Origin of the sequence: Devosia sp. (genome assembly GCF_035944845.1) — a bacterium.
GTDB lineage: Bacteria > Pseudomonadota > Alphaproteobacteria > Rhizobiales > Devosiaceae > Devosia_A.
Genome location: NZ_DASZAW010000045.1, coordinates 1 through 56663 on the forward strand (window position 1 = coordinate 1; position 56663 = coordinate 56663).

General features: G+C 65.0%; 53 protein-coding genes and 1 other RNA gene (1 of these 54 running past the window's edge). 31 read left to right on the forward strand and 23 right to left on the reverse strand.

What is annotated here, in order from left to right; genetic code table 11:
* Positions 1 to 162, reverse strand: a transfer-messenger RNA (tmRNA) gene (gene ssrA / locus VGV07_RS07175); the annotation flags it as partial.
* Positions 163 to 211: 49 nt separating this feature from the next.
* Here ssrA and VGV07_RS07180 point away from each other — a divergent pair.
* The 9 genes from VGV07_RS07180 to VGV07_RS07220 are packed head-to-tail and all read left to right on the forward strand — an operon-like array spanning position 212 to position 7364.
* Positions 212 to 1006, forward strand: coding sequence for a thymidylate synthase (locus VGV07_RS07180; protein WP_326868010.1), 795 nt, complete (start codon positions 212 to 214; stop codon positions 1004 to 1006).
* The gene (locus tag VGV07_RS07185; protein ID WP_326868011.1) at positions 1003 to 2031 is read left to right on the forward strand and encodes a DUF4424 domain-containing protein; all 1029 of its coding nucleotides are present in this window, start codon (positions 1003 to 1005) and stop codon (positions 2029 to 2031) included. Before VGV07_RS07180 ends, VGV07_RS07185 begins: the two co-directional genes overlap by 4 nt.
* Complete coding sequence (locus VGV07_RS07190) at positions 2031 to 2357, forward strand: phosphoribosyl-ATP pyrophosphohydrolase (protein ID WP_326868012.1); 327 nt, start codon at positions 2031 to 2033, stop codon at positions 2355 to 2357. The genes VGV07_RS07185 and VGV07_RS07190 overlap by 1 nt, the downstream gene beginning before the upstream one ends.
* Positions 2354 to 2833 (forward strand): GNAT family N-acetyltransferase, encoded by a 480-nt coding sequence (locus tag VGV07_RS07195; RefSeq protein WP_326868013.1) that lies wholly within the window; start codon positions 2354 to 2356, stop codon positions 2831 to 2833. Before VGV07_RS07190 ends, VGV07_RS07195 begins: the two co-directional genes overlap by 4 nt.
* Positions 2830 to 3354, forward strand: coding sequence for a dihydrofolate reductase (locus VGV07_RS07200; RefSeq protein ID WP_326868014.1), 525 nt, complete (start codon positions 2830 to 2832; stop codon positions 3352 to 3354). Before VGV07_RS07195 ends, VGV07_RS07200 begins: the two co-directional genes overlap by 4 nt.
* A gap of 60 nt (positions 3355 to 3414) precedes the next feature.
* Positions 3415 to 4542 carry an FtsH protease activity modulator HflK gene (gene hflK / locus VGV07_RS07205; RefSeq protein WP_326868015.1) on the forward strand — a complete coding sequence of 376 codons (1128 nt, stop codon included), beginning with the start codon at positions 3415 to 3417 and terminating at the stop codon, positions 4540 to 4542.
* 3 nt (positions 4543 to 4545) lie between these two features.
* Positions 4546 to 5643, forward strand: coding sequence for a protease modulator HflC (locus VGV07_RS07210; RefSeq protein ID WP_326868016.1), 1098 nt, complete (start codon positions 4546 to 4548; stop codon positions 5641 to 5643).
* The gene (locus VGV07_RS07215) at positions 5644 to 5829 is read left to right on the forward strand and encodes a DUF2065 domain-containing protein (RefSeq protein WP_055878493.1); all 186 of its coding nucleotides are present in this window, start codon (positions 5644 to 5646) and stop codon (positions 5827 to 5829) included.
* 44 nt (positions 5830 to 5873) lie between these two features.
* On the forward strand, positions 5874 to 7364 hold the full coding sequence (locus VGV07_RS07220; protein ID WP_326868017.1) for a Do family serine endopeptidase: 1491 nt from the start codon (positions 5874 to 5876) through the stop codon (positions 7362 to 7364).
* Here the strand turns inward: VGV07_RS07220 and VGV07_RS07225 are convergent.
* Together VGV07_RS07225 and serB are read right to left on the reverse strand one after the other, a co-directional pair.
* A complete protein-coding gene (locus VGV07_RS07225; protein ID WP_326868018.1) occupies positions 7361 to 7915 on the reverse strand; it encodes a GNAT family N-acetyltransferase in 555 nt (184 codons plus the stop codon). The genes VGV07_RS07220 and VGV07_RS07225 overlap by 4 nt on opposite strands.
* Complete coding sequence (gene serB, locus VGV07_RS07230; protein ID WP_326868019.1) at positions 7912 to 8784, reverse strand: phosphoserine phosphatase SerB; 873 nt, start codon at positions 8782 to 8784, stop codon at positions 7912 to 7914. Before serB ends, VGV07_RS07225 begins: the two co-directional genes overlap by 4 nt.
* A 51-nt stretch (positions 8785 to 8835) precedes the next feature.
* Between serB and miaA the strand changes: the two genes are divergently transcribed.
* Positions 8836 to 9690, forward strand: coding sequence for a tRNA (adenosine(37)-N6)-dimethylallyltransferase MiaA (gene miaA, locus VGV07_RS07235; RefSeq protein ID WP_326868020.1), 855 nt, complete (start codon positions 8836 to 8838; stop codon positions 9688 to 9690).
* Here the strand turns inward: miaA and VGV07_RS07240 are convergent.
* The gene (locus VGV07_RS07240; RefSeq protein ID WP_326868021.1) at positions 9687 to 10163 is read right to left on the reverse strand and encodes a YbaK/EbsC family protein; all 477 of its coding nucleotides are present in this window, start codon (positions 10161 to 10163) and stop codon (positions 9687 to 9689) included. The two genes, miaA and VGV07_RS07240, sit on opposite strands and share 4 nt — an antisense overlap.
* A 10-nt stretch (positions 10164 to 10173) precedes the next feature.
* Positions 10174 to 11589, reverse strand: coding sequence for an MATE family efflux transporter (locus tag VGV07_RS07245; protein ID WP_326868022.1), 1416 nt, complete (start codon positions 11587 to 11589; stop codon positions 10174 to 10176).
* Between the two features lie 129 nt (positions 11590 to 11718).
* On the opposite strand from VGV07_RS07245, the gene VGV07_RS07250 reads away from it, so the two are divergent.
* On the forward strand, positions 11719 to 12003 hold the full coding sequence (locus tag VGV07_RS07250) for a hypothetical protein (RefSeq protein WP_326868023.1): 285 nt from the start codon (positions 11719 to 11721) through the stop codon (positions 12001 to 12003).
* Positions 12004 to 12056: 53 nt separating this feature from the next.
* On the opposite strand, the gene VGV07_RS07255 is transcribed toward VGV07_RS07250, so the two are convergent.
* A complete protein-coding gene (locus VGV07_RS07255) occupies positions 12057 to 13223 on the reverse strand; it encodes a VCBS repeat-containing protein (protein ID WP_326868024.1) in 1167 nt (388 codons plus the stop codon).
* Between the two features lie 244 nt (positions 13224 to 13467).
* Between VGV07_RS07255 and VGV07_RS07260 the strand changes: the two genes are divergently transcribed.
* Positions 13468 to 13674, forward strand: coding sequence for a cold-shock protein (locus VGV07_RS07260; RefSeq protein ID WP_326868025.1), 207 nt, complete (start codon positions 13468 to 13470; stop codon positions 13672 to 13674).
* 265 nt (positions 13675 to 13939) lie between these two features.
* Here VGV07_RS07260 and VGV07_RS07265 read toward each other — a convergent pair whose 3' ends face one another.
* Both VGV07_RS07265 and motA read right to left on the reverse strand, forming a co-directional pair.
* Positions 13940 to 14851, reverse strand: coding sequence for a flagellar motor protein MotB (locus tag VGV07_RS07265; RefSeq protein ID WP_326868026.1), 912 nt, complete (start codon positions 14849 to 14851; stop codon positions 13940 to 13942).
* Positions 14852 to 14862: 11 nt separating this feature from the next.
* The gene (gene motA, locus VGV07_RS07270; protein ID WP_326868027.1) at positions 14863 to 15723 is read right to left on the reverse strand and encodes a flagellar motor stator protein MotA; all 861 of its coding nucleotides are present in this window, start codon (positions 15721 to 15723) and stop codon (positions 14863 to 14865) included.
* 429 nt (positions 15724 to 16152) lie between these two features.
* On the opposite strand from motA, the gene VGV07_RS07275 reads away from it, so the two are divergent.
* Positions 16153 to 17358, forward strand: coding sequence for a mandelate racemase/muconate lactonizing enzyme family protein (locus VGV07_RS07275; RefSeq protein ID WP_326868028.1), 1206 nt, complete (start codon positions 16153 to 16155; stop codon positions 17356 to 17358).
* A 187-nt stretch (positions 17359 to 17545) separates the two neighbouring features.
* On the opposite strand, the gene VGV07_RS07280 is transcribed toward VGV07_RS07275, so the two are convergent.
* Complete coding sequence (locus tag VGV07_RS07280) at positions 17546 to 18049, reverse strand: SRPBCC domain-containing protein (RefSeq protein WP_326868029.1); 504 nt, start codon at positions 18047 to 18049, stop codon at positions 17546 to 17548.
* Between the two features lies 1 nt (position 18050).
* The gene (locus VGV07_RS07285) at positions 18051 to 18413 is read right to left on the reverse strand and encodes a metalloregulator ArsR/SmtB family transcription factor (protein ID WP_326868030.1); all 363 of its coding nucleotides are present in this window, start codon (positions 18411 to 18413) and stop codon (positions 18051 to 18053) included.
* A gap of 156 nt (positions 18414 to 18569) precedes the next feature.
* Here VGV07_RS07285 and VGV07_RS07290 point away from each other — a divergent pair, with 156 nt between their 5' ends.
* On the forward strand, positions 18570 to 20192 hold the full coding sequence (locus tag VGV07_RS07290; protein ID WP_326868031.1) for an ABC-F family ATP-binding cassette domain-containing protein: 1623 nt from the start codon (positions 18570 to 18572) through the stop codon (positions 20190 to 20192).
* Between the two features lie 95 nt (positions 20193 to 20287).
* Positions 20288 to 20770: a DUF805 domain-containing protein gene (locus tag VGV07_RS07295; protein ID WP_326868032.1), complete on the forward strand. Its 483-nt coding sequence runs from the start codon at positions 20288 to 20290 to the stop codon at positions 20768 to 20770.
* Between the two features lie 14 nt (positions 20771 to 20784).
* On the opposite strand, the gene VGV07_RS07300 is transcribed toward VGV07_RS07295, so the two are convergent.
* Positions 20785 to 21663: a phytanoyl-CoA dioxygenase family protein gene (locus VGV07_RS07300; RefSeq protein ID WP_326868033.1), complete on the reverse strand. Its 879-nt coding sequence runs from the start codon at positions 21661 to 21663 to the stop codon at positions 20785 to 20787.
* A 137-nt stretch (positions 21664 to 21800) separates the two neighbouring features.
* A complete protein-coding gene (locus VGV07_RS07305; protein WP_326868034.1) occupies positions 21801 to 22694 on the reverse strand; it encodes a LysR family transcriptional regulator in 894 nt (297 codons plus the stop codon).
* 97 nt (positions 22695 to 22791) lie between these two features.
* Between VGV07_RS07305 and VGV07_RS07310 the strand changes: the two genes are divergently transcribed.
* The 7 genes from VGV07_RS07310 to ilvN all read left to right on the forward strand — a co-directional run bounded on the left by VGV07_RS07310 (position 22792) and on the right by ilvN (position 33937).
* Complete coding sequence (locus VGV07_RS07310) at positions 22792 to 24855, forward strand: hydantoinase/oxoprolinase family protein (RefSeq protein ID WP_326868035.1); 2064 nt, start codon at positions 22792 to 22794, stop codon at positions 24853 to 24855.
* Positions 24852 to 26588 (forward strand): hydantoinase B/oxoprolinase family protein, encoded by a 1737-nt coding sequence (locus tag VGV07_RS07315; protein WP_326868036.1) that lies wholly within the window; start codon positions 24852 to 24854, stop codon positions 26586 to 26588. Before VGV07_RS07310 ends, VGV07_RS07315 begins: the two co-directional genes overlap by 4 nt.
* Positions 26585 to 27733 carry an alanine racemase gene (locus VGV07_RS07320; RefSeq protein ID WP_326868037.1) on the forward strand — a complete coding sequence of 383 codons (1149 nt, stop codon included), beginning with the start codon at positions 26585 to 26587 and terminating at the stop codon, positions 27731 to 27733. Before VGV07_RS07315 ends, VGV07_RS07320 begins: the two co-directional genes overlap by 4 nt.
* Positions 27734 to 27972: 239 nt before the next feature.
* The gene (locus VGV07_RS07325) at positions 27973 to 29355 is read left to right on the forward strand and encodes a phospholipase effector Tle1 domain-containing protein (RefSeq protein WP_326868038.1); all 1383 of its coding nucleotides are present in this window, start codon (positions 27973 to 27975) and stop codon (positions 29353 to 29355) included.
* A 69-nt stretch (positions 29356 to 29424) separates the two neighbouring features.
* Positions 29425 to 31035: a tetratricopeptide repeat protein gene (locus VGV07_RS07330; RefSeq protein WP_326868039.1), complete on the forward strand. Its 1611-nt coding sequence runs from the start codon at positions 29425 to 29427 to the stop codon at positions 31033 to 31035.
* 393 nt (positions 31036 to 31428) lie between these two features.
* Positions 31429 to 33198 carry an acetolactate synthase 3 large subunit gene (locus VGV07_RS07335; protein ID WP_326868040.1) on the forward strand — a complete coding sequence of 590 codons (1770 nt, stop codon included), beginning with the start codon at positions 31429 to 31431 and terminating at the stop codon, positions 33196 to 33198.
* A 184-nt stretch (positions 33199 to 33382) separates the two neighbouring features.
* Complete coding sequence (gene ilvN / locus VGV07_RS07340) at positions 33383 to 33937, forward strand: acetolactate synthase small subunit (RefSeq protein ID WP_326868041.1); 555 nt, start codon at positions 33383 to 33385, stop codon at positions 33935 to 33937.
* Between the two features lie 327 nt (positions 33938 to 34264).
* On the opposite strand, the gene VGV07_RS07345 is transcribed toward ilvN, so the two are convergent.
* Positions 34265 to 35131, reverse strand: coding sequence for an NAD(P)-dependent oxidoreductase (locus VGV07_RS07345; protein WP_326868042.1), 867 nt, complete (start codon positions 35129 to 35131; stop codon positions 34265 to 34267).
* Positions 35132 to 35237: 106 nt separating this feature from the next.
* Here VGV07_RS07345 and VGV07_RS07350 point away from each other — a divergent pair, with 106 nt between their 5' ends.
* From VGV07_RS07350 to VGV07_RS07385, 8 genes are all read left to right on the forward strand, one after another.
* Positions 35238 to 35609: a helix-turn-helix domain-containing protein gene (locus tag VGV07_RS07350; protein ID WP_326868043.1), complete on the forward strand. Its 372-nt coding sequence runs from the start codon at positions 35238 to 35240 to the stop codon at positions 35607 to 35609.
* 51 nt (positions 35610 to 35660) lie between these two features.
* Positions 35661 to 36548: a DMT family transporter gene (locus VGV07_RS07355; protein WP_326868044.1), complete on the forward strand. Its 888-nt coding sequence runs from the start codon at positions 35661 to 35663 to the stop codon at positions 36546 to 36548.
* A gap of 212 nt (positions 36549 to 36760) precedes the next feature.
* A complete protein-coding gene (locus VGV07_RS07360; RefSeq protein ID WP_326868045.1) occupies positions 36761 to 37519 on the forward strand; it encodes a pyridoxine 5'-phosphate synthase in 759 nt (252 codons plus the stop codon).
* A gap of 280 nt (positions 37520 to 37799) precedes the next feature.
* Positions 37800 to 38096 carry a hypothetical protein gene (locus VGV07_RS07365; protein WP_326868046.1) on the forward strand — a complete coding sequence of 99 codons (297 nt, stop codon included), beginning with the start codon at positions 37800 to 37802 and terminating at the stop codon, positions 38094 to 38096.
* A gap of 600 nt (positions 38097 to 38696) precedes the next feature.
* Complete coding sequence (locus tag VGV07_RS07370) at positions 38697 to 39302, forward strand: NAD(P)H-dependent oxidoreductase (protein ID WP_326868047.1); 606 nt, start codon at positions 38697 to 38699, stop codon at positions 39300 to 39302.
* Positions 39303 to 39522: 220 nt separating this feature from the next.
* Positions 39523 to 41436: a potassium transporter Kup gene (locus VGV07_RS07375; protein ID WP_326868048.1), complete on the forward strand. Its 1914-nt coding sequence runs from the start codon at positions 39523 to 39525 to the stop codon at positions 41434 to 41436.
* 53 nt (positions 41437 to 41489) lie between these two features.
* On the forward strand, positions 41490 to 42701 hold the full coding sequence (locus VGV07_RS07380; RefSeq protein ID WP_326868135.1) for an NAD(P)/FAD-dependent oxidoreductase: 1212 nt from the start codon (positions 41490 to 41492) through the stop codon (positions 42699 to 42701).
* Complete coding sequence (locus VGV07_RS07385) at positions 42698 to 44350, forward strand: DUF4166 domain-containing protein (protein WP_326868049.1); 1653 nt, start codon at positions 42698 to 42700, stop codon at positions 44348 to 44350. Before VGV07_RS07380 ends, VGV07_RS07385 begins: the two co-directional genes overlap by 4 nt.
* Positions 44351 to 44381: 31 nt before the next feature.
* Here the strand turns inward: VGV07_RS07385 and VGV07_RS07390 are convergent, their stop codons facing one another.
* Together VGV07_RS07390 and VGV07_RS07395 are read right to left on the reverse strand one after the other, a co-directional pair.
* A complete protein-coding gene (locus tag VGV07_RS07390; protein WP_326868050.1) occupies positions 44382 to 46220 on the reverse strand; it encodes an ABC transporter ATP-binding protein in 1839 nt (612 codons plus the stop codon).
* A 368-nt stretch (positions 46221 to 46588) separates the two neighbouring features.
* Positions 46589 to 47215 carry a TetR/AcrR family transcriptional regulator gene (locus VGV07_RS07395; RefSeq protein ID WP_326868051.1) on the reverse strand — a complete coding sequence of 209 codons (627 nt, stop codon included), beginning with the start codon at positions 47213 to 47215 and terminating at the stop codon, positions 46589 to 46591.
* 270 nt (positions 47216 to 47485) lie between these two features.
* Between VGV07_RS07395 and VGV07_RS07400 the strand changes: the two genes are divergently transcribed.
* On the forward strand, positions 47486 to 48694 hold the full coding sequence (locus tag VGV07_RS07400; protein ID WP_326868052.1) for a multidrug effflux MFS transporter: 1209 nt from the start codon (positions 47486 to 47488) through the stop codon (positions 48692 to 48694).
* Between the two features lie 214 nt (positions 48695 to 48908).
* Here the strand turns inward: VGV07_RS07400 and VGV07_RS07405 are convergent, their stop codons facing one another.
* From VGV07_RS07405 to VGV07_RS07440, 8 genes are all read right to left on the reverse strand, one after another.
* Complete coding sequence (locus VGV07_RS07405) at positions 48909 to 49337, reverse strand: hypothetical protein (protein ID WP_326868053.1); 429 nt, start codon at positions 49335 to 49337, stop codon at positions 48909 to 48911.
* A gap of 168 nt (positions 49338 to 49505) precedes the next feature.
* Positions 49506 to 50633, reverse strand: a complete 1128-nt coding sequence (locus VGV07_RS07410) for an NADH:flavin oxidoreductase/NADH oxidase (RefSeq protein ID WP_326868054.1) — start codon at positions 50631 to 50633, stop codon at positions 49506 to 49508.
* Positions 50634 to 50752: 119 nt separating this feature from the next.
* Positions 50753 to 51115, reverse strand: coding sequence for a hypothetical protein (locus VGV07_RS07415; protein ID WP_326868055.1), 363 nt, complete (start codon positions 51113 to 51115; stop codon positions 50753 to 50755).
* A gap of 116 nt (positions 51116 to 51231) precedes the next feature.
* On the reverse strand, positions 51232 to 52647 hold the full coding sequence (locus VGV07_RS07420; protein ID WP_326868056.1) for an MFS transporter: 1416 nt from the start codon (positions 52645 to 52647) through the stop codon (positions 51232 to 51234).
* A 267-nt stretch (positions 52648 to 52914) separates the two neighbouring features.
* The gene (locus VGV07_RS07425; protein WP_326868057.1) at positions 52915 to 53742 is read right to left on the reverse strand and encodes a carbohydrate ABC transporter permease; all 828 of its coding nucleotides are present in this window, start codon (positions 53740 to 53742) and stop codon (positions 52915 to 52917) included.
* Positions 53739 to 54653, reverse strand: a complete 915-nt coding sequence (locus VGV07_RS07430; RefSeq protein WP_414649920.1) for a carbohydrate ABC transporter permease — start codon at positions 54651 to 54653, stop codon at positions 53739 to 53741. Before VGV07_RS07430 ends, VGV07_RS07425 begins: the two co-directional genes overlap by 4 nt.
* A 79-nt stretch (positions 54654 to 54732) precedes the next feature.
* A complete protein-coding gene (locus VGV07_RS07435; RefSeq protein WP_326868058.1) occupies positions 54733 to 56025 on the reverse strand; it encodes an ABC transporter substrate-binding protein in 1293 nt (430 codons plus the stop codon).
* 80 nt (positions 56026 to 56105) lie between these two features.
* Positions 56106 to 56663, reverse strand: partial view of a family 78 glycoside hydrolase catalytic domain gene (locus VGV07_RS07440; protein ID WP_326868137.1) — the end only. It continues 1785 nt past the right edge of the window; 558 of the gene's 2343 nt are visible here — the last part of the coding sequence; its start codon lies beyond the right edge, outside the window; it ends in the stop codon at positions 56106 to 56108.

Sequence of the window (56663 nt, forward strand, 5' to 3'; positions counted from 1 at the left end):
GTCGATCCTGTTTCGTCCCCATGAGCCCGCCACGACGGGGAGTTCTGGTGGAGACGCCGGGCACTGCCCCCGGGTCCAATGGGTTTATTACGCTAGCCGTTTATCGCCATAGCCGTTGCCGGCAAGCCCTATATAGGCGCGACGGGCGCGTGATGCAAACCGGCTTGTGGAAGGGGCGTGGAGCCCATCCGAATCGCAGTAAGCTGAACGGATGCGCCAGTACCTAGACCTTCTCCGCGACGTCCTCGACAACGGCACCGATCGGCCCGATCGCACGGGGACCGGTACACGCTCGGTGTTCGGCCGGCAGGCCCGCTTCGACCTCGGCAAGGGTTTCCCGCTGCTGACCACCAAGAAGCTGCACATCAAGTCGATCGTCTATGAATTGCTGTGGTTCCTGCGCGGCGAGACCAATGTCCGCTGGCTGCAGGAGCGTGGGGTCAGGATCTGGAACGAGTGGGCCGATGAGAACGGCGATCTCGGGCCGGTCTACGGGTCGCAATGGCGCAGCTGGCCCGATGGGCGCGGCGGCACCATCGACCAGATCGCCAATGTGGTGAACTCGATCAGGACCAAGCCGGACTCGCGCCGCCACATCGTCACCGCCTGGAACCCGGCCGAGGTCGACGATATGGCGCTGCCGCCGTGCCATTGCCTGTTCCAGTTCTATGTCGCTGACGGCAAGCTGAGCTGCCAGCTCTACCAGCGCTCCGCCGATCTCTTTCTCGGCGTACCGTTCAACATCGCGTCCTATGCGCTGCTGACCGAGATGATGGCGCAGGTGACCAGCCTCAAGCCCGGGGAGTTCGTACATTCCTTCGGCGACCTGCACCTCTACCACAACCACTTCGACCAGGTGCGCCTGCAGCTCAGCCGTGAGCCGCGCCCGCTGCCGCGGCTGACCATCAACCCGGACAAGCGCGACATCTTCGATTTCGAGTTCGAGGATTTCATGATCACCGGCTATGATGCGCACCCCTCCATCAAGGCCGAGATCGCCGTATGAGGATACTGTCGACCGCCCTCGTACTCGCCGCCCTGGCTGTGGCGCCGGCGCTCGCCAACGACACCATGTCGACGCTGGGCGCCGGTGGGCTGGTGTTCGTCCAGACCGACGACGTGAAGATGCTGAGCGAGGATCTTTACGTCTCACCCGAACAGGTCCGGGTAAAATACGAGTTCCGGAACGAGGGGGCCGAAGACACCGACGCCCTGGTGGCGTTTCCGATGCCCGATATCACAGGCAGTGGCGACTTCATGGTGGCAATCCCCACTGAGGATCCCGAGAACATCTTCGGCTTCGAAACGCTGGTGAACGGTGAGCCGGTTGCGGCGGAACTGCACCAGTACGTCTTCGCCACCAATATCGACTACACCCAGTACCTGACTGACCTTGGCCTGCCGCTGACGCCCTATGGCGACGCGACGGTGAAGGCGATCAATGCGCTCGACGCGGCGACCAAGCAGGAGTTGCTGCACCGCGCCCTGGTGATCCCGATGGAGTTCGACCAGGGGCAGGGTATGCAGACCGAGTACTGGCCGGTCTGGACGCTGCGCTCCACCTATAGCTGGGAAGCGCAGTTCCCGGCCGGCGAGACGGTGACGGTCGAGCATCAGTACAAGCCGAGCGTCGGCGGCACGGTGGCGGTGACGTTCCTGTCGCCACCCTACGAGGGCTACGATCCGGCAGTCGAGTACAAGCGCAAGTACTGCACCGACGATGGCTTCATCAACACGGTCAAGAAGACCCTGCCGAACCCCGACGAGCCCTATGGCGCGCCGTTCACCGAGAGCTGGGTCAGCTACATCTGGTCGACCGGCGCCAATTGGGCCGGTCCGGTCGGCAAGTTCCACCTGACCATCGACAAGGTGCTGCCGCAGAACCTCGTGTCGTTCTGCTGGGACGGCGAGGTCAAGAAGACCGGCCCGACCACCTTCGAGATGGAAGCCGAGGACTGGTGGCCGCCCTACAACCGGGAACTCGAGGTGCTGATCCTCAACCGGCAGAACCCCGAGCCCAACGTCGGCTGATGGCAACCCTCGATGAGCTCTCGGAGCGAGTGGAGCAGGTTTCCGCCATCTATGCCGAACGTTGTGACATTCGCCGCGATGACGACTGGTATGCGCTGAAGCTGCACGAGGAGGCGGGCGAACTGGTTGCCGAGTACCTGCGCGGCACCGGCCGGGGCAGGGTGGGCGAACGCACCGAGGTCGCCATTCGCACCGCCCTCGAGGATGAAGCCGCCGACCTTCTGGCGCAGCTCCTGCTGTTCTGTCGGCACAACGGCGTCGACGTCGAGGCGGCGCTCGAGCGGAAGTGGTTTGCCCACCTCAAGCGCCTGGATCGTGCTCAATGAGTCTGGCTATCCGCAGCGCCGGCCCCGCTGATGCAGGACTGATCATTCGCTTTATCGCCGCACTCGCCGAGTACGAGAAGCTGTCGCACGAGGCCAAGGCCACCGAGGCCGATATTCTGCGCGACCTGTTCGGGGCCGATCCCAAGGTGTTCTGCGAGATCGCCGAATGGCAGGGTGAGCCGGTGGGCTTTACGCTCTGGTTCTATACTTACTCGACCTTCCAGGGTCGTCACGGCATCTGGCTCGAGGATCTCTATGTCGATCCCGAGGCCCGTGGGCTGGGCATCGGCAAGGCCCTGCTGGTCAACCTGGCGCAGCGCTGCGTGCGCGAGGGGCTGGGCCGGTTCGAGTGGTGGGTTCTCGACTGGAACGAGCCCTCGATCCAGTTCTACAAATCGCAGGGCGGCATCATGCAGGACGAGTGGACCAAGGTCAGGGTCGACGGCGAGGCGCTGGCAAAGCTGGGTGCGCCATGAGCGTACCGGTGGCCATGATCGCGGCGGTCGGCGAGAATGGCATTATCGGTTCGGACGGTACCATCCCGTGGCGGCTGCCGACCGACTTCGCTCATTTCAAGCGCACCACGATGGGCAAGCCTCTGATCATGGGGCGCAAGACCTTTGAGAGCATCGGTAAGCCGCTGCCGGGCCGCACCAATATCGTCGTGACGCGGCAGGCTGATTATCGGCCGGAAGGTGTGATGGTCTGCAACAGTCTGACTGCGGCACTGGATCTGGCCCAGCGGATCGCTGCCGTGGATGGCGTTGATGAGCTCATGATCGGGGGCGGCGGCGAAATCTATCGTGAGGCCATGCCCTTGGCGGAGCGACTTTACGTCACACATGTGGCGGCCTCGCCACCCGGCGATGCTCGCTTTCCATTGATCGATACCAAGCAATGGGAAGTAGAAGCGGAGCCTCAACTGTCGCGCACCGAGCGGGATAGCGCCGACTTCACCGTAAAAGTCTATCGTCGGCGTGAACCGCCCGCACGTTGATCGCGGTCAACCCGTTGCCTATATAGGGCGGCAATCGATAATCCGGCTGAAAGGTGGCGTATGCCCTGGGACAACAATACGGGCGGGGGAGGCCGCAACTCCAACAACGGCGGACCCTGGGGTCAGGCGCCGGGTGGTGGGGGTAGCGGTGGCGGCGGTGGTGGTGGCCGCCGGGGCGGCGGCACGCCGAACCTCGAAGAGATTCTGTCCCGCGGCCGCGATCGCTTCCAGGGGGGTATCCCGGGCGGTCGCTGGACCATCATTGGCGTGGTCCTGGCGCTCGGCGCGTTCTGGGTGGCGAACTCGGTGTTCACCGTCCAGGAACAGGAATGGGCCGTGAAGCTTCGCTTTGGCCAGCCGCTGGAGACAGTTCCGGCCGGCCTGCACTTTGCGCTGTGGCCGATCGAGACCGTCGAGCGGGCACCGCGGACGGAAAACCGCACCGAGATCGGCTCGGTCGGCTCGTCGCGTACGCAGTCCGACGAAGGGCTGATGCTTTCGGGTGACCAGAACATCGTCGACGTGAAGTTCTCCGTCTTGTGGTCGGTAACCGACCCCGTTGCCTACCTCTTCAACGTCCGTGATCCCGACGACATGGTGCGTTCGATCGGCGAGAGCGCGATGCGCGAAATCGTCGGCCGCCGCCCGGCGCAGGACGTGTTCCGCGATGATCGCGCCGGCATCCAGAACGACGTGCGTGATATCGTGCAGTCGATCATACAGAGCTACGGCATGGGTGTGACGGTGTCGCAGATCGCCATCGAACAGGCGGCGCCGCCGACCGAAGTGGCTGATGCATTCAACGAAGTGCAGCGCGCCGAGCAGGACGAAGACCGTTTCCAGGAAGAGGCCAGGCAATATGCCAACACCCTTCTCGGTGACGCTCGCGGCCAGGCCGCGCAGGTGCGCGAAGACGCTGCCGCCTACAAGAACCGTGTGGTCCAGGAAGCAGAAGGTGAGGCGGCGCGCTTCCTCTCCATCTATGCCGAGTATGCCAAGGCCCCCGAAGTGACACGCAAGCGTCTGTTCCTTGAAACCATGGAACAGGTACTGGGTGGCTCCGAGAAGGTCCTCGTCGATCAAAGCGCCAGCGGCTCGGGCGTCGTGCCCTACTTGCCACTGCCGGAGATCCGGCCGAACTCGACCCTCAACTCCACGCCCGTCCCCGCAGACGCGACGCCGAGGTAAGCCATGAACAGACTTGTTATTCTCGGCATTGCCGTCGTCGCATTGCTCTACATCTTCGTGTCGTCGATCTTCGTGGTCAACGAGCGTGAGCAAGCCATCGTCATGCGTTTCGGCCAGATCACCGACGTGAAGACCGATCCGGGTCTTTACTTCAAGATCCCGACCAACTTCGTCGACACGGTGCAGATCGTCGAAGATCGGCTGCTGCGCTTCGATGCGGACAACATGACCTTGCAGGTGTCGGACGGTAAGTTCTACGTCGTTGACGCCTACCTCACCTACCGGATCGCCGACCCGCGCCTGTTCCGCTCCCGTGCACAGGGTGAACTGCGCGTCGTGGAGGACCGGGTGTCGACCCGTTTCGACGCTGCCCTTCGCCAGGTCTATGGCGGCCGCGACTTCACCGAGGCGCTGTCGGAGGAGCGGCCGCAGATGATGCGCGAAGCGCGTGATCTGATCCGCCCCGACATGGCCCAACTGGGCATCGAGGTGGTCGACGTGCGCATTATCCGCACCGATCTCGATCCGAGCGTTTCGGCCCAGACCTTCGACCGCATGAAGGCCGAACGACTGGCTGAGGCCGCGCTGCTGCGTGCCCGCGGCCAGGAAGCGGCGCAGACTGCCCGCGCTATCGCGGACCGCCAGGCGGTGGAGATTCTGTCGGCAGCCCGTCGTGATGCGGAAATCCTGCGAGGCGAGGGCGATGCCCAGCGCAGCGAGATCTTCGCAGACGCCTACAATCGCGACACCGACTTCTTCGATTTCTACCGCTCGATGCAGTCGTATCGTGCCGCGCTCGGGCCGAACGGCACGACCATGGTGCTGACGCCGGATTCGGAGTTCTTCCGGTTCTTCCAGAACCAGAACCCTGACAACGCGACGCCGCCGCCGGAGGCCGCGACGACGCCGATCCCGGCGACGCCGCTGGTGGAGGAACCAGCCGAGGACTCGCCGGTGCTCAGCCAGCCTGCCGCCGATGCCGTAACCGCTCCGGCTGAAACTACTCCGGCTGAAACTACTCCGGCCGAGACCGCACCGGCCGAAGCCGCGCCGGCCGCGCCCGCACCGGCCGAACCTGCACCGGCTGCACCGGCGCAGTAAATGCTCGAGCTCTTCTCGGCACTGGCCCTCGTGCTGGTCCTGGAAGGGCTCGTCTATGCAGCGTTCCCTGAACAGATGAAGAAGTTGCTGGCGTCGATCCAATCGACGCCAGCTTCAACCATTCGTGCGGCGGCGCTGGCTTGCGCCGGGGTCGGACTTGTTCTCTTGTGGCTGCTTCGGGGCTGACTGCGACACGCGCAGCCGCGGCTGAGTCGTTGCAGGAGAAGTGAATGCGTGCTGCCGGTTGGATTATGCGCTCTCTGGTCGTTGCCGGGGTGCTGGCAGTGTCGATGCCGGCGACATCCCTCTACGCCAAAGGCCCGGAATCGGTCGCGGCGCTCGCCGAGCAGCTCTCCCCTGCGGTGGTCAATATCGGCACCTCGCGGCGCGTCCCCGGCGGGGGCGGCGTGCCGTTCCCCGATCTGCCGGATGGTTCCCCGCTCGAGGAACTGTTCGACGAGCACAACCCCAATAATGGCCTCGGCGAAGAGCAGATGCAGGAGGCGCGCAGCCTCGGCTCGGGCTTCATCATTTCCCCCGACGGCATCGTCGTGACCAACAACCATGTCATCGAGGGCGCCGAAGAGATCGAGGTCTACCTGACCGACGGAACCCGGTTGCCGGCCAAGGTCGTCGGCAAGGACGACAAGACCGACCTGGCAGTGCTGAAGGTCGAGGCGGGCCACGAACTGCCGTTCGTTGAATTCGGCGATAGTGATGGTGCTGTGGTCGGCGACTGGGTGATGGCGATCGGCAACCCGTTCGGGCTGGGCGGTTCGGTGACCCTGGGCATCGTTTCGGCCCGCAATCGCGACATCCAGTCCGGTCCCTACGACCAGTTCATCCAGACCGATGCCGCCATCAACCAGGGCAATTCCGGTGGCCCGCTGTTCGACATGGACGGCAAGGTGGTCGGTATCAACACCGCGATCATTGCGCGCGGCGGCTCCTCGCTCGGCATCGGCTTTGCCGTGCCGGTGAACCTGGCGCGGCCGGTGATCGACCAACTCGCCGAGTTCGGCGAGACCCGGCGTGGCTGGCTGGGTGTCGGCATCCAGGAGGTCAGCGAGGATATCGCCAGCAGCCTCGGCCTCAAGAACACGGCCGGCGCGCTGGTGATCGACGTCACCAAGGGCGGCCCGTCCGAGGGGCAGGTGGTCGAAGGCGATATCATCCTTGAGTTTGACGGCAAGTCGATTGCCCGTATGCGCGACCTGCCGCGCGTCGTCGCCGAGACCGAGGTCGGCAAGGCCGTGCCGGTCAAGATCCTGCGCAACGGCGCCGAGCAGACCCTCAGCATTACCCTGGGCCGCCTTGAGCTCGGCGAACAACTGATCGCCAGGAACAACGCCCCGGCAACTCCTGCTCCTGCCCCGACGCCCGAGCCGACCGCAACCGAGGAGGAGGCGCCGGAGCTGGGGCTACCTGACCTGGTGGGTTTCGATGTGGCACTGCTTGACGAGGACAAGCGCGCCGAATTCGGCATCGCGCCCGAGGAGGACGGCATCGTCGTCACCAGCGTGAAGAGCGGCAGCGACGCCGATCAGAAGGGCTTCATCCCTGGGCTTCTGGTCACGGAGGTGAACCAGAAGGAGATTGGCACGGTTGACGAGCTCAGCGAACTGGTGGGGCAGGCGAAGGAAGCCGGCCGGCCGGCAGTCTTGTTCAAGGTGATCGATCCGACCGGCACCAGCCGATTCATCGCGGTTCGGCTCGGCTAGTCCGCTGTCGGATTGGCCATTCGATAGACAACGTGCGACCGCAGCGGATGCCCCGGCGTCAGCCGCGGGTGCTCGAAGTCGGCACCGGCATCGCGCACCATGCCGATCTTCGTCATGACTCGCTGGCTCGGCAGATTGCCGGCGAACGTGTAGGCGACGATCTCCGGCAGCTCCAGCGTCGAAAAGCCGTACTCGAGCCACGCCCGCGCGCCCTCGGGGGCAAGGCCCTGGCCCCAGAATGCCTTGTCGAACTGCCAGCCGATCTCGACCGCCGGCCGGCCACGAATGGCGGCGCGGATTTCGTCGGAGAGGTAGCCGATACCGATGAGGCCGACGAACTGGCCGGTCGACTTGAGCTCGGCCGCACCGAAATGAAAGCCCACTGCCGCCTGCTTCTCGATTGAGAAGTCCAACTGCGCGCGGGTTTGCTCCGGCGTTGCAACCGACGGATAGAACCGCCTCACGTCCGGATCGCCCAGCACCGCTGCAAGCGCTGCGTGGTCGCGGCTCTCCCACGACCTGAGGATCAGGCGTTCGGTCTCAAGCCTCACCTGACGATATCCTCGTCGGTATAGCCCTGCAGATAGAGCAGGGCGGTGAGATCGCCGTGGTCGATGCGGATGCCGGCCTCGGCCGCGACATGCGGCTTGGCGTGGAGCGCCACGCCAAAACCGGCGGCCTTGATCATGTCGAGGTCGTTGGCGCCGTCGCCGACTGCCATCGTCGCAGTCATCGGCAGGTTGCGCTCCGCCGCTAGGCCTTGCAGCCGGTGGAGCTTGGTCGATTTGTCGACGATCGGGCTCGCGACCGTGCCGGTAAGCCGTTCGCCCTCGAACTCCAGCACGTTGGCGATCGCCTCGTCGAAGCCAATCCGCCTGGCAAAATAGTCGGCAAAAAAGGTAAAGCCCCCCGACACCAGCGAGGTGTAGGCGCCGTAGGCTTTCATGGTGTGGATCAAGGCGCGGCCGCCGGGCGCGAGGGTAATCCGCTCTCGGCGGATTTCCTCGATGGCCGCGCGTTCGAGCCCCTTGATCAGCGCGACCCGGGTGCGCAGCGCCTGCTCGAAATCGAGCTCGCCATTCATCGCCCGCTCGGTGATCGCCGCGACCTCGGCCTTGATGCCGACGGCATCGGCCAGTTCGTCGATGCATTCCTGCTCGATCATGGTCGAATCCATGTCGGCCACCAATACTTGCTTGCGGCGACCCTCGGAGGGGACCAGCGCCACGTCCACCGGCCGGCTGCCGATGACGGCGCGTGCGGCGGCTACCGGATCGGCGGCCTTCGGCGCCTCGATCTCGCAGGCGATGCGCTGGTGCAACCAGTTGATCTCACCCTTGGTCTCGTGCTGGATCGCCGCCACCAGCGCCGAGTCAATTGCAGGGTCAGCCGGATTGGCGATGAGGCAGAGTACCGTCATGTGCGTGAGAAGGGCCTGAACAGGATGGGCAAGCGCCCCGAGAGGCGAGCGGTGTTGATAGCGGGTCCGACTGCCAGCGGCAAGTCGGCGCTGGCGCTCGAGATCGCACGGCAGCAGGGTGGGGTGATCGTCAATACCGACGCGCTGCAGGTCTATGATGTGCTGCAACTGCTGACGGCGAGGCCATCCGAAATCGAGATGGCCGGGGTGCCGCATCGGCTCTATGGCACGGTGCATCCGTCGATCCGCTTTTCGACCGGCGAATGGGCCCGCGCAGCGGCCATGGTGATCGGGGCGGAAGCCGATCGGCCGCTGATCTTCGTCGGTGGCACCGGGCTCTACTTCGATGTCCTCACCACAGGCTTCGCCGATGTGCCGGAGGTGCCGGCAGCGGCCCTGGCGGCCGCCGAGGCCGAGGTTGAAGGCCTCGACCGGGAGGAGCGCGGCCGGCTGATTGCGGCGCGCGACCCTCTCGTCGCGAGCCGCCTCAAGGCGCCGGACCCGCAGCGGGTGATCCGGGCGCTCGCCGTGCTGAATGCGACCGGCCGCTCCCTTGCCAGCTATCAGGACGAGGCGCAGCAGGGGTTGCTCGAGGGGTTCGCGCTCGAGCGGATCGTGCTCAACCCCGACCGCGAGCGGCTGCGCCAGCGCATCGCCCAACGGTTCGAAACGATGTTCTCAGCCGGGGCGGTCGAGGAGGTCGAGGCGTTGCTGGCGCTGGAGCTCGACCCAAGCCTGCCGGCGATGAAGGCGATCGGTGTGCCCGAGATCACGGCGATGCTGGCAGGCGAGCTCGAACAAGACGTCGCGATCGAGCGCGCCGTCATCGCCACCCGACAGTACGCCAAGCGCCAACGCACCTGGTTCCGCAACCGCATGGCCGACTGGAACTGGATTGTTCCTTAGGTGACGTCGATACGCGTCGCACCGGTGGTGCGTTCGAGGTCGGCCGCGGTGATCTCGAACACCGAGCGCGGGTCGCCCGCGGCGGCCCACACCGTGCCGTAACTGTGCAGCGCATCATCGAGGTAGGTGGCCAGCGGGGCAGGGTGCCCATAGGGCGAGACGCCGCCGATCGAGAAGCCGGTGTGGAGCTTCACGAAATCCGCGTCCGGCCGCTCCAGCGCCTCGCCGATCCGCTGGCCGGCGCGCTTCTCGTGCACGCGATTGCTGCCCGAGACCAGCAGCAGATAGGGCTTGCCGCTCTCCTTGCCCTTGAACAGCAGCGACTTGACGATGCGGCCGACCTCGACGCCGAGTGCATCGGCCGCCATCTGCGCGGTGGTGGCGAGTTGCTCGAGGACGATCACCTGTGCCGGCAGGGCATGACTGGCAAGGGCGTCGGCGACGCGCTGTTCGGCGGGTTTCAACTGCGGCATGGCAAGGGTCCTACAGAGGTGCGGTCTTCATCAAGCCCAGCCGCCCGCGCAGGGCGAAGCGGCCGACCAGCAATATCGCCACGAAGGCGAGGCCCGTCGCAAGCCCGAGCCAGACACCGACACCGCGCAGGTCCATGACGAAGCCCAGCACATAGGCGGTCGGCAACCCGACGAACCAGTAGCCGAAGATGGCGAGCAACATCGGCGTGCGGGTGTCGGACAGGCCGCGCAGCGAGTGGGCGGCCACCACCTGCGCACCATCGGCCAGCTGGAAGATACCGGCGATGCCGAGATAGGTGGCGGCAAGCAGCAGCGCTGTGGCATTGGCGGGGTCGTGGCTATCGAGGAAGATCGCCACCAGCGCATGCGGCACGGCAAGGAACAGCGTCGCGGTCAGCGCCATGAAGCCCGTCCCCATGACGATGGCGGTCCAGCCGGCAAGGCGCACACCCTCGCTGTCGCCGCGGCCGTAGGCGAGGCCGACGCGCACCGTGGCGGCCATGCCGAGCCCGAGCGGCACCATGAAGGCGGTCGAAGCCAGCTGCAGCGCAACCGCATGGGCGGCGGTCTCGTTGGTGCCGAGCCGGCCCATCAGGATGGCGGCCACCGAGAACAGCCCGACTTCTGCGGCAACGGTCAGCCCGATCGGCAGCCCGACCTTCAGAATCTCGAAAAAGCGCGACCAGTCCGGCTTGAAGAACCGCACCAGAATGTGGAAGCGCTTGAGCTTGCGGTGGGTCACCACATAGCCGAGCAGGGCCAGGAACATCACCACGTTGACGAGACCGGTGGCAATCGCCGCACCGCGCAGCTCGAGGCGTGGGAAACCGAAATGGCCGAAGATCAGCGTGTAGGCGAGCACCCCGTTGACCAAGACGCCGATCACCGTGACGACGAGGATCACCCGCGTTGCGGCAAAGGCAGAGAGGAACGAGCGCACCACCATGATGCCGAGCGCCGGATAGAGCATCCAGAAGCCGGCGAACATGTAGCTTTCGGCCAGTGCCGTGACTTCCGGATCCTGACCGATGGCAAGGTAGATCGGACGGATGCTGAGCACGATCGGCACCAGCAGCGTCGCCACGAGAATGGCCACCCAGAAGCCCTGGCGGACGATACGACGCACCGCCTTGGTATCACGGCGGCCGCGCGCCTGCGCCACCAGCGGCGCGACGGCGCCGACAATGCCGATGCCGGTCAGCTGGAACGGCACCAGGAACGCGCCGGCCAGCGTGCCGGCGGCGAGGTACTTCGGTCCGAGCCAGCCCATCAACACCACGTCGGTGGTGAAGAGGAGGTTCTGTGCCAGCTGCGCGACGATCAGCGGCCAGGCCAGCGCAAAGCTTGCGCGAAGCTCTGTTGCCCATCGGTTGGACGGCGTGGAAGCATCGGTGCCGGATACCGGCACCGTTGTCGGCTCATTCATAATGGTAATCCCAATCGCGGGGCACCCTTACCTCAGCCAACGATTTGCCTCAAGTTCGTGCGGAACCTATCCGGAGCCCACGCATTCTCTTCTTGGGCTCGCGTCTAACAAACCTCCCGGAGGGTATTCATGCGTAAAGTTCTATCCATCGCTGTGGTTCTGGCTGGGGCGTTGACGCTCACGGCGTGTTCGACCACCGAGAAAACCGCCAGCACCGGCGCGATTGCCGGCGCGGTTATCGGTGGCGTGACCACAGGTACCGTCGGTGGTGCGCTGGTTGGCGCCACGGTCGGCGGGATCAGCGGCGCCGTGGCCGGCGAGCTCATCGGCCGCTATCGCGACGATCCGACCAAGTGCGTCTGGGAAGATCGCAACGGTCGCCGCTACCTGGCTCCGTGCTCGCCGAACGGCTGACGCGCGGCCAAGCGGATCAATCAACGGCCCGACGGGAAACCGTCGGGCCGTTTCTATTTGAGTCCGATCAGCAGCCGGTCGGGTCCGCCCCGGCTGGCGACGAACAGGTCGAACCGGCCATCGCCATTGACGTCGGCAACCTCGATGTCGAAGGCGTTGGCGCCGGTGCCCGATGGGATCACGTCCGGTGCGGCAGTGAAGCGACCGTCGCCATCGTTTGCGAAGGCCAGCAGCCCAAAATCCGAACGCCCCGCCCGCAGATCGCCCATTCGACCGCGGATCAGGTCGAGATCTCCGTCCCGATCGTAGTCGATGAAGGCAACCGACGTGGTCAGCTCGTCGTCGGGCTCGAGGTGAGTGGCTGTTGCGTCGGTGAAGCGGCCGCTGCCATCGTTGAGCAACAGCCGATCCTGCTGGTCTCGGTCGGCGTTGAAGATCCGGACATTGGCAAAGTAGAGGTCGAGGTCGTCGTCGCCGTCGACGTCCGCGAGGTCGGCGTCCCGCGTCTCCTCCGGTGTCGTGCGCAGCGGCAGCAATGCCTCGGCGAAGTGGCCGGCGCCGTCATTCAGGTAAAGTCGATTCTGGTCTTCGTTGCCGAAGATCAGGTCGGCGTCACCATCACCGTCAACGTCGCCGACAGCGATGTCCTGGCTGATGTCATCGTACGGGGGCAGGCGGGTCGCACTCTCGTCGGAAAACCTTCCATGCCCATCGTTGATCCAAACGAAGTCGAGGCCGGCATTCGCAGTGACGAGGTCGATATCGCTGTCGCCATCCACATCCACCGCGACGACCGTGTTCGAGGTGGCGCGCCCCGGCAGCCGCTCCGAGACGTCACTGAAGCCGGCTTCGCCATCATTGAGATGGTAGCCGAGCACCTGATCGTCCTCGCCGATGAACACCAGATCGAGGTCGCCGTCCCGATCATAATCGGCGACCGCGACGTCCTCATGATCGCCGCTTGGCCCGCTCAGCGGCGTCTCGCGGAATCGACCAAAGCCGTCATTGAGCAGCACTCGGTTGCTGCCGTACTCGATGGCGATGACGAGATCCGCGTCACCGTCAGCGTCAAGATCGGCTGCGGTGGCGCCCATCGCGTTGGGCGCGCTGGTCTTGGCCGGCAGCGCGTCGGCGGAGATGTCGATGAAGTAGGGCGTTGTCGTCTCTGGCGCGCAAAGGCCGAAGCTGATTGCCACCGCCATGGCGCACAAATGGTCCATTCCCAAGTCTAGGGCGTGGAATGGCTGCGGACAATCGTCTCGACTGGCCTTGAATAAGGCGCAATGGTGGCAGATATATCCGGGCACGTTTCGCTTCCATCCTGCGCTACCAGCTCGGGCCGCCTGCGGTCCAATTGGCTACCTCTTGATATTGTGAACGTTTAGACCCGGGCGGCATGTCGCCGACCGAGGAACGCGTGCAAAGCGGGAAGATCCCGCGCACGACAATTGAAAGGGGGCCATCATGATCGAAGGCACCGTCAAGTTCTTCAACACCACCAAGGGCTTCGGCTTCATTCAGCCGGACGATGGTTCGAAGGACGCATTCGTGCACATCTCCGCCGTCGAGCGCTCGGGCCTTTCGACCCTCAACGAGGGTCAGAAGGTCAGCTACGAGCTGCAGACCGGCCGCGATGGCAAGGTTTCGGCGACGAACCTCAGGGCGCTCTGACGACGCCCTTGGCGCTGGAAGAATTGTTCTTACGGCGCAATTCGGAAAAAGGCCCCTCGCGGGGCCTTTTTTGTTGCCGATTTTTCGGAGACCACCGGCCGTAGGGCACACCCCATTCCTCCGTCGCCACCGGGGCATCCCCGCGAAAGCGGGGACCTACGTTTGCGATGGTGCAGCAGGCGAGAAAACAGAGGTTTCCGCTTTCGCGGGAATGACCCGTGAGTGCCGGAAGCCTGTGGAGCCAAGCCGACGGATCGCGGTGCGGCTACGGCTTCAGTCCGGCCGGCACAGGCGGCGCTTCATAGCGCACGACGATCTGCACCCGGCCGTTGCCGGCGAGGTAGGGGTCGTTGGGGAACAGCGGTTCGGAGGTGGCGCTGCCATTCACCGCCCGGATGCGATCGTCCGAGAGCCCGAACTCGCCGAGTATGGCGCGCACGGCGTTAGCCCGGTCGCTCGACAGATCCCAGGCGCCGTAGCGCGGGTTGTCGTAGACCGCGCCGGCGGCAGTGTGGCCGGAGATGGTGATCTGGTTGGACAGCTTCTGCAGGATCGGGGCGAGCGCCGAAATCGCCTTGCGGGTGGACTCGTAGGGGTATTTCGAGCCCTCGGGGAACATCGGCCGGCCTTCCTGGTCCATGATCTCGATGTCGAGCCCGTTCTCGGTCTCGCGCACCAGCAGGTTGTCGGCGATCTTGGTAATATCGGGTAGCGCCTGCCAGGCCTGCCGGATGCTGGCGGCCGCTGCGTGATAGTCGGAGTTGTAGCGGGACTCGAGCGAAACGGTCGAGGCGCGCGTCGCGTCGTACTCGCTGCCGCCGATCTCGGCGACGCCGCCGCGCGATTCCATCTTCGGCCCGGCTTCGCTGCTTTCGGGCGCAGTGAGCGCATCTTTGTTGGACTCGACTGCGATCTTGGCGCCATCTTCGGAGAAGGCGAGCCCACCCATGACGCCGCCGGCGCCGCTGGTATTCTCGCTGACGTTAGGCGGCGCGAAATAGTCGGCGAGGCCCTTCTTCTGCTCAGGCGTCGTCATGCTGATCAGCCACAACAAGAGGAAGAACGCCATCATCGCCGTCACGAAGTCGGCATAAGCGATCTTCCAGGCCCCGCCGTGATGGGCATGGGCGGCCTTCTTGACCCTCTTGATGATGATCGTCTGATCGTTGCGCGCCATGGCTCAGGCCCTCACGATGCGGGCAGGTTGGCGGTCGCTTCGTCGATTTCGGCGAATGTCGGCCGCACTTCGGACATCAGCGCCTTGCGGGCGAATTCCACGGCGATCGCCGGAGCATAGCCCGACATCTGGGCCAGCAGCCCCACCTTCATCGACAGGAAGTACTTCGACTCCGCCTCGAAAATGTTGCGCAGCGATTGCGCCATCGGACCGAAGAAGCCATAGGCGACGAACACGCCGAGAAAGGTCCCGACCAGGGCGCCGCCGATCATGTGCCCCAGCACTTCGGGCGGCTCGCTGATCGAGCCCATGGTCTTGATCACGCCCAGCACCGCGGCGACGATGCCGAGCGCCGGCGTGCCGTCGGCCAGTGCCTGCACAGCCGAAACCAGCCGATCGTTCTCCTGGTGGTGGGTCTCCAGCTCCTCGTCCATCAACGACTCCATCTCATGGGCGACGTTGCTGCCGAGGGTGACCATGCGCAGGTAGTCGCACATGAACTCGACGGCGTGATGGTTCTTGGCGAAGGTCGGGAAGCGTTGGAAGATCGAGGAGTTGTCGGGGTCTTCGATGTGTGGTTCGAGCGCCAGCACGCCCTTGGCCTGCACCAGCTTGAACAGTGTGAACTGCAAGCCGAGCAGTTCGACATAGGCGGCCTTGTCGTAGCGGGGGCCGCGAAACAGGATGCCGAAAATGCTGGCGGTCTGCTTCAGCACCGGCCCGGTATTGCCGATGATGTAGGCGCCGAACGCCGCCCCCAGGATGATCACCGCCTCGAATGGCTGGATCAGCACTTCGAGATGCCCGCCCATGGCGACATAGCCGCCGATGACGCTGGCAAAGATCACGACAATGCCGATGATGAGACGCATAAAACAGGACCCGCGCTACGAAATCAGGGACAAGCGTCCTGCGAACCTGAGGCGAGCGATCGGCGCGGTCCGATCCGGCTGCCTTCTATGTTCGAAGCGACTCCTGTCTGCTTCTCGACATCCGCCCGAAGCCGCGCGGTATCTCAGTCTTTTCAACGCCCTTCACTGGCGTCTTTGTTCACCGTCAATCTGCAATGCCGCGGTTAAGGTTCGGCTAATGGCGAGATGCGGAAACGCGGCAGACTGACGCGTTGGGGCGGCAGTGGGTCCCCGATGACGGCCGCTGGGTGGGCAGGACGCGGCGAGAGGTGCGAGCGCTAGCTGCATCCCTGAATATTTCGCGTCTGCCCCATTAGGAGCATTCAAATCCGCTCCGGAATGCGGCATAGCTGCCTAACTGGTATGGTAGGGATTTTGAGGAGCTCCCCGTTGAAGATTACAGATCTCAAATGCGCGATCATCGCCAACAGCCCGGTGATCCGCATCACCACCGATGAGGGCATCACCGGCTGGAGCCAGATCGAGACCCCCAAGCCGTACGTGAAGCCGCAGGTGCTGCAGCTGAAGGATTGGATCGTCGGGCAGGACCCGCGCGACGTCGAGCGCGTCATGCGCCGTATCCGGGTGCGCGGCGGCTTCAAGCCGTTCGGTTCGGCCGTGTCGGCCATCGAGCATGCGCTGTGGGACATTGCCGGCAAGGCGCTCAACGCGCCGGTCTATCGCCTGCTGGGCGGAAAGGTACGGGATCAGGTTCGCACCTACCGCACCTTGTACCAGGCCGAAGTGCCTGGCGGCGCCGAGCACACGCCCGAGGGCTACAAGCGTTGGGCTGAGTACGGCAAATCGCTGAAGGGCGAGTTCACCCTGTTCAAGCTGCCGAGCGCCTACCACTCGTCGATGGTGCGGGATTTCCCGGATTTCTTCTACGGCGAGGTGCAGCACGATGCGCCGTTCCCGTACCCGCACAAGGGCACGATGACCAAGGAAGGCTTCGACCATCTGGTCGCCTGCATCACCTCGGCCCGCGAAACCCTCGGCAAGGGCTACAATACCGCGGTCGACGCCGGCCCGGGCTTCATGCCGCTCGATGCGCTACGCCTGGCCAAGGCCGTCGAGCACCTGCACCTGATGTGGATCGAGGACACGGTGACCGGCGACTACTCGCCCTACGTCAACCCCGACGTCTACAAGGACGTGACGCACCACACCACGACGCCGATCCACACCGGCGAGCAGATCTACCTGCGCCAGCACTATAAGCAGCTGATCGAGAGCCACGCGGTGAACGTCATCGGCCCCGATCCCTGCGATATCGGCGGCCTTGCCGAGATCAAGTGGGTCGCCGAGCACGCGGACCTGCATGGCATCGCCATTGCGCCGCACGGCACGGCCAACGGCATCCTCGGCCTTGCCGCGCTGATCCAGGTCTGCGCCACCATGCCCGACAACCTGATCGCCTTCGAGTATCCAGCCCGGTTCGAGCCGTTCTGGTACGATATCACCGAGGGTTTTGAGGGCATGCCGGTCAAGGGCGGCCTGATCGACGTGCCGGATCGCCCCGGCCTCGGCGTCAACCTGATCGCCAAGGAGGCAAAGAAGTACCTCGAGGAGGGCGACGAAAACTTCTTCGACTGAGGGTAGATCGCGGGGTCGATGGCCGCGCCGGTGCGGGCCGACCCCCCCACCCCTGTCCCCTCCCCGCAAGGGGGAGGGAGACCCTCACACCACCGTCTCGGTTCCTGCGTCTCCCTCCCCCTTGCGGGGAGGGATCGAGGGTGGGGGTCGGCAACCACCGGCGGAGGCGGCCGGGCAAGGCCCAGAATTACCCAACCCGCCGGGCCCCTTCATACACCGCGACCAGCCGGTCGATGGTCATGTTCCAGCCGGCGACCATGCCGCAGTTCATCCACCAGTCGACCCGTTCCGGGGTGTACTGGTCCGGGAACTGCACCTGGAAATCCATCACCGTCTGGGCGCCGAACGGGGTGAGCCGGATGGTGACCAGCGGGCTTTCGTCTAGCCTGTCGAGATCGAGTTCGGGCCAACCACCGACCGCCCCCCAGTAGAACACCAGCTTCTTGCCCGGGACGATCTCGCGGTAGACGCCGCCGGTGAAGTAGCGTTTTTCGGGTGTCTCCACCATTTCCTGCCGCCACTGCCCGCCGACCCGCAGGTCGACCGTCGCGGGCTGATCGGTGTGCTGTTCCGGGTTGAAGTACCAGTCGAGATAGGCGGGGTCGGTCCAGGCCTCGAACACCACGCTGGCCGGCGCTGCGAAGGTCCGCTGCAATGTCATTCCGCGATCGAGGGCATAGGTAGCGGGCATGTTACTGATCTCCCTTGGGTTTTGCCGCGTCGGCGCGCGCCGCCATTATGGCTTTGAGCTGCGTGTCGAGCCGATCGAAACGGGTGGTGAAGAACTCGCGATACGGAGCCATCCACGCATCGGCTTCGAGCAGCGGCGCGATTTCCAACGTGCAGCGGCGCGACTGCGCCGCTCGCTGCTTGCTGATCAGCCCGGCCTGTTCGAGCACCTTGAGGTGGCGAGACACCGTTGGGAGGCTGAGGGAAAACGGCTCGGCCAGCTCGTTCACGGTCGCCGGGCCTTGGGTCAGCCGCGCCAGCATGGCGCGACGCGTCGGGTCGGCGAGGGCAGCAAAGGTGTGGGTGAGTGGGTCTTGTATTTGCATGGACACGTAATTACGTGATCAGCTAAATACTGTCAACCTTCTCGTGCAGGGCTCCTGTGACGCCGCGGCGCTTGTCTCGCCGTCACACAGATGCTTTAGGGACGCCCACTCGTAAGCGGCCACGCATGGCCCGACAATCCAGGGCCACTTTCGCGCATGATCCGCCTCGAAAACATCAGTAAGCAGAACGGCAAGCAGCTGGTCTTCATCGAGGCCTCGGCAGCGTTGCAGCGCGGCGAAAAGATCGGCCTCGTCGGCCCCAATGGCGCCGGCAAGACCACCTTGTTCCGGATGATCACCGGCGAGGAGCAGCCCGACGAAGGGCAGGTGGCGGTCGATCGCGGCGTCACCATCGGCTATTTCAGCCAGGATGTCGGCGACATGGCCGGCCGGCCCGCTGTCGCCGAGGTGATGGAGGGCGCTGGCCCGGCCGGCGCGCTGATCGCCGAGATGAGCGAACTCGAAGCGGCGATGGCCGATCCGGATCGCGCCGACGAAATGGACGAGATCATCACCCGCTATGGCGAGGTGCAGGGCCAGTTCCAGGAGCTCGACGGCTACAGCCTAGATGCGCGCGCCCGAGAGGTGCTGCATGGCCTCGGCTTCACCCAGGAAATGATGGACGGCGACGTCGGCGCGCTCTCGGGCGGTTGGAAGATGCGCGTGGCGCTGGGCAAAATCCTGCTGATGCGCCCCGATGCCTTGCTGCTCGACGAACCCTCCAACCATCTCGATATCGAGAGCCTGATCTGGCTCGAGGATTTTCTGAAGCGCTATGAGGGCGGCGTTCTGATGACGTCGCACGATCGCGCCTTCATGAACCGCGTCGTCAACAAGATCGTCGAGATCGATGGTGGCGCGTTGACCGCCTACTCGGGCGACTACGAGTACTACCAGCAGCAGCGGGCGCTGTCGGACAAGCAGATGCAGGCGCAGTTCGAGCGCCAGCAAGCGATGCTGGCCAAGGAGATCGCCTTCATCGAGCGCTTTAAGGCGCGCGCCAGCCACGCTGCCCAGGTGCAGAGTCGGGTGAAGAAGCTCGACAAGATCGACAAGGTCGAGCCGCCTAAGCGCCGCCAGACGGTGAACTTCGAGTTCCGGCCGCCGGCGCGTTCCGGCGAGGATGTGGTGCTGTTGAAGGGCGTCGACAAAGCCTATGGCAGCCGCTCGATCTATGCCGGGCTCGATTTTCACGTCCGGCGCAAGGAGCGCTGGTGCATCATGGGCGTCAACGGCGCCGGCAAGTCGACCCTGCTGAAGCTGATCGCGGGCAGCACCGAGCCCGATAACGGCTCGATCAATGTCGGGCCCAGCGTCAAGCTTGGCTATTTCGCCCAGCACGCCATGGACCTGCTCGATGGCGACCGCACCGTGTTCCAATCGCTCGAGGATAGCTTTCCGCAGGCCGGGCAGGCGGCGCTACGGGCGCTCGCCGGCTGCTTCGGCTTCTCCGGCGACGAGATCGAAAAGAAATGCCGGGTACTGTCGGGCGGCGAGAAGGCTCGGTTGGTGATGGCCAAGCTCCTCTTCGACTCGCCGAACTTCCTGGTGCTCGACGAGCCGACCAACCACCTCGATATCGCCACCAAGCAGATGCTGATCGAGGCGCTCGAGCAGTACGAGGGGACGATGCTGTTCGTCTCGCACGATCGCCACTTCCTCGCCGCGCTCAGCAACCGCGTGCTGGAACTGACCCCCGAAGGCGTCCACGCCTATGGCGGCGGCTACACCGAATACGTGGCGCGCACCGGCCAGGAAGCGCCAGGCCTCCGGGGGTAACTGGCGACCAAAGTCGCTAAATTGCGATGTTTTGCAAATATCGGATGTTGATCGTCTTGCTTTAGTCTGCCTCCTAAGGGCAGGGGCAATTCCAGATGTTCGGTTACTTCGACACCATGTTGCGGTACTTCGAGTTCGCGGGGCGCTCCTCGCGTACGCAATACTGGGTCTACATGCTCGTCATGACCGCGCTGTTTTTTGCCGCGCTGTATGTGGATTATGAGCTGCTTGGGTATTTCCGACGGGGCGTGAGCAGTTTCGGTCCGCTGACACTGTTCTGCATCTTTATCCACATCATTCCGAACATCACCGTGACGGTGCGGCGGCTGCATGACAGCGGCCGGTCCGGCTGGTGGTACTGGATCAGCCTCGTGCCGTTCATCGGCGGCATCTGGCTGCTGGTGCTGATGTTCCTGGGGCCCGACGGCTATGGCGCCAACGACTATGGCGACGACCCGCGTGAGAGCACCTGGGCGGCGCCCCGCGCGAAGGCCGTCAAGCTCACGCGGGCGCAAGAGTTCGTCGCCGCCATGGATGCCCGCAAGCGAGACCGGCGGCCGTGGTCGCCGAGCTCTTAGGGCTCAGATCGGTGTCAGCCGATCACCTTCCACTGCTCGTCGCGTGGGCCGGTGGGGCGGAAATCGTAGCGGTCGAGCCCCAGCCCGTGCAGCGTTGCCAACTCGATCAGCGAGAACTCTGCCGGATCTTCGCGGTTGAAGTTCATTGGATCCTTCAGCACCACCGGCGGGTTTGTCATGAACCGTACGTTGGGCGAGTGGTTGTTCGATGATGCGTGCAGCATGTAGGGATGAAGGATGATGAAGTCGCCGACCTCGCCGGTGACCTCGACGAACTCCTCGCATTTGTCGATCAGGTGGCCGAAGTCGAAGGACGGATCGACGCCCTCCGGGTGGTCGGCGAGGTAGCGCGCCACGTGCTTGATCGAGTCGGGTGCAATGAAGGTGCCGCCGCCCTTGTGGCCGACATCCGACCAGTAGACCACGGTCAAGAGGCCCTGTTCGCGGCTATCGAGGAAGTGGCGGAAGAAGCTACCATCCTTGTGCCACCCTCCGGCCTCGGGCGAGGGCTTCATCCACGGCTTGTCTGCGCCGCGGCGGAAGTTGACGATGAAGGCATCCGACCACTCGGTGGAATCGATGGTAGTGAAGTGCTGCGACTCGATCTCCATGATCTTGTGATCGATACGGTCCTCGCCGCCGGTCACGTCGCAGAGCGCGCCCCAGGCCTTGGGCGAGATGTCCTTGATCGCCGCAACATTGTTGCGGTCCATCCACACGATTTCCTTGGTCCAGGTGGAGCGGTCGTTCGGATCGTAGCCGAGCCGGACATAGGCCTCCGCCTTCCACTTCTCGGCCAACTCCGGATCGAGGCAGCCCTTGACGAGCACGTAACCCTTTTCGACAAAGTGCTGCGCCTGCTCTGGAGTGAGCACCTGGAGTTTGTGAGGCATTCGATGTTCCTACGGGGATGTAACAGCTCGGTCCGCGGGCGCGGTATGGTAGTATGTTAAGCACGGATTTGGCGGCGAGTGGAGCCCTGCCATTCGTCGGATAGGCAGCTGATGCGCGTGCCGTTCGAAGCGCTTGGCTAGCGCAGGCTACGCCCCTGTCGAAACGCCTCCGCCACGAACTCGGCGATAAACTCGACATCATCCGACCAAGTCTCGCGTAGCGCCGCCACCGACAGCGTTCGCGCCTCGATAGGTGGCTCCGCCGCGTAGCGCACGACCCTCGCAGCGAGTTCCGGGCTGAGCAGTGCCGGGGTGATCACTGCAAAGCCGAGGCCTGCCGCCACCAGCTCAGAGATCACCGATAGCGAGTTGCAGACGCTCAGCGATTTCGGCGTCTCCCGGCCGGTATCGAACCAGGCACGGATGGTCCGTCCGATGGTCGATTGCGCCGGCTGCGTGAAGATCGCCTCGTCCCTGAGGTCGGCCGGCTGCAGCACCTGGCCGGCCAGCCGGTGACCCACCGGGCCCACCCACGCGAGGTCGATCTGCCCCAGCGCCCGCGATATGGCGCCTTCCACAGTGGTGCTGTCATTGCTGATCACCACGTCGAGCTGGCGCTCTTCGAGCTGCCGGATCAAAGCGGCGCCGACGTCGACGGCCAGTTCCACCCGCAGTTGCGGCCGCTTGAGCTTCAGTGCCCCGATCAGCCCGGGCAGCGCCAGGTGCGCCACCGTCTCCACCACGCCGAGGCGCAGCAGTCCGCGGAGCTTTCCCGACCCGGCCTCGTCATGGATCTCGCGCGCCAGCGTCAACATCTGTTCGGCCTGGTTCTGGATGGCTCGGCCCGCTTCGGTCAGTCGGGCCCGCCCGCCCGAGCGGTCGAACAGCGCTGTCCCCAGTTCCAGTTCGAGCTCGCGGATGCGACCGGAGACCGATGGTTGCGTGACGTTGAGCTGCCGCGCCGCGGCGTGAAAGCTGCCCAGCCGGCTGATCCAGTAGAAGGTCTCAATCTGGGCGAGGGTCAAACGCATGATAGGCAAAACCTATCAGTCTGGCACAAACTATCAATTGGAACTGATCGTCAGCACCTGACTAGACTTCGTCCACTGTTCGGGACGGAGCTCAGCCTTGGCCTATCGTGTCGGCATCGATATCGGCGGCACCTTTACCGACATCGCATTGGTCGACGCCGCCGGAACGGTGTCGATCCGCAAGGTGGCGTCGACGCCGGACGATTACAGTCGCGGCATTGCCGAGGGGCTGGCGTCACTGATCGCCGAGCTCGGCATTGCACCGGGCGAGATCACCGCCATCGTTCACGCCACCACCGTTGCCACCAACACGATCCTCGAATTCAAGGGCGCCCGCACCGGGCTCGTCACCACCCGCGGTTTTCGCGACGTGCTGGAACTGCGACGCCTGCGCATCCCGGTGCTTTACGACCTGCAATATGACAAGCCGCCGCCGCTGGTGCCGCGCCAGCACCGCCTCGAGATCACCGAACGGATGGGGCCCGACGGAACGGTTCGCGTGCCGCTCGATGAAGCCGAAGTGCGTGACGCCGCTCGGCGCTTCCGCGTCGCGGGCATCGAGTCGGTGGCGATCAGCTACCTGCATGCCTATGCCAATCCGGAGCACGAGATCCGCACCGAGGCGATCCTGCGCGAGGAACTCGGCAACAACGTCTACATCACCCGGGGCTCGGAAATCCTGCCCGAGATCCGCGAGTACGAGCGCACTTCGACCGCGGCGGTGAACGCCTATGTCGGTCCGGTGATCCGTTCCTATGCCGATGCGCTGGCCGGGCGGCTCGCCGCCATCGGCGTCACCGCGCCGATCGAGATGATGCATTCTGGCGGCGGCATCATGCGGCTCGCCGCATCGGTGAAGCGCGCCGCCTCGCTGGTCGAATCGGGCCCGGCCGCCGGCGTCATCGCCTGCGCCCGGCTGGTGCGCGGCGAGGGGCGGGGCGCCAACATCATTTCGTTCGACATGGGCGGCACCACCGCCAAGGCCGCGCTGATCGAGAACGGCGAAGCGGCGCGCACCGACGAGTATGAAGTGGGCGCTGGCATCAACCTCTCCAGCAAGCTGGTGAAGGGCGGTGGCTACCCGATCAAGATGCCGTTCATCGACGTATCCGAGATCGGCGCCGGTGGCGGCAGCCTCGTGGTGCTGGACCGGCAAGGGCGCGTTACCGTCGGGCCGGAAAGCGCCGGCGCTATGCCGGGACCGGTCGCCTATGGCCGCGGTGGCACGCGCGCCACCCTGACCGACGTGTTCGTGACGCTCGGCTACATCAACGACACGACGCTCGCCGGCGGCAGCATCGCCGTCGATGCCGAAGGCGCCCGCGCGGCGCTCAGCACGCAGATCGCCGAGCCGCTGGGGCAGGATCTGCTGGCCACGGCGCGGGGCGTGCTGACGCTTGCGGTTTCGACCATGACACGGGCGGTGAAAGCCGTTTCCACCTATCGCGGTCGCGACCCGCGCGATTTCAGCCTCGTCGCCTTCGGCGGCAATGGCCCGGTGGTTGCGGCCGATATCGCCGCGGTGCTCGGCATCCGCCACATTATCGTGCCGGTGGCCGCCGGCGTGTTCAGTGGTTCGGGGCTGCTGCGCTCCGATGTGGAGCAGGAATTCGTGCAGCCGCTGCTCGCCGACGCGGTGGCGATCAGCGTCGCGACGCTGGTCGAACTGAAAGCTGAACTCGAAGCACGCGCCCGGGCGAGCCTCGCTGCAGACGGCTACGATGCCGCCGGCGCCGAGTTCCGCTACAGCGCCGATCTGCGCTATTTCGGCCAGGCCTATGAGCTGAACATTGCCGACCGAACCGGCGAGGTCGCAGACCTGGTCGAGGGCTTCCATGCCGAGCACGAGCGCACCTATGGCCACCGCTCCAGCGCCGATCCGGTGCAACTGGTGAACCTTCGCCTCACCGTGCGTGTCCCTGTCGCTTCGGACATCGTGCGCTACGCGCCGGCCCCGGCATTCGAGCGACGCGACCGGCTGGTGGCCTTCGGCACGACGCCGGTGATGACCCCGGTGATCGGCCGCGAGGCGCTGGGCTCGAGCCCGCGGCCCGGGCCCCTCATTATCGAGGATTACGACTGCACCTCAGTGATCCCGCCCAATGCGTCCGCTCGGCTCGATGCGGCCGGCAACATCGAAATCGAGGTTAGCCAGCCATGAGCCGCGTCGATCCCATCACCCTCGAGGTCATCCGCAATGGCCTCGCTTCGATAGCCGACGAAATGGCGCTGATCGTCATGCGCAGCGCCTATTCCCCCGTCGTGCGCGACATCATGGATTACTCGACAGCGCTCTGCGACCCCCAGGGGCGGGTGATCGCCCAGGGCCTCACGTTGCCGATCCAGCTCTGCTCATTCCCGCGCGTCATGCGCTTCATCGAGCAGAAGTTCGGCGCCGACCTGAGCCCCGGCGACGTGCTGATCACCAACGACCCCTACAGCGCCGGTGGCCAGCACCTGCCCGACATCTACGTGATCAAGCCGATCTTTCAGGGGACGGCGCTCGCCGGCTATGCGGCGACCGTCGCCCACCACACCGATCTTGGCGGCATCGTGCCCGGGAGCGTCGCGATCTATGCCACCGAGATTCAGCAGGAGGGGCTGCGGCTGCCGCTGCTGAAGCTCTACGCCGCGGGCGAGCCCAATGCGACGCTGTTCGAGCTGATCCAGTCCAACACCCGCCAGCCGGTGGAAGTGCTGGGCGATCTCAGGGCGCAGATTGCTGCCTGCACCACCGCCGAGCGCGGCCTGCTGCAACTGGTCGAGCGCTATGGCGCCGCCCAGCTGGCGCTCTACGTCGAGGCGCTGCACGCGCATGCCGAACAGATGATGCGCGACACCATCCGCGAGCTGCCCAACGGCGTCTATGTCGGCGAGGATTACCTCGACGGCATCGGCGAAGCGCCAGAGCCGATCCGCATCCGGGCCACCGTGACCGTCATGGATGACAGCATCGACATCGATTTCGAGGGCACCTCGGGCCAGGTGGCGGCCAGTATCAACTGCCCGATCTCGCTGCCCGAATCCGCCGCCTTCACCGCCATCCGCTGTCTGTCGCGCCGCGATATCCCCAATTGCGATGGCTACCTGAGACCGATCACCGTCAGGGCGCCCGAGGGGTGCCTGCTCAACCCGGTCTACCCGGCCGCCTGCGGGGCGCGCGGCGTCGTCGGCTATCGCGTGTTCGATACCATCATGCGGGCCCTGGCCCAGGTGGTGCCTGAGCGCGCCATTGCCGGCTCGGAAGGCGGGCCGTTCCTGATGGCCGCGGGCGGCACCTACCAGGGTCGGCAATATGTGCTCAACGAAATGCTGGTCGGCACCTGGGGAGCGCGCGCCGATCGCGACGGTATCGAGGGGATCTCCAACCCCGCGGCCAATCTCTCCAACCAGCCGATCGAAATGATCGAGGCCGAGATGCCGGTCGAGGTGCTGCGCTACGGCTTCGTCACCGATTCCGGTGGGGCAGGGCGTAACCGTGGCGGCCTCGCCTTCACCCGCGAGTTCAGGTTCCTGCAGCCCACCGGCTTCAACCTGCGCGGTGATCGCCGCGACCACCCGCCTTACGGGCTCGAAGGCGGCGGCACCGGTGGCCCGTCGGCGCATGTCCATATCGCTGCCGATGGCAGCGAGAAGCTGCTCCCCACCATGCCGATGCGCGGCTTCGCCGCTGCGGCCGGCGATGTGTTCCGCCTCGTTGGGGCAGGGGGCGGCGGCTATGGCGACGCCCTCGAACGCGAACCCGAGCGGGTGCTGGCCGATGTGGTGGCCGAGAAGGTCAGTATCGATGGCGCGGCGCGCGACTATGGCGTCGTCATCGGCGACGATCTGGGGCTCGATCTCGGCGCCACGCAAAGCCTTCGCGCCGCCCGCCGCGCCGGAGTGGCGCGATGAAACGCGGGGTCGCCGGCCTCAACGAGACGCTGGTCGGACAGCCGGGCAGCCGCGCGCAACTCGAAACACCGGCCCTGCTGCTCGATGTCGAGCGGTTCGAAACAAGCCTCGACCGCTTGGCGCAACTGGCCCGGCTCTCCGGCATGGGGCTGCGCCCGCATGCCAAATCGCACAAATGCGCCGCGATCGCCGAGCGCCAGATGGCGGCCGGCGCGCTGGGCATCGCCTGCGCCAAGCCAGGCGAACTGCTGGCGCTGTTTGAGGCCGGGCTGACCAAGCTGATGCTGACTGCGCCGGTGTCGAGCCGACGGAAGATCGACCGGCTGACCGCTGCCGCGGCGCGGGGGCTCGAACTGATCGTGGTGGTCGATCGGCTGGATCTGGTTACCGCGTTCGGCGCCTCGGCCCGCGCCGCCGGCACTCATGTGGCGGTGCTGGTCGATTGCGACACCGGGCTCGGGCGTACCGGCGTCACCACCGCCGACGAAGCGGTTGAACTCGCCCGCGCCATCTCCGCCGACGCCGGGCTCGTCTATGCCGGGGTGCAGGCTTACGCCGGCAAGGTGCAGCACGTGTTCGATCACGCCGAGCGCCGCGCCGCCAACGACCTCGCCAACGCGCGCCTCACCCCAGTTCTCGCTGGCCTCCGGGCCACCGGGTTGGCGCCGGCGATCATCAGCGGCGGCGGCACCGGCAGCCACCTGCTCGATTTCGAGGATGGCATCCTCACCGAAGTGCAGGCCGGCTCCTACGTGCTGATGGACGAAGGCTACCGCCCCGTGGATTTCCACGGCACCGGCGAGCCGGTGTTCGATTTCGCCATGCTGGTCGTGGTCAGCGTCATCGGCCACAGCGCCAATGGCGAGGCGATCACCGATGGCGGCTCAAAGAGCTTCGCCGTCGACGGTCCGCCACCGCGGGTCTATCGCGATGGCGTCGAGATCGGCACCATCGCCTGGGCCGGCGACGAGTTCGGCCGGGTGAAGACCTACGACGGCATCGCCCCACCGCCCGCCGACGCCCGACTGGAATGCACCGTGCCGCACTGCGATCCAACGGCGAACCTCCACGATTTCATCCACGTGGTGCGCGGCGAGAGGCTGGAAGCGATCTGGCCGATCGAGGCGCGCGGGTTGTCGGATTAGGGCAATAGAACAGGCACGGTCTGCCGTCCGAGGCCAGCTGGGTATGACTGATCTCGACTTGCCAAGAGGTTCGGTCCGCGTAACATTCCTGTTGGGAACTAATCGGGCTCAGGGAGACAGGGCCTGCCAACGGACACTCGCTCTCGGAAACTGGCAGATGCCAGGGACCTTCCGTCCCGCACGACCCTTGAGGTGGTCGCGCTGGGGCGGGTCGATCTCCTTTGCCCTGGAGAAGGCGCGTGAAGAGGCTGGCCTTCTGCTTCGATGGGAGCTGGAACCGGCTCGATACGCCCAACCCAACCAACGTGCTGCTGACCGCCGAAAGTGTGTTGCCGATGTCCGGCGACAATGTTGTGCAGACCACCTTTTACGATGAGGGTGTCGGGAGCGAAGAGGGCGAGGCGCTCGCCGGGGGCGTTTTCGGCGCGGGCCTGGTAAAGAACCTCAGTGACGGCTACCGCTTCCTGATCTTCAATCACTCGCCGGGCGACGAAATCTACGTCTTCGGCTTCTCGCGCGGGGCGTACACCGCACGGTCTTTCGCAGGGTTGCTCAGTACCTGCGGCATCCTGGACCGTCAACGCGCGCGCCATGCCAACGAAGCGGTTGAGCTTTACAAGCGACGCAGCAAGACCGAAGCGTTCCGCGAGGAAGCCGCACGCTTCAGGAGCGAGTACTCGCCACATATCTGCGTGTCGGAACAGGAGGACGAGTGGCGGGCGCAGCATGTCGCGGGATATCGCACTGGCATGCTTCCCTTGCTTAAGGTCAAGTACCTCGGGGTGTGGGACACGGTTGGTTCCCTGGGGATCCCGCGCTACATCGTCATGGCGAATACCATCAACCGCATGCATCAATTTCACGATGTCAGCCTCTCCCCCATGGTGGAACAGGCCCGCCATGCTGTAGCCATCGACGAGCACCGGGTCGATTTCGAGCCGACGCTATGGGAAAATCTGCGGGAGCTGAACCTGCGCCGCGGCGCCAACCCCGAAAGCGCCGATGCTCCATATCAGCAGATGTGGTTCCCTGGCGGCCATGGCTCGGTAGGCGGTGGCGGAGACCGGCGCGGCCTTTCCGATCCGGCGCTCGAGTGGATCTGGGATGGGGCCCGGCAGGCAGGGTTGGAACTCGATGCGTCGCCCCAGTCGCATCTGCGCAAGCTGGTTTCGTCCCACACCGAGGATCTGGTCAACAGCATCAAGCGGCGCGGCTTCAACGCCGTCGGTTTCGTGATGGATCGCTTGCCTCGGAGCGACCGCCAGCCCGGGCCGGAACGGCTACATGAGATCAGCCCGATTGCTCGAAGGCGGTGGCAGGAACGCCCAGAGAACCTGCCCAATGGGCGTGCCTATCGACCGGCAACGCTGCAGGCGCTGGCGAGCCAACTCGACCTACCCGACGAGGCTGAAGCAGCCGCTGCTGCGGTTTCAGAGGAGTTTTCGATCTACATCGTCGGGCCGGGCGACACGCTCGAACTGATCGCGGAGCGCGCCTATGGCGACCCGGCAAAATCCGCCCTTATCCTGCGCGCCAACTCGAACAAGCTCGCCTGTCCTAGCGACCTGCATACTGGTCAGGCATTGCGGCTGCCGGATGGGCGGGGATCGGAGAGTGCCTGAGCCCAACCAGCGTGATGACAAGGAAGCGCCCTTGCATCACTCTTCACTCGGCAATCAACCTGTGTGGACATGAGCGAACCCGACAACCCGACGCCACCTCGCCCTCGCTTTCAGCTCCCGCAGTGGCTCACGCTGCCGCGGGTAGAGTCGACCTCGAACTCGATGCGGACGGTCGTCGTCAACCTGGTCCTCCTCGCGGTAGTTCTTTTGGCCGTTCCGTTCATTGCCACCCAGGCGGCCCGCGACCAGGTTCTGCTGGAGCCGATCAGCGTTCCCGAAGCTCTGCAGGCGACCGGGCTGACACCGGAGGTGGCGGCCAATCGGCTGAGCGATGGCTTGCACCAGATCATTGCCGAGGCCGACACCGCCAAAGCCAGCATCAACGTCATCCCCGAGGGACAACGGGTCAGTTTTGACATCCCGGAATCCGGCATTTCAGTCGATGCGCTGATCTCCTACGCGCGCAAGTTTCTCAACCTGCACGAAACGGCGATTGGCGGGGAGTTTCGCTGCGGCGATGCCGCCTGCTCCCCGGCGCTGATTTCCCTGCGCCTGCGCGTCCACGGCAAAGCAATGGAGGTCATTGATCTGCCGCCCATGCGCCGCAGCACCGAGTCCGCCTATTGGAGGGATGCGGCGTCGAAGGTGATGGGCGTGCTCGATCCCTTCACGGCGCTGGCTGCCGACGTCGCCCTTCACCCGACCAGGGCCGCCACGCTCGCCCGGCGACTGATCGTTTCGGATCATGCCGACGCGAAATGGGCCCACAATGTGCTCGGCAATGTGCGCCGCAACGCCGGCGCGACCGACGATGCCATCGCCGAGTATCGGGCAGCCCTGGATGTTGATGCAAACTTTGCTCCGGCTCTCGCCAACATGGCTGGCGTGCTGGCGGAACAGGGCCGGTTCGACGAGGCCGAGCCATTCCTCGCCCGGTTGGCGTCAGTTGAGCCGAACGGCGCGCTGCTCGCCGAAGTCAGGGGTGATCTTAGCCGGGTGCAGGGCCAGCTCGACGTTGCCCGCGATTTGTATCTCAAGGCATTCGAGCGGGATCCTCTCAATGCGCGATACCAGAGCAAGGCCGCGGCCATGCTGCTCAATGCCGGGCGCACCGCGGAGGGGCTGACGCTGGCCCGTGCCGCCTTTGACCTGAGCCCAAGCGACCCACTGCCGCTGGGGCTGCTGGCTGGATACTATGGCGGGCAGGGAGATTTCGTGGCGCTGGAAAAGCTCTACCGCGACGCCGCCGAGTTCTCCCCGGAGAATGCTGCGTTCCAAGCGCAGCACGCCGATCTGCTCATCATCAACAAGGATTATGCTGGAGCGCTCGATCGGATCGACCAGGCGCTGTTGGTCGACGAGGGCAGTATCAAGTATCGGCTCAGCCGGGCCGATGCGCTCGCTGCCCTGGGGCGGCACGAGGATGCGCTGCTCGATCTCGAACTGGCGACCGAGCGCGACTCCGGCAATGCCGAAGTGATCTATGCCCGCGCCCGAAGCCTTGCCGCCCTCAATCGAAATGACGAAGCCGTGGCGGCCTATCGCCGATACCTGATGCTGCAGCCCGACGGTCCCGAGGCCGAGTTGGCCAAGGCGATCATCCGGCTACAGGAGCGCTCGCCTCCGGAAACACCGAAAGTCCCCGAAGCGAGTGCCAGCATACCCGGCAGCGGGAGTTAGACCTCGTTTGCTGATGTAGGGCTGCTGGCGCCGCCCGCATCGGGTGTTGGTATTTCAGCGTCACCTCGGCGGGCACGAGGATATCCTGGCCCGGCGGGGTTCTTCGGCATGGTCGACAATTTTCGCGACCGCGTCGGCCGCAGGTTGTTGCGCCAGGTGTCCAATCCCCTTGACACCGCCACGCCTCCACCCCATAACTCCCCACCTAATCTTGGAGCACGGTCCGTGCAGAAGCTTATCGTAGTAGAGGGGCGCATCGAGCACGTGGGGTAAATCCCTGCGAGGGTCGGTGCGCTTGTAAGGTCCCTAACGGGGCCTTTTTTGTTGCCGAATTTCCGCCAGTGACGGCGCGTTGCGAATGAAAGACCGGGTGAGCCCGGGGGAGTATGAGAAATGGCCGAGCAGATGACAGGCGCGGAGATGGTGATCCAGGCCCTGGTTGATAACGGGGTGGAGCACATCTTCGGCTATCCCGGCGGGGCGGCATTGCCGATCTATGATGCGATGTTCCAGCAGGACAAGGTGCAGCACATCCTCGTCCGCCACGAGCAGGGCGCGACCCACATGGCCGAGGGCTATGCGCGCTCGACCGGCAAGGTCGGCGTCGTGCTGGTGACCTCGGGGCCGGGGGCGACCAATGCGGTCACCGGCCTCACCGACGCGCTGATGGACTCGATCCCGCTGGTCTGCATCACGGCCCAGGTGCCGACGACGCTGATCGGCTCGGACGCCTTCCAGGAATGCGACACCGTCGGCATCACCCGCTCCTGTACCAAGCACAATTACCTGGTGAAGTCGGTCAGCGACCTGTCGCGCGTCATGCACGAGGCCTTCCATATCGCCAATTCGGGCCGCCCCGGTCCGGTGCTGGTTGATATCCCCAAGGACGTGCAGTTCGCGCTCGGCACCTACCTCGGCATCGACGAGGTCGGCCCGAGCCGCCACAAGAGCTATCACCCCGCGATCTCCGGCGACACCAAGGCCATAGAGGCCGCTGTCGACATGATGCTGAAGGCCGAGCGGCCGATCTTCTATACCGGCGGCGGCGTGATCAATGCTGGCCCGGAAGCCTCGGAAAAGCTGCGCGAGCTGGCTGAGCTGACCGGTTTCCCGGTGACCTCGACGCTGATGGGGCTCGGCGCCTTCCCGGGCTCCAATCCGCAGTGGATGGGGATGCTCGGCATGCACGGCACCTACGAAGCCAACATGGCGATGCATGACTGCGACCTGATGATCAACATCGGCGCCCGCTTCGACGACCGCATCACCGGCCGCATCGATGCCTTCTCGCCGGGTTCGACCAAGATCCATGTCGATATCGACCCATCGTCGATCGGCAAGAACGTCCGCACCGATCTCGCAATTGTCGGCGATTGCGGCGCGGTGCTCGAGGAGATGGTCCGCATCTGGCGTTCGAAGACCAACCAGCCGCGCACCGAGGCGATCGCGCCGTGGTGGGAAGAGATCAAGGGCTGGCGCAGCAAGAACTCGCTGGGCTTCAAGAACTCGACCACGACGATCAAGCCGCAGCACGCCATCCAGCGCCTCTACGAGGCGACCAAGGGCCGTGACGTCTACATCACCACCGAAGTCGGCCAGCACCAGATGTGGGCGGCGCAGCATTTCCCGTTCGAAATGCCCAATCGCTGGATGACCTCGGGTGGCCTCGGCACCATGGGCTATGGCCTGCCGGCCGCGGTCGGCGTGCAGGTGGCGCATCCTGACGCACTGGTCATCGATATCGCCGGCGAGGCGAGCGTGCAGATGACCATGCAGGAGCTCTCGACCGCGGTGCAGTACCGCCTGCCGATCAAGGTGTTCATCCTCAACAACGAGCGCATGGGCATGGTGCGGCAGTGGCAGGATCTGCTGCATGGCGGCCGCTATGCACACTCCTACAGCGAGAGCCTGCCCGATTTCGTCAAGCTCGCCGAAGCCTATGGCGGCAAGGGCATCCGCTGCGACGATCCGGCCAAGCTCGATGCGGCGATCCAGGAGATGCTCGATTACGACGGCCCGGTGCTGTTCGACTGCCTCGTTGAAAAGCACGAGAACTGCCTGCCGATGATCCCGTCGGGCAAGCCGCACAACGAGATGATCCTGCCCGATTTCGAAGACGATATCGGCGCGGTGATCGACGAAAAGGGCCGGCAGCTGGTGTAGCAGACGGCGAGGCCGGAGCGCGTTGACCCCCACCCCTGACCCCTCCCCGCAAGGGGGAGGGGGACGACGGAGCCGAAAGCTCGGTGGTGCGGTTCGCGATGATTGATTGGGAGGGTCTCCCTCCCCCTTGCGGGGAGGGGACAGGGGTGGGGGTCAAAGCCCACCGGCAGAAGGACAACACGAGATGAACGCACATTTGCAGCCGAGCGGTTCGGCATACTTCCTCGCCGCGGAAACCCAGCAGCCGGAGCGGCACACGCTGAGCGTGCTGGTCGATAACGAGCCGGGCATTCTCGCCCGGATCGTCGGGCTGTTCGCCGCCCGCGGCTATAATATCGACAGTCTCACGGTCTCAGAGACCGAGCACGAGAAGGGCCTCAGCCGGATCACCGTGGTGACGGTGGCGACGCCCAAGGTGCTGACGCAGATCAAGCTGCAGCTCGAACGACTGATCCCGGTGCACCGGGTGCACGACCTCACCAGCGAAGGGAAATCGCTGGAGCGTGAACTGGCACTGATCAAGGTCGGCGGCTCGGGCGAGCCGCGCGCCGAGGCGCTGCGCCTCGCCGATGCGTTCCGCGCCCAGATCGTCGATGCGACCACCGAGAGCTTCGTCTTCGAAGTGACCGGCAAGCCATCCAAGATCGACAGCTTCATCGCGCTGATGATGCCGCTGGGCCTGATCGAAGTGGTGCGCACCGGCCTCGCGGCCATCGCGCGCGGGCCGGAAGGCATGTGACATTGCCGGGCGGGATTTTCCTGCCCCCGTTTTCTTAGCGGCGCAGTCGTACGGGGCTAATTCTGTGCGGTAGGGCAATCGCATATGAGACCCTGACAGCAGTCGGGGTGCCTTCTCCCCTTGTGGGAGAAGGTGGCCGAAGGCCGGATGAGGGGTTCTCTCCGCGCACTGGATCGCTCCTCACTTGGCTCGGAGCGCGCTACACTTCGTTTCGCGCCCCCTCATCCGCCCTTCGGGCACCTTCTCCCACAAGGGGAGAAGGCCACCCCTGCACGGCCGGTGGCGTTTCTGAACCATGCTCCTATGAGCACATGCGACGGCTCCCGCTCAATCGAGCGGGATCAGGTCGGCCATGCTGCCGATGTCGTGGCCGCCGCGTCCGGTGGCCACCGCCTTCTGCAGCAGCCGCTGCATTGGCTCGATCAAATCGGTCGAAAGTTTTCGCGCCCGGCTGGCATCGATCAAATTTACATAGCCAGCGTGCTGCATTGCGAGATTGGAGCCGACATTCCGGCCATGGTCGGCGTTGTCGATCTGCCGCGCCATCTCGGGCAGGCTGGATTGCATCGCCGTGAGCCAGGCTTGCACCATCTCGACAAAGTCCGCTGCCGCAATTCCATCGGCCTTGAGCAGCGCGGTGCCCTGCAGGTAGCCGCCGAACATGCCGTACATGGCGGTCAGCAGCGCCAGGTCGTAGAGCGCTGCGTGGCCGGGGTCGCCACCGAGATAGCGGCTGGAGCCGAAGCTCGCGAGCACGTCGTGCGCTGTCGCCCGGGCGGCCGCCGAGCCGCTGGTGAGGATCAGCGTCTCCGACCGGCCGATCATCGGCGGAACGGCCATGATGCCGCCGTCGAGGTAGTCGGCGCCTTCTGCTTCGGCCCATGCGGCGAGCCCGCGCGCCTGCTCCGGCGTGCCGTTGGTGAGGTTGAGAATGGTCTTGCCGCGGAGCGTCGCGCCCGCCTTGTCGAGCACCGCGCGCACCGAGGGATAGTCGAGCAGGCAGATGACGACCAGATCGGCCGCGGCGATGGCGCTGCCGCTGTCAGCGGCGGCGGTGGCTCCCTGCGCCACCAGCGGCTCGGCACGCGCCGGCGTGCGGTTCCACACCGTGACGTCGAGGTTTGCGACGAGGGCGGCCCGGGCAAGGGCGCTGCCCATGGCGCCGAGGCCGAGGAAGGTGATCTGTTGGGTCATCTGCTGCTCCATCTCTTGGTGCCGCAGAAGGTAGGTCTGGCTTTCTTTCCCGCAAGAACCTACAATTAAGTCAGGTACTTACCAAAAAGTCAGTAGGAGAGGATCGATGCAGCAGGTTCCCTATGTCTGCGGGCTCGCCCCGGCGATCGACGTGATCAGCGGCAAGTGGAAGGCGCTGCTGCTCTGGGCCATCGCCGAGAAACCCTGCCGCTTCGGCGAACTGAAGCGGGCGGTGCCCGGCATCACCGAGAAGATGCTGATCCAGCATCTGCGCGAGCTCGAGGCCGATGGTATCGTGCACCGCGAAGTGTTCCACGAGATTCCGCCCAAGGTGGTGTACTCGGCGACCGAACTGGGGGCCTCGCTCAACAAGGCGCTGGAGCCGCTGGGCGCCTGGGGTGACGCGCATATCAACGAGATCAGCGCGAGACGGCAACGCAAGGCGTCGGCGATTTCGCCCGGGTCGGAAAGCATGTAGAAGGTCTGGGCCGGGAGCGATCCCGGTCTTTTCTTCGAGGGGAAATCAGCAGTGTCGCTCGCATCGCACCCGTTCCGCGGGCCGTTGTTCATGGTCATCGCGACCTGTTCGTATGTGATCAACGATACGCTGATGAAGCTCGCCACCGAGGGGCTGCCGCCCTACCAGGTGCTGATGCTGCGTGGTTGCGCCGGGCTGCTGTGGGGCCTGCCGCTGATGCTGGCGCTGGGCTATGGCAAGCAACTGCCGCTGGTGTTCGAGCGGCGGGTGCTGGCGCGCAACCTCGCCGAAACCGCGGCGATCCTCTGCTATGTCGTGGCGCTCGCCAACATGCCGATCGCCGATGCCTCGGCGCTGGGGCAGATCACCCCGCTGCTGGTGCTGCTCGGCGCCTCGATCCTGTTCCGCGAGAAGATCGGCGGGGTGCGCATGGCGCTGATCGGTGCCGGCTTCATCGGTGCGGTCATGGTGGCGCAGCCGACCATGCAGGGAATTTCTATCTATGCCGTGCTGGCGCTGGCCAATGCCGTGCTCTGCGCGGTACGCGACCTGGCCGGACGGCGGATCGCACCGGAGGTGCCTGGGATGATCGTCGCCATGTCGGCCATCATCGTGGTGCTGCTGGGGGCAGGGGGCATGCACCTTGCGACCGAGACCTGGGTGGCGCCGCAGACGCATCACCTGCTGCTGCTCGCCGGAGCCGGGCTGTTTCTGATCTTCGGCCATTTCTTCATCTTCATGGCCTATCGCGTCGGCCCGACCGGCGTGGTGGCGCCGTTCTTCTACTTCTTCACCTTCTGGGCGGTACTGTCGGGCCTCGTGGTGTTCGGCCAGTTCCCCAACCTGCTCGCCATCAGCGGTATTGTCCTGGTGGTGGCGGCTGGGCTCACCATCGTGCTGCTCGATGATCGCAAGCGCCGGCTGGTGCCAGTGGCGTGATGCCGGGTTGCTGAAAGCTCGCCGTGGCGATGCCGTGCCGGCATCGGGATCTGTCATGTCGCCGCCAACAGCGGGCTGGTGCTGCTTCTCGACCGCTGCGCGAAACTGCGCTGACGGCCATCTCCTGCGCTGATCGGGCTTATCAAAACGTTCGATTGGCCGGCCGGCATGCGATGCGGTAAGGCTCGCGCAGTTCTGCCGAGGTCCCCGCGATGACTCATCTCAGCGTCAATCTCAATGCCGTCGCCATGCTGCGCAACCGGCGCTCGGTGCCGTGGCCGAGTGTTACCGGCATTGCCCGTATCGCGCTCGATGCCGGGGCCGACGGCATCACCGTGCATCCCCGGCCGGACGAGCGCCATATCCGGCGCACCGACGTGTTCGAGCTGGTGACCCTGCTGCGGCAGGACTATGCGGGGCGCGAGTTCAACATCGAGGGCTACCCGACCGAGGATTTCCTCACCCTGGTGGAGCGGGCCGCGCCGGACCAGGTGACCTTCGTGCCAGACGATCCGCTGCAATCGACCTCCGACCACGGCTGGAACATCGAGGCCAACCGCGCCGTCCTGACCCCGGCAATCGAGCGGATGCGCAAGGCCGGCATCCGGGTGTCGCTGTTCATCAATGCCGAGCCATCGGCGCCTGCCGCAGCGGCCAATGTCGGGGCCGACAGGGTCGAACTCTATACCGGCCCTTATGGCGGGTCATTGAAGCCCGAAGTACAGGCGGTGCATCTCGACGCGCTGCGTGAGACTGCCGATGCGGCGCGCGCCGCTGGCCATAACGCGCGCTCGGGGCAGGGCGGCCTGTTGGTCAATGCCGGGCACGACCTCAACCTCATCAACCTGCCGCCGCTGAAGCAGGCGATCCCCGAACTGGCCGAGGTCTCGATCGGCCATGCCATCACCGCCGACGCGTTGATCTACGGCATGGCCGAGACCGTGCGCCGCTACAAGATCGCTTGCGCGTAGCGCCGGTGAGGTGGAGAGCGACACGGCCGCCGGGATCAGACGGACACTGAATCGGCTACGCATTGAACGCAGTCGCCACCGCCGGATGTGGTGAACTCCGCCGCCGACTGTGCGGTTTCGCACATATGTTAACGGGCAACCCGTGCTCGCCGGTCAAATCCGACTTAACTACCGCCGTTGCCGCTTATTTCGTTTCAACGGTGGATGGACCAAGTTGGAGCCTTCCACGGATTGGGCGGGTTGCCATATGGCTTTGAGAGCAGTTGCATACGAGCAGGCGATGCGCGACCCGATCAACGAAGCCCTGGTGCTCTATACCGGTTTTGGCAACTCGCCGTTCCCGCGGGCCAAGACGCCGCACCTGGTACAGCGCTTCGGCGAGGCCGAAGGCAACGAGCTCAAGCAGCGCATCCTCGGCCTGCTCGAAGAACTGCAGCAACCGGTCGAAGGGCTGGAGAAGCGCTCAAAGAAGAGCCTCACCGAGCGCGCCATCGAGCAACTGCAGCCCAAACACCCCGAACTCGATGATGCCGGATTGAAGGCGCTCGCCTGGACCTATTCGTTCGGTCTGCGCTGAGGCGCGGACTAGGGTCGCCTGAGTTCGTTGGGGGTAGCCAGAGTATGTCACCCTGGCGAAGGCCCACGCGCGCTGCGTTGAATCTTGCGCGCTGTTCCGATTCATTCCTCCTGGGGCGTTTCGCGACCAGGCTCGTCTTCCCACCGGCGTCATCCCCGCGAAGGCGGGGACCCAGTGGGATCTCTCAGCCTCAGCGGGTGCCGAAGCATCCCACTAGGTTCCCGCCTACGCGGGAATGACGCCGGTGGGTGCTGAGACGCGTTGCTTCACCACAGCGTGCGCATGGGCCCCGGTCTTCGCCGGAGTTCGGTGGATGAGAGAGAACCCGATGCCCGCTAACACGCTTCCGTTACCCATCGTTCGATAATCGCGAACGCTGCATTTCGCGCCTCGTACGAATGCCGCGCCACGCCCACCGCTAGGCCGGCCGGCCGCCGCAAGACGCCCGGAACTGCTTTGCTCACAACGCTGTAACCAAACGCACACCGATGTAACCGGGGCTGGAAACTGTGCCTCCGCCTCATCGAGGTGCCTGCTTGCGGGTGACCGCCTTGGGCACTTATTTGCCGCTAGTCACATTTTGATACTGGAGTGCAGCAAATGTCCAAACCCAAGATTGCCGTGATCATCAGCTCGATCCGCCCGACCCGCTTCGGCGACAAGCCGGCCAGCTGGATCGCCGGTCACGTCGCCGCCCGCGGCGATGTCGATGTCGAGATCGTCGACTTGAAGGATTACCCGCTTCCGCTGTTCGACGCCGCCGCGTCCGACTTCTGGATGCCGACCCCGAACGAGATCGCCGCCAAGTGGCAGGCCAAGCTCAATGAGTTCGACGGCTACATCGTCGTCACCGCCGAGTACAACCGTTCGATCACCGGTGCGCTGAAGAACGCCATCGACTGGGCCTACAAGCCCTTCATGAAGAAGGCCGTGGCCTTCGTCGGTTACGGTTCGGTGGGCGGCGCCCGCGCCATCGAGCACCTGCGCAACATCATGGTTGAACTGCAGGCCGTGCCGGTCCGTCACGCCGTCCATATCGGCGGTTCGGACTTCATCCCGATCATGATGGGCCAGAAGAGCTGGGACGACACCAAGGCCAACTTCGATTTCTTCGTGCCTGAGATGCTCGACAACTTGGTCTGGTGGACCAATGCCACCCGCAACGCCCGCCAGGCTGACGCGGCTGCCGCGGCCAAGGCCGCCTGAGGTTAACCCCACGCCGGTTTTCCGGGGTTCTCCTCCTTTCGCACCCCGGTCGGGGGCGGCGCTTCCCATGGCGCCGTCCCCTTTTTGTTTGTCCTGCCCTCGCAGAATCCGCATAACTGTCCATCAGCAAATGCGAACCTTAGCGGAAATTGACCGTTGAGTGCGCCGGTGGGTGGGTGTAGACAGCCGCCCACCCGTTAACAGGGTGAGCGAAGGGCATATGACCCAGACGACTTCGTCCGGCGTAACGGCCGGCGCTGCGGCGACCGAACAGACCGGGCACGCCACAGGCAATCTTCCCATTCTCATCCTGGGCGCCCTCGGCGTCGTCTACGGGGATATCGGCACCAGCCCGCTCTATGCGTTCCGCGAGGCGCTGCACGGCGCCGGCGGCAACCCCAACGAGAGCGAAGTGCTCGGACTGTTGTCGCTGATCGTCTGGGCGCTGACCATCGTGGTCACCGTCAAGTACGTGATCTTCGTGCTGCGCGCCGACAACAAGGGCGAAGGTGGCACGCTGTCGCTGATGACGCTTGCCAGCAATGCCTTCAAGAAGCGACCGGCCTGGATCCTGGGCCTCGGCATCGTCGGCGGGGCGTTGTTCCTCGGCGACGCAATCATCACTCCGGCGATCTCGGTGCTCTCGGCGGTCGAAGGCCTCGAGGTGGTCGAGCCCCGGCTGACCCCCTGGGTCGTGCCGCTGACGGTGGTGATCCTCATCGGGCTGTTCATGGTGCAGCGGTTCGGCACGGCACGCGTCTCGACCGTCTTTGGCCCGGTGATGGCGGCTTGGTTCGTCATCCTGGGGATCACCGGTCTGTTCCACATCGCCGATGCACCGCAGGTGCTCATGGCCCTCAATCCGGTGCATGGCATCGAGTTCCTCTACACCCATGCCGGCATCTCCATCGTCGTGCTGGGCGCGGTATTCCTCGCTGTTACCGGCGCCGAGGCGCTCTATGTCGATCTCGGGCATTTCGGTCGCAAGCCGATCATTACGGCGTGGATCATGCTGGTGTTTCCGGGGCTGCTGCTCAACTATTTCGGCCAGGGCGCCTTTGTCCTCAGCCACCCGCACGAAGTGACCAACCCGTTCTTCCAGATGCAGCCCGACTGGGCCAAGCTGCCCATGGTGGGGCTGGCGACGGTCGCCACCGTCATCGCCAGCCAGGCGGTGATCTCGGGAGCCTATTCGCTGGTTCGCCAGGCCATGCACTTGAACCTGCTGCCGCGCCTCGAAGTGCGGCACACTTCGGAAGAAGTGGCGGGGCAGATCTTCATGCCGCAGGTCAACTTCCTGCTGCTGATCTGCGTGGTGCTGTTGGTCGTCGGCTTCCGCTCCTCGAGCGCCCTGTCCGCCGCCTACGGCATTGCGGTAACCGGCGAAATGCTGGTGACGGCGATCCTGCTGTTCATTGTCATGTGGCGGCTGTGGATGTGGAACCTCCTCGTCGCCATGGTGGTGATCGTGCCGCTGATGGTCATCGATATCGGTTTCTTCGTCGCCAACGCCGCCAAGTTCTCACAGGGCGGCTGGGTGCCGGCCGTGGTGGCGGCGACCATCGCCTCGATGATGACGATCTGGATCTGGGGCCGCCGCCGGCTGGCCGAAAAGACCCGGCGCGATGAGGTGCCGCTCGAATTCCTGGTCGAGAATCTCGCCAAGAAGAAGCCTACCATCGTGCCCGGCACAGCGGTGTTTCTCACCTCCGACATCGAGGGCGCGCCGACGGCGCTGCTGCATAGCCTGAAGCACTATAAAGTGCTGCACGAACACAACGTCATCCTGACCGTGGTGACCTCTGACCGGCCGCGCGTCGCCGACGAGGAAAAGATCAGGATCGACGCCTATAACGACCTGTTCTACCGGGTGGTGGTGACCTTCGGTTACATCGAGACGCCCAACATTCCCAAGGCGCTGGCGCTGGCCCGCAAGCTTGGCTGGAAGTTCGACATCATGTCGACTTCGTTCTTCCTGTCGCGCCGCTCGTTGAAGCCGTCGCCGAAGGGCGGGGCGCCGGTATTCCTCGACCGGATCTTCATCGGTCTGGCGCGTAACGCCACTGATGCGACGGAATACTTCCATATTCCGACCGGCCGCGTGGTTGAAATCGGCACGCAGGTGGTGATCTAGTCCGTCCTGGGGTACCCGAGGACGCGAAACTGCTGAAATCACTTGATATTGCGATTGCGGGCGCTGGCCCGGGCGGGCTGGCGGCGGCGCTTATGCTGAGCCGCGCCGGCCATCGCGTCCAGTTGTTCGAGCGGTTTGAGACGCCGCGGCCATTAGGCTCCGGATTGATGTTGCAGCCGACGGGCCTCGCCGTGCTTGCCGCTCTCGGCCTCTATCCTGAAATCGCTGCACTGGGGGCACGGGTCGAGCGGCTGATCGGCACCGACGCCCGAACCGGTCGGGCAGTGCTCGAAGTCGCCTACCGGCCACTTGGCCCGGACGTGCATGCCATCGCGGTGCATCGTGCGGCGCTGTTCAATGTTCTACACGATGCGGTGGTCGCAGCGCGCCTGCCGATCCGCACCGGCTTTGCCGTCGAAGCGCTGGAGCGGTCTGCCGGCAAACAGTGGCTGGTGGGACCGCAGGGACGCGAGGGGCCGTTCGATCTGGTGGTCGACGCGCTCGGCTCGGCTTCGCCGCTGAAAGTCGAGGCCAGGATACCAAGCCAATCGCGCCCGCTCAGCTTTGGCACCATCTGGGGCACGGTGCCCTGGGTCGATGCCGGGTTCCGCCGCGATGCACTGATGCAGCGCTACCGCAAGGCCAGCGTGATGATCGGCGTGTTGCCCGTCGGCCGCCAGCGGCGCGATGGGCCGGAGCTGGCGGCGTTCTTCTGGAGCCTCAAACCTGAGAGCTTCGCAGCGCTCAAAGCCGCCGGCATCGACAGCTGGCGCAACGAGGTGCTGGGACATTGGCCGGAGACCGCGCCGCATCTCGAAGCGATCGGCGACTTCGAGGCGATGACGCTGGCGCGCTACGCCCACCACACGCTGCGCGTGCCGGCCGGTGATGGCATCGTCTTCATCGGCGACAGCGCCCACGCCACGAGCCCACAGCTCGGGCAGGGGGCCAACATGGCGCTGCTCGATGCCGCGGCCTTGGCCGGGGCGCTCGCCGGCGCTGCCTCGATCGACGAGGCGCTTGGTGAATACGCGCGGCTGCGGCGCTGGCACGTGCGCCTCTACCAACTGCTGTCGCTCACCCTTACGCCGTTCTATCAGTCCGACGGCGCTGTGCTGCCACTCGCTCGTGACGTGCTGGTTTCGGCCATCGCCAAGGTGCCGCCGGTGCCGTGGCTGCTCGCCAGCATGGTGTCAGGCCAATTGCTCGGTCCGCTCAAGGTGTTGCGACTGGAAACGGAATCGTTACGCGAGGTTGCGGTATGAGCCGTCCGCACATCCTGATCGTCGGCGGCGCCGGGGTGTTCGGCTCGCGCCTGGCGCGGCTCTTGGCGCGCCGCGGTGGGTTCCGCGTCAGCCTGGGCGGTCGCACCGAGAAACGGGCGCAGGCGCTGCAGCGCGAATTGCGTGGCATCGACGAGCAGGGCGAGTACGGCTTCGTGCTGATCGACCGCGACCGGATCGGCGTCGAGCGGCTGAAGGAGATCGACTGCGACGTCGTCGTCGATTGCTCGGGTCCGTTTCAGCTGAGCGGCACGCAACTGATCGAGGCGGCAATCGGCGCGCGTTGTCACTATGTCGATATTGCTGACTCGAGGGCCTTCGTCGCCGGCGTCGCCAAATTCGACAGCGCCGCGCGCGCCGTCGCCATCTCGGTGATTTCGGGAGCCAGTTCGACGCCGGGCTTGACCCATGCGGTGCTCGACCACCTCACCAGCGCCTGGCTGGCCGTCGACAGCGTCGATGTCGCCATCGTCCCGGGCAACAAGACACCCAAGGGCCGCTCGGTGATCGAGGGGATTTTGAGCTGGGTCGGTCAGCCGGTGCGGGTGTTTCGCGAGGCCGGCTGGGAGCGCGGTCGCGGTTGGAGCGGTGGGCGTTGGGTGCAGATCGAAGGTCTGCCGCCCCGCCGCGCCATGCTGGCCGAAGTGCCCGACCTCGACCTGCTGCCGGCGCGTTTTGCCCCGCGCATCAGGGCCGGCTTCGACGCCGGCATGGAACTGCCCGTGCTCAACTGGCTGATCGGGGTCGCCGCCGTGCCGGTGCGCTGGGGGCTGGTGCGGTCGGCCGGAGTGTTCGCCGGGCTGGGGACGCAGATCGCGCTCTGGCTCGATCGCTTCGGCACTGCCGATGGCGGCATGCTGGTCGAAGCGGCCGGGCAGGATGCGCGCGGCGAACCCCGCGTGGTGCGCTGGTGGCTGCGGGCGGCGAATGGCGATGGCCCTTATGTGCCGGTGCTGCCGGCTGCCGCGTTGATCGAAGCCCTGACCTTTGGCGGCCGGCTGCGCGGCGGTGCCCGGGCCGCCGCCGGGGTCGTGAGCCTCGAGCAGATCAAGCCATGGCTCGATGGGCTCGCCATTGAAATCAAGCAGGTGGCGTTCCGGGGCGAAAAGCCGCTCTATCGCCGGGTGATGGGTGAAGGCTTCGATCGGCTGCCCGAGGTGACGCGCCGCTTGCACCGCGGCCGGCCCGCAGTGATTGCCGAGGGTGAAGCGGTGGTGGCACCGGCCGAGAACCTGGTGGCGCGCTTCCTCGCCAAACGCCTGGGCCTGCCGATCGACGAAGGCCGGCTGCCGGTGCGCGTGGTGATCGAAAGCCGCGAGGGCAGGGAGCACTGGACCCGCTTCTTCGCCGACAAGTCGATGCGTTCGGTGATGAGCGCGGCGCCGGATGGTTTGATCGAGGAGCGCTTCGGTGCCGTGGCGATCCGGATGCGGCTGGTGCCACGCGGCGATGGGCTCGATATGCAGCGCGTTTCCGGACGGATCTGGAACCTGCCGCTGCCGGGCTTCCTGCTGCCGCGCATCACCGCCGAAGAGCGGGTCGACGAGGGCGGCCGTCACCGCTTCGAGGTCGATATCGGCCTGCCGCTGTTCGGAAGGCTGGTGGCCTATCGCGGGTATCTGGTGCTGTAGGGCTGGGGCCGTCTGCGCGCGTTCAAGCGCCCTAGATACTCGCCTGCACCCTGTGCAGCGCCGCATAAACCCCGTCCTGCGCCACCAGTTCCTCGTGCGTCCCTTGCTCCGCCACGCCGTCGCCAGTGAGCACCAGGATGCGGTCGGCATGGCGCACGGTGGAAAGCCGGTGCGCGATGACGATGGTGGTCCGCCCCTTGGCCAACGTCAGCAGCGCTTGTTGCACCGCCCGTTCGCTCTCGTTGTCGAGCGCGCTGGTCGCCTCGTCGAAGATCAGGATGGCCGGATCCTTGAGGAAGGCGCGGGCGATGGTGAGCCGCTGCTTCTGCCCGCCTGAGAGCTTTACCCCAAGCTGCCCCACATCGGTATCGTAACCATTGGGCAGCGCCATGATGAACTCATGCGCATTGGCGGCGCGGGCGGCGGCTTCGATCTCGCCATCGGTGGCATCGGGCCGGCCGTAGCGCAGGTTCTCGGCCACCGAGCCGGCGAACAGGTAGACGTCCTGCTGCACGACCGCGACGTGCCGGCGGAGCGAGGCGAGGGTGACATCGCGGATATCGCGCCCGTCGATCCGGATGGCGCCGGCATCGACGTCGTAGAAGCGGGGGATCAGGGCGCAGAGCGTGCTCTTGCCGACCCCCGACGGGCCAACCAGCGCCACGAACTCGCCGGGAGCGATATCGAGCGACAGGTTGTCAAGCACCTGCGGTCCGCCTGCTTCGTAGCGGAAGGTAACATCGTCGAAACGGATGGCGCCGCGCGGCACCGGCATCGGTGCGACATCCGGACGGTCGGCGATGTCGGGCTCGACCTCGAGGATTTCCATGGCGCGGACGAACCCGGTATAGCCTTCCTGCAGGAGGCGGGCGAAGTTGGCGAGCCGCTTGATCGGATCGACCAGCACCGCAACGCAAAGCAGGAACGTCAGCATTTCGGCGACCGTCAGCTCACCCCAGAGGATGCGCAGCGCCCCCACCACGATAACCATGATGGTAACGAGTTGGGCAAAGCTCTCGGTGCCCACCGAGAACCAGGCCTCCGAGCGGTAACCATCGGCGCGGCTCACCACGAACCGTCGGTTCTCCGCGGCGAAGCGGTCGGTCTCCAGCCGCTCGTTGGTAAAGGATTGGACGACCCGAATGCCGGCCAGCGCATCCTCCACGCGCTCGTTCACCGCCGCGATCTGCTCCTTGCTCCGCTCGAGCGCCCGGTTCATCCGCCGGTTGAAGTGGAGCGCGTAAGCCACCGCGAACGGCGTCAGCGCCAGGATCAGGGCGGCCAGCACCGGATCGATGAAGAACAGCACCAGCATGGCGCCGCCGAACTTGAACACCGCGATGGCGAGATCTTCCGGTCCATGGTGGAACAACTCGCCCAGCCACAGCGTATCATTGCTGATCCGGCTCATCAGCTGGCCGGTGCGCTGCCGATCATAAAAGCCGAACGACAGCTTCTGGCAGTGCTCGAACAGCTCCTGGCGCACCGCAGCTTCGATGCGGGCACCCATCACGTGGCCTTGGTAGTCGACGAAGAAGGTCGCCGCCACCTCCACTGCGAGGATGGCCAGCATCACCGCGCCCATGATGAGGATCTGCCAGATCGCTTCGGGCGAGCCGGGCAGGGCGAGGAGTCGCGTCGTCACGTAATTGGCGCTGAGCGGCAACGCGATGGCAGTGCCTGCGACGAGGATCGCGCAAGCGAGGTCAGCTGCCAGCAACGGCAGATGCGGCCGATAGTAGGAGACGAACTTTCGCGCCCGCGAGCGATTGCGCTGTCGGGCAGCTGGGTCGGTCGAACTGGCGAAAAGGCTGCGGAAGGCGTCAGGGCGCCGCGGATTTTTCTCCGCGCGCGGGGAGTGAGAAGGCATGAAGCGGGGTGTCCTTGCTGAGATGGGCTCCTTTCCGATGGGACAGCGTCGCTTTCATTCTGATCTCCCTGGGGGCAGCGATTTGGAGGCGGACCATAAGCCCACCCCACGCGCCCGGCAACCGGGGCGCAGGTGATCGGGTGAGAGGGTGTGGCTGCGCGGCTACAGTGGCCCGACAGTTGGGCCGCAGTTTCTTCCGCCAACGCGGTGTCACCCCTGCGAGGGCAGGGATCCAGCTATCAGCTGGCGCGGGCGGTGCGTTGAGTCCCGGCTTTCGCTGGGATGACATCCGGTGGAGGATGCGAAGTCGATGCCATCTCCATCAACCGACCACCGCATCGCAGTGAATCAGCTCAGCTGTGAACAGGTCACAGCGCCAGCGCAGCTTCGCGTTTCCCATAAGCACGCAGGAACGTGCGCACGCCGTTGCGTGCCGCCAGCTCGAGTTCCGCATCGCTCACCATCTCGCCGGGCTCGTTCGGCAGGTCGGCGCGGATCAGCGCCATGAACTGCCGGGCCGCCAGATCGGGGTCGTCGAGTTCGATGTCGCCGGCGCGGGCGAGGCGGGCAAAGCGCGAAGAGATGGCGGGCCAGTTCTTGCCCGGGCCATAATCCTTCCAGGTCTCGAACAGCTCCGGATAGCGGCTGCCTTCATTCTCGATCAGCTTGCGCAAGGCCCGCGAGCCCTCGTCGCAGAGGCAGTCACGGGTCAGCCGGATGGCAAAGTCGACGAGCTCGCGAGCGATATCCTCGGGCTGGTCGGGGAAGGTGGCGAGCACGGCGACGAGTCGGGCGCTGCCTTGCTCGTTGATGCCACGGACCACTTCGACGAACAGTTTTTCCTTGTCGCCGATCTGGTTGTAGATCGTCTGCCGCGACACGCCCGCTTCCTCGGCGATCGCATCGATGCTGGCACCGACATAGCCATCGCGTACGAACACTGCGGTCGCGGCGCTGATGATGGCGCAACGCTTGTTGTAGTTGCCCCGCTGCATGGCTGGGCTGCGATGTAGGTCGTGGCTGATTTCCATGGCGGGATGATAATGGCACTTGACGAATTGGACAAGAGTGTCCAAAAGTTCGTTTGACACAAGTGTCCAATTTTTTGGACTTGAGTGTCATTCAAGCGGCAGCTGAACCGGGTAAACCGGCTAGTGAGGCAAACGACGCGCGAGGGTGAACGCGCGCGGCCGAACTCTGTCCGACGATCGTTGCCGGACCATCTGCTCGCACCAGTCACACCAGCAGTGTTGGGATTTACTGCTATGAACGCAAAACTCATCCGTATGGCCATCGTGCTTGGCCTGTTGTCGGTGATCGGCCCCGTCGCCATCGACATGTATCTGCCGGCTTTGCCGGAAATTGGCGGGCAGCTGGGTGTCACCGACGCATCGGTGCAACTCAGCCTGATGTCCTTCATGGCCGCTTTCGCTGTCGGCCAGCTCATCTATGGCCCGATCAGCGATATGATCGGCCGCAAACCGCCGCTCTACATCGGCACGCTCGTCTTCATCGCCGGCTCCATCGGCTGCGCCGTGGCGCCGTCGGTCGAGTGGCTGATCGTCTCGCGCTTCATTCAGGGCATTGGCGGTTGCGCGGCCATGTCGCTGCCGCGCGCCATCGTACGCGACGAGTATACCGGCGCCGAGGCAGCGCAGCTGTTCAGCCTCATCATGCTGGTATTCTCGATCTCCCCGATTCTCGCGCCGCTCGCCGGCAGCGTGGTCATTGCCTTCGGCGATTGGCGGCTCCTGTTCTGGGTGATGGGTGCAGTCGGCGTGTTCGGCCTCATCCTCTCGGTCGTTGCCCTCAAGGAGACGCGTCCTAAACACCTGCGCACCGAATCGACCATCGGCAGCGCCATCCGCGGCTACGGGATGCTGCTGAAGGACTGGAACTTCCTCGGGCTGACCTTCATCGGCGCCTTCGGCATGTCGGCCTTCATGGCCTTCATCGGCAACTCGAGCTTCGTGTTTATCGAGCACTATGGCCTGACGCCGACCGAGTACAGCCTCGCCTTCTCGGTCAATGCCATCTCGTTCTTTGCGGTGTCGCAGTCGACCGGCTTCATGGTGAAGCGCTTCGGCCTGCAGCGCGTGGTGCGTACCGCAGTCACCGGCTTTGCCGTCTCGATGGCGTTGCTGGCCGGCATCTTCGTTGCCGGCATCGACAGCATGTGGGTGCTTTCCGGCCTGATGTTCGTTGCCTTCGGCTTCCTCGGCCTCGTGCTGCCGACCACCGGCGTCCTGGCGATGGAGGAGCATGGAGAGTTCGCCGGCACCGCATCGGCCTTGATGGGGACGCTGCAGATGGTGCTCGGCGCCGTGGTGATGGGGATCGTCGGGGCCTTCCACGACGGTACCGCTATCCCGATGGTGGTCGGCTTCGCCATCTGCGCCATCCTGGCCTTCATCCTGACCCAGCTGACGATCCGCACCACGGTCACACCGGTAGTCGGCGCACCGGCGGAATAACGGCTATCCCGCCGAGGGATGCGGGGCGCGGGAGGAGACTTCCGCGCCTTTTCTATTGGGGGACGAGACAACTGAAACAGACGGCCCCCTCCCGGCCTCCCCCATAAAGGGGGAGGTGAAGAGCCGAGGCTGTGGCTGGATGGTGCCAAACGCGCCAGCGCGGCACCTCCCCCTTTATGGGGGAGGATGGGAGGGGGCCGTCTCTGTCAGTCGATCAGCTCTTCGGCATATCCGGGCAGAGGTAGGGCACTGTCGCGGTCACGTATTTCTCCTCCACCGCATCGCTGCCGAGTTTCAGGCTCAGCACCAGTTCGGCGTCGGTGAGCGAGACGATGTCGGCATTGATGTCCATGCCGTCCTCGTTCCACTTGAGCGCGGTGTCCGAGGTGAGTTCCCAGGCCGAGAGACGATGGGTCTCCCAGCAGGAATCCTGCACCAGGGTGCCGTCGGAGAGAAAGATCTTCATCACCCCGGGCAGGTCGCCATCCGCCTTGGTCCACACCCGATCGACAAGGCCTGCCTTGCTGGTCTTGGCGTCAGTGGAGGATTCGGTGGGCGCGTCTTCGGCGAAGGCGGGAAGGCAGCTGGTGGAGCCAACGCCCCACATGGCAAGCAAGGCGAAAAGGGCGGCTTTGCTGGTCATTCGGCGTCTTTCTCCCGTGGTGATCCGAAGATGGGTGCGGCGCAAACGGCATGCAAGGAGGCACGGCGATTACGACGGAAATCGGATCATTAGCGGCACAAAATGAACGCCCGATGAGCGTGCAGGTCCACCGGGCGCGAACCGCCGGCCGTTTGGCAAAAGTCGGATCTAGGATTGTCTGATACCCAGGGCGCGGTCGCGATCGCGGATACGGTTGCGGGCCTGCTTGGGCCACAATTGATAGGCATCGCCGCCGCCCTCGAGCGTGTGGCGCGCGTGCACGGCCCAGTTGGGATCTTCGAGCGCGGTCCGGGCAAAGGCCACGAGATCTGCTTCGCCGTCCTCGAGAATGCGCTCGGCGTCATGCGGATCATCGATCAGCCCGACTGCAATGGTCGGGATACCTGCGGCGCGCACCGCCTTCGACAGCTCCACCTGGTAAAGCGGGGCGGCTTTCAAAGAGTAGCCGTCAAAGCCGCCTGACGAGCAGTGGATCATGTCGACGCCCAGCGCCTGCATCTCGCGCGACAAGACGATCGAGTCCTCGACGCCCCAGCCCCCCGGGCTGCCATCGGTCACCGACAGACGGACGATCAGCGGCTTGTCCTCGGGCCAGACGGCGCGCACCGCCTCGGTGACCTCGAGGCCAAAGCGCATGCGGTTCTCGCGGCTGCCGCCATACGCGTCGGTGCGGTGGTTGGCGAGCGGCGAGAGGAACTGGCTGATCAGGTAGCCGTGAGCGCCGTGGATTTCGACCGTGTCGAAACCAGCTTGGTCAGCGCGACGCGCCGCATCGGCAAAACCCTGCACCACGCGCTGGATCCCGGCTTTGTCGAGCGCCACCGGCATCTGGTAGTTCGGGCTGTCGGCATGGCGTTCTGCGCTGGGCGCTTCCGGCACCCAGGTCTCGTAGCCATATTCGAGCTTGTCGGTCTCCGTTTCATTGAAGCCGCCGCGCCACCAGATCGGCGTCGCCGCCTTGCGGCCGGCATGGCCGAGCTGGATGCCGGCTGCGGCGCCCTCGGACTTCAGGAACTTCACGATGTGCGCGAGCGGCGCAATCTGCTCGTCGTTCCACAACCCCAGATCGCCATACGAAATTCGGGCCTCCGGCGTCACGCCCGTGGCCTCGAGGATGACGAGGCCGAAACCGCCGAGCGCGAAGCGGCCCAGATGCACGAAGTGCCAGTCATTGGCGAGGCCGTGCTGGGCCGAGTACTGGCACATCGGTGCGATGACCGTGCGGTTGCGCATGGTCAGGCCACGCAGTGTGAACGGCGAGAAAAGCTGGGACATATGGGAGGTTTGCTGCACTGGTTGGAGTCGGCAGCACCATGCACCGCTCACCTTTCATCGGCAAGTGCCGATGAAGTGATCTGTCGCCGTCCTGACGCGACGGTGTCAGCCGGATCGGGCTAGTCGGTAACGGTGTATTCGGTAATGCCGTTGGCGGCGACGTTGAGACGCTGCCGAGCCTCGCCATAGCCGACGGAACCGGCATCGACGTCCCAGCAGCCGGCCGAAACGGTAAAGCTGTAGCTCTGCCCGGATCCGAGCGCGACAGTGTCGGGCAGTCGATCGAGCCCATAGGTCGAGGCGCCGCATTCGGAGATCAGGATCACGTCGATCACCCGACTGGCGCCGTTGATGACGGTGATCGTGCCGGTCGGTTCGCCCGGGCGGATCAGTTCACCCCCGGTGATCCACGCGTCGCCGCTGCAACCCGCCACAAACAAGAGAGCAGCCGCTGACGCGGTCATGCGAAATACGGAATTCATCTCGTCCCCCCTGACGAGAGGGACGTGCCGCACCGTCGCTCCCCTCGCAATTGCTAGCAGAGCGATAGGGGCAGTCAATCATTCTGCCGCAAGAGCGGGCGAAGACTGTACATAAGTCAGGCGGCCTGTGGCCGGCGATGCCCCGATACTTCCGCGCCGGCATTGCGTTCGAGCGTCAGCAATTGCAGGGCGCAGACGATGATGATCAGGCCCATGACCAGGTAGGCGATCTGGAAATCGACCACCCCGAGCACCGGGGCGCCCCGCCACATCTGGCTGAGGTTGAGGCAGCCTGCGGCCACCGCCACGCCGAACACCATGGAGAGCTGCTGCGACATGCTGGAAATGGTGGTGGCCGAGCTCCGCTGCTTGGCATCGACGTCGGCAAAGGCGAGAGTCGCGAGCGCCGTGAACTGCATCGAGCGGGTGGCGCCGGCGATGAACAGCACGATGGCGGTGAGAAGGTAGGGGGTTTGCGGTCCCAGCAAGCCGCAGGCGGCCACCGAGATGCCGGCGAGCACGCCGTTGATCGTGAGGATGCTGCGGAAACCGAAGCGGCGCAGCGTCGGCGTGGTGATAGCCTTGATGGCAAGGTTACCGAAGAAGTAGATCACCACCAGCCCGCCGGCGCTCAGCGCGTCCAAGCCATAGGCGACCTGGAACATCAGCGGCAGCAGGAACGGCGTGGCGTTGATCGCCGTCCTCAGGATGGCGCCGGCCTTGGCGTCGGTCGCAGCGAAGGTGCGGATCTTCAGAGTGCGCAGGTCGATCAACGGATGGGCGGCGCTCAGCAACCAGCGGACGGCACAGAACCCCACCGCAAAGCCGACAAGGATCAGCAGCACCGATATCCAGGGCGCCATCCCGCCCTGCACCAGGGCATCGAAGCCGTAGAGCAGGCAGCCCAAGGTAATGGCGGTGAGCACGAAGCCTGGCGCATCGAACGGCCGCTCGGCAAACTCGGTATCCTTGGGGACGATCGCCAGTACCAGCGCCATGCCGATGATGCCGAGCGGGATGTTGATCCAGAAGTTCCAGTGCCAGGAGATGTACTCGGTGATGAAGCCGCCGAGCGCCGGGCCGAGCACCGGGGCGAACAGCGCCGGCCAGATGGTGAGCCCGATGGCCGAAACGATCTCCGACTTCTGTGCCGTGCGCAGCACGATGATCCGTCCTACCGGGAACAGCACCGAACTGCTGGCGCCCTGCAAGGCGCGGGCAATGGCGAACTGTCCGAGATCCTGCGCCATGCCGCAGCCGATCGAGGTCAAAGTGAACAAGCCGATGGCGACGACGAACACGCGCCGCGCCCCGAACCGATCGGAAAGCCAGGCCGCGGCGGGAATGCAGACCGCTACCGCCAGCATGTAGATGGTGACGCCGAGGCTCATCTCGAGCGTGCCGACGTTGAAATCCCGGGCCATGCGGGGCAGGGCGGTGACGATGATCACCCCGTCCAGGAATTGCATGAACAAGGTGGCGGCCACCACGAGGGCGACGTTGCGGGCGTGTGGGCTGAGGGGTGCGGACATGGTGAGGATGCGAATGACTAGTATGGTACCAATACATCATTCACACGCCGCGCATATCGGCGAATAGGATGAGGCGCGGGATTTTCAGGCGGCATGTTGTCGGTGCACCTCAGGTCCGGACTGATAGAGACGGCCCCCTCCCGGCCTCCCCCACAAGGGGGGAGGTGAAGAGTCGAGGCTCGGTCTTCGATCGTACCAAGTGAACCAGCGGGGCACCTCCCCCTTCATGGGGGAGGATGGGAGGGGGGCGTCTGCTTCAGTACGCCACTACCCCTTCACTGCACCAGCCGTCATCCCTGCCACGATCTGCCGGTTGAAGAACAGGTAGACGAGCAGCGGCGGGATGGTGATCAGCAGGATGTTCATGAAGAGCAGGTGCAGCGAGGTGTTGAACTGCCCCTGGAAGTTGAACAGCGTCAGCTGCACCGTGACGTTCTGCTTGCCTGGCAGGTAGTAGAGCGGGTTGGTGAAATCGTTGAAGATCGCCACCGATTGCACCACCACCACCGTCACCACCACCGGCTTCAAGAGCGGCAGCACCACCTGGAAAAACAGCCTGAGCGGCCCGGCGCCATCGATGATGGCCGCCTCGTCGAGTTCGCGCGGGATGGTGGCAACGAATGCCCGGAAGAGCAGGATCGTGAAGCTCAGCCCATAGGCCACTTCGATCAGGATCATCCCGTGCATGGTCTTGAACATGCCGATCGACTGCAGCACCCAGATGGTCGGCACCACGGCCGGTGGGATGATCAGCCCGGCGAGCACCAGGAAGTTGACGACCGGCGTCCAGCGGGACGGGCGGCGTTGCAGCACGAAGCCGACCATGGCGCCCAGCACCACCAGCAGCGTGACGCTCGCGACCGTGAGGATGATCGAGTTGATGAACGCGGTGACCAGCATGAAGTCCTGCGTGCGCACCACCTCGACCAGGTTGTCCCAGAAGTGCCAGGTGGTCGGCCAGTCGAACGAGCGGGTCGCCGCCTGCCGCCGGTCCTTGACGGCGGTGAGGATGATGAAGGCGAACGGCACGAGGAAGACCACGACCGAGGCCGCGATGGCAATGCCGCCGTAGATGTAGCGCTGGGCGTGCCTCACCGGTCCACCTCCTTGCGATTGAGGAACATCGAAAGCGGCACGATGATCAGCGCGACCATCACGAACAGCACGACGTTGCCGGCGGTGGAGAGGCCGTAAAAGCCGGCCTGGTACTGCTTGTAGATCACCGAGGCGATGACGTCGGAGGTGAAACCGGGGCCGCCCTTCGTCATCGCCCAGATCAGGTCGAAGGAGCGGAGGCCACCGATGAAGCTGAGGATGATCACCGTGGCGGTGGCCGGATGCACCAGCGGCAGGGTGACGGTCCAAAAGCGCTGCCACGAGGTGGCGCCATCGATCTTGGCGGCTTCATAGTACTCGAGCGGGATCGAGACGATACCGGCAATGTAGATGACGGTCGCGAGCCCGACGCCTTTCCAGACGTCGACGATGGCGACCGAGTAGAGCGCGAAACGCGGGTCGGTCAGCCAGCCCGGCCCCTTGATGCCGATCGAGGCGAGCGTCTCGTTGATGAGGCCCTGGGTGGGATGCATCATCGCGGTGAAGGTGATGCCGACGCCGACGGTCGAGACCAGCACCGGGAAAAACACCACCGCGCGCAGGTACCCACGCCCGAAGATGTCGGAGGTGAGCAGCAGCGCCAGCAGCATCCCCAGCACCACCTTGAGCCCCGAGGTGACGACGCCGTAGATCAGCGTGTTGACCAAACCCTGGAACAGGAACGGTTCGCGGAAGAACTGGGCAAAATTTTCGAGCCCGATAAAGTCGGCCTTTTGCAGGGTCCACCGGGTCAGGCTGAAGAACAGCGAGGCGACGGTGGGCAGCATGAACAGTACGGCAAAGATGATGGCCGCCGGAAGGTAGAACCAGCTCGGATAGAGCCCCGCCGTGCGCGACTTGCGGCGCGGGTTTGCAATGGGCACCGCGCCATCAGCGACCGCAACTGCCATACCTGTACTCCTCCAAGTCCAAGGTGTTGGCGTCCGACCGGTAAGGCCGGACTCCAAGTTTCACACGCAGATGGCGCTATTACCAGCCGGGCAGGCCAAGCTGCTGGGCCTGCTTCTTGACGTCTTCGTCGTAGAGCGCGGCGCCGTCAGCGGCCGAACGGATGCCCGAGCCGACTTCCACCGTGATCTGCTCGAGCGCCGGGCCCTTGATCGGCGACAGGAACTCGAGGGCAGGGGCCGAGTGACCGCCTTCCTGGAAGTAGGGCAGCAAGTCCGCAACCACCGGCGGCACGTCTGCCGGCAGCTTGCAATCCTTCACCAGGTACGGACCGGCCGCGCCGGCCGACGCCGTCTGGACGTCACAGCCTTCGATCGAGGCGACGAAAGCGATGAACTCCTTGGCTTCCGCCTGAACTTTGGAGGTGGTCGGGATATAGAGGCCCGACGGCATCCAGGTGGTGAGGCCGTTGTTGGCCGCATCGTCGCCCGGGATGGCGAAGAACCCGACATCGTTGATGTTTTCGGGAGCCAGTTCCTTGATGTTTGCGACGGCGAACGACAGCATCGGGTAATGCGCGCCCTCGCCGGTCGCGACCTTGGTCACGCCGTCGGGGAAGGTGGCGGCGGCAAAATCCTCGTTGAGATAGCCGCCCTTGAAGATCTCTTCCTGGCGCTCGAAGCCCTTCATTGCGACGGGCGTCGTCGCATACTTGGCCTTGCCCGCGGTGTAGTCGGCGGGGAAATTCGGGTCGGCGGCGAGCACGTTGTAGAAGTCGCCGAGGACGAACAGCTGCGACGTCCAGGTTTCGCCGAACGACTGGATCACCGCGGTCTTGCCGGCCGCCTTGATCTTCTCGTTATTGGCCATGAATTCCGCCCAGGACTTCGGCGGGGTCAGGCCGAGCTCCTTGTAGATCGGGATGTTGTAGAGGATGCCGCCGCCCATGGCGGTGCCGATCGGCGCGCCATAGACCTTGCCGTCGGTGCCTGTGACGACGCTCTTGAAGCTGTCGATCACATTGGCCTGGAAGGGCTCGTTGGTGAGGTCGACGAGGTTCTGCGTCGGGTTGATTGCCTGGAACAGGGAGCCCGAATTGTAGAGGAACACGTCGGCCATTTCGCCGGTGGCGAGGCGGGTCTTGATCAGGTTGTCGCCATCAGCGCCGCCGGGACGGCTCTCGGTTTCGATGTCGATGTTGGGGTGCTTGGCCTCGAAGGCCGTGGCCAGGGCTTCGGCCATGGCTACGGTCGAGGGTGCATTGTCGAACAGGAAGGTCACCTTGACCTTGTCCTGCGCACTCGCGGTTCCTGCAAGGATCGCGATGACGCCGGTAGTGACCAGCGCTGCACGCGTCAGTTTGCGCATCAGCATTGATAGTTCCTCCCTTGGGGCCGCCACGGGTCCTTCGGCGGCCGGTTGCAGTATTGTCAGGTCCTCCGGCTCCTCCGCCGTCAGGGCTTGCTGATCCGGAATGTCACCTTGTGCTTTCCGGGCGCCAGCAGGCTGCGCGCTTTTCCGTCGGTGCCGCGCTCGCTGACGGCGATGCCGTCGACGCTCGCGTCGGTGTAGTCGGCGGCGAGGACGAGCGTGCCGCTCGCACCCTCGGGCACCGTGATCGTGTAGGTCACCTTGCCGCCATCGACCTTCCAGCCCGCTTCGATCCGGCCGGCGGCCGAGTCATGGTTGGCGGCGACCGGTGACAGCGAGGGGATGATCGTCGGCTCGAAGAAGATGTGCTTGAAGGCCGGCAATGCCGGATCGGGGCGGAAGCCCGCGACGCCTTCGAGCAGCCACTGGCACACCGCGCCGTAGGCATAGTGGTTGTAGGAGTTCATCTGCGGGTCGAACGCCACGCCCTCTTCGTTGAGAGCATTCCAGCGCTCCCAGATGGTGGTGGCGCCCATCTTCACCTGGAACAGCCAGCCGGGCAGGCCTTCCTGCAGGAACACCGCGCCGGCGAGATCGGCCTCGCCGATCTTCACCAGCGCCGGCAGCAGTGCCGGCGTACC

Excerpts from the sequence above, each read along its gene's own strand:
- VGV07_RS07195 (WP_326868013.1), top strand. The coding sequence starts at position 2,354 with ATGAGTCTGGCTATCCGCAGCGCCGGCCCCGCTGATGCAGGACTGATC.
- VGV07_RS07185 (WP_326868011.1), top strand. The coding sequence starts at position 1,003 with ATGAGGATACTGTCGACCGCCCTCGTACTCGCCGCCCTGGCTGTGGCG.
- ilvN (WP_326868041.1), top strand. The coding sequence starts at position 33,383 with ATGAACGCACATTTGCAGCCGAGCGGTTCGGCATACTTCCTCGCCGCG.
- VGV07_RS07360 (WP_326868045.1), top strand. The coding sequence starts at position 36,761 with ATGACTCATCTCAGCGTCAATCTCAATGCCGTCGCCATGCTGCGCAAC.
- VGV07_RS07290 (WP_326868031.1), top strand. The coding sequence starts at position 18,570 with ATGATCCGCCTCGAAAACATCAGTAAGCAGAACGGCAAGCAGCTGGTC.
- VGV07_RS07250 (WP_326868023.1), top strand. The coding sequence starts at position 11,719 with ATGCGTAAAGTTCTATCCATCGCTGTGGTTCTGGCTGGGGCGTTGACG.
- VGV07_RS07215 (WP_055878493.1), top strand. The coding sequence starts at position 5,644 with ATGCTCGAGCTCTTCTCGGCACTGGCCCTCGTGCTGGTCCTGGAAGGG.
- VGV07_RS07260 (WP_326868025.1), top strand. The coding sequence starts at position 13,468 with ATGATCGAAGGCACCGTCAAGTTCTTCAACACCACCAAGGGCTTCGGC.
- VGV07_RS07385 (WP_326868049.1), top strand. The coding sequence starts at position 42,698 with ATGAGCCGTCCGCACATCCTGATCGTCGGCGGCGCCGGGGTGTTCGGC.
- VGV07_RS07415 (WP_326868055.1), bottom strand. The coding sequence starts at position 51,115 with ATGAATTCCGTATTTCGCATGACCGCGTCAGCGGCTGCTCTCTTGTTT.
- VGV07_RS07265 (WP_326868026.1), bottom strand. The coding sequence starts at position 14,851 with ATGGCGCGCAACGATCAGACGATCATCATCAAGAGGGTCAAGAAGGCC.
- hflK (WP_326868015.1), top strand. The coding sequence starts at position 3,415 with ATGCCCTGGGACAACAATACGGGCGGGGGAGGCCGCAACTCCAACAAC.
- VGV07_RS07390 (WP_326868050.1), bottom strand. The coding sequence starts at position 46,220 with ATGCCTTCTCACTCCCCGCGCGCGGAGAAAAATCCGCGGCGCCCTGAC.
- motA (WP_326868027.1), bottom strand. The coding sequence starts at position 15,723 with ATGCGTCTCATCATCGGCATTGTCGTGATCTTTGCCAGCGTCATCGGC.
- VGV07_RS07435 (WP_326868058.1), bottom strand. The coding sequence starts at position 56,025 with ATGCTGATGCGCAAACTGACGCGTGCAGCGCTGGTCACTACCGGCGTC.
- VGV07_RS07200 (WP_326868014.1), top strand. The coding sequence starts at position 2,830 with ATGAGCGTACCGGTGGCCATGATCGCGGCGGTCGGCGAGAATGGCATT.
- VGV07_RS07280 (WP_326868029.1), bottom strand. The coding sequence starts at position 18,049 with ATGCCCGCTACCTATGCCCTCGATCGCGGAATGACATTGCAGCGGACC.
- VGV07_RS07420 (WP_326868056.1), bottom strand. The coding sequence starts at position 52,647 with ATGTCCGCACCCCTCAGCCCACACGCCCGCAACGTCGCCCTCGTGGTG.
- VGV07_RS07405 (WP_326868053.1), bottom strand. The coding sequence starts at position 49,337 with ATGACCAGCAAAGCCGCCCTTTTCGCCTTGCTTGCCATGTGGGGCGTT.
- VGV07_RS07285 (WP_326868030.1), bottom strand. The coding sequence starts at position 18,413 with ATGCAAATACAAGACCCACTCACCCACACCTTTGCTGCCCTCGCCGAC.
- VGV07_RS07400 (WP_326868052.1), top strand. The coding sequence starts at position 47,486 with ATGAACGCAAAACTCATCCGTATGGCCATCGTGCTTGGCCTGTTGTCG.
- VGV07_RS07300 (WP_326868033.1), bottom strand. The coding sequence starts at position 21,663 with ATGCCTCACAAACTCCAGGTGCTCACTCCAGAGCAGGCGCAGCACTTT.
- serB (WP_326868019.1), bottom strand. The coding sequence starts at position 8,784 with ATGACGGTACTCTGCCTCATCGCCAATCCGGCTGACCCTGCAATTGAC.
- VGV07_RS07220 (WP_326868017.1), top strand. The coding sequence starts at position 5,874 with ATGCGTGCTGCCGGTTGGATTATGCGCTCTCTGGTCGTTGCCGGGGTG.
- VGV07_RS07315 (WP_326868036.1), top strand. The coding sequence starts at position 24,852 with ATGAGCCGCGTCGATCCCATCACCCTCGAGGTCATCCGCAATGGCCTC.
- VGV07_RS07305 (WP_326868034.1), bottom strand. The coding sequence starts at position 22,694 with ATGCGTTTGACCCTCGCCCAGATTGAGACCTTCTACTGGATCAGCCGG.
- VGV07_RS07335 (WP_326868040.1), top strand. The coding sequence starts at position 31,429 with ATGGCCGAGCAGATGACAGGCGCGGAGATGGTGATCCAGGCCCTGGTT.
- VGV07_RS07180 (WP_326868010.1), top strand. The coding sequence starts at position 212 with ATGCGCCAGTACCTAGACCTTCTCCGCGACGTCCTCGACAACGGCACC.
- VGV07_RS07190 (WP_326868012.1), top strand. The coding sequence starts at position 2,031 with ATGGCAACCCTCGATGAGCTCTCGGAGCGAGTGGAGCAGGTTTCCGCC.
- VGV07_RS07240 (WP_326868021.1), bottom strand. The coding sequence starts at position 10,163 with ATGCCGCAGTTGAAACCCGCCGAACAGCGCGTCGCCGACGCCCTTGCC.
- VGV07_RS07370 (WP_326868047.1), top strand. The coding sequence starts at position 38,697 with ATGTCCAAACCCAAGATTGCCGTGATCATCAGCTCGATCCGCCCGACC.
- VGV07_RS07330 (WP_326868039.1), top strand. The coding sequence starts at position 29,425 with ATGAGCGAACCCGACAACCCGACGCCACCTCGCCCTCGCTTTCAGCTC.
- VGV07_RS07320 (WP_326868037.1), top strand. The coding sequence starts at position 26,585 with ATGAAACGCGGGGTCGCCGGCCTCAACGAGACGCTGGTCGGACAGCCG.
- VGV07_RS07395 (WP_326868051.1), bottom strand. The coding sequence starts at position 47,215 with ATGCAGCGGGGCAACTACAACAAGCGTTGCGCCATCATCAGCGCCGCG.
- VGV07_RS07375 (WP_326868048.1), top strand. The coding sequence starts at position 39,523 with ATGACCCAGACGACTTCGTCCGGCGTAACGGCCGGCGCTGCGGCGACC.
- VGV07_RS07255 (WP_326868024.1), bottom strand. The coding sequence starts at position 13,223 with ATGGACCATTTGTGCGCCATGGCGGTGGCAATCAGCTTCGGCCTTTGC.
- VGV07_RS07410 (WP_326868054.1), bottom strand. The coding sequence starts at position 50,633 with ATGTCCCAGCTTTTCTCGCCGTTCACACTGCGTGGCCTGACCATGCGC.
- VGV07_RS07350 (WP_326868043.1), top strand. The coding sequence starts at position 35,238 with ATGCAGCAGGTTCCCTATGTCTGCGGGCTCGCCCCGGCGATCGACGTG.
- VGV07_RS07295 (WP_326868032.1), top strand. The coding sequence starts at position 20,288 with ATGTTCGGTTACTTCGACACCATGTTGCGGTACTTCGAGTTCGCGGGG.
- VGV07_RS07430 (WP_414649920.1), bottom strand. The coding sequence starts at position 54,653 with ATGGCAGTTGCGGTCGCTGATGGCGCGGTGCCCATTGCAAACCCGCGC.
- VGV07_RS07210 (WP_326868016.1), top strand. The coding sequence starts at position 4,546 with ATGAACAGACTTGTTATTCTCGGCATTGCCGTCGTCGCATTGCTCTAC.
- VGV07_RS07365 (WP_326868046.1), top strand. The coding sequence starts at position 37,800 with ATGCGCGACCCGATCAACGAAGCCCTGGTGCTCTATACCGGTTTTGGC.
- VGV07_RS07245 (WP_326868022.1), bottom strand. The coding sequence starts at position 11,589 with ATGAATGAGCCGACAACGGTGCCGGTATCCGGCACCGATGCTTCCACG.
- VGV07_RS07345 (WP_326868042.1), bottom strand. The coding sequence starts at position 35,131 with ATGACCCAACAGATCACCTTCCTCGGCCTCGGCGCCATGGGCAGCGCC.